This window comes from Desulfovibrio cuneatus DSM 11391 (assembly GCF_000430005.1).
Lineage (GTDB): Bacteria > Desulfobacterota > Desulfovibrionia > Desulfovibrionales > Desulfovibrionaceae > Frigididesulfovibrio > Frigididesulfovibrio cuneatus.
In genome coordinates, this window is sequence record NZ_AUCY01000026.1 from 1 (window position 1) to 48,631 (window position 48,631).

The window sequence follows — 48,631 nt, forward strand, 5'->3', positions numbered from 1 at the left end:
CACGCTGTTTTTTATTCAGTACCCCAAAATGGGGTGGAGGAGGGTGGGGGTGTGGGGGAGGGAACCAGAAGGGCTTCAAGCCCTTGGGGTTCCCTCCCCCACATTCTTATCTCTTTCTTCCCCGTCCACCGTTACATCAATGGCCCCTTGGTGCAGGGTCACGTGCAGGTGCTGGCCGGGGGTTACGGCATTGGCGCTGCGTATGAACTGGCCTTGGCTGTTTTGCACCAGGGCATAGCCGCGGGCCAGGGGTGCGTGCGGGTTCACGGCTTCCAGGCGCAGGCTAAGGCGTTCCACGCGGTGCAGGGCTTCCATAACGCGCATGTCGCCGCTGTGGGCAAGGCGCTGGGTAAGGGAAGCAAGTCGGGCCTGTTCACGGGGCAGGCGCTGTGCAGCGCGGCCAAGGCCTACGTGCAGCCGGGCCAACTGGGCAGCCTGGGTGGCAATATTCTGGGGTGGGGAGCGGCGCAGGGCTTCGGTAAGGTTTTGCAAGCGCTGCCCCCACAGGGCCAGCTTGCGCTGGGGGCTTTGCCAGTGCAGGGCCTGGGTATAATGGATAAGGACCCCGGCACGTTGGGTAAGCTGGCGGGTGCCTGCGGCGTGCAGCTTGGTGTGCAGGGTATGTAGCCGCTCATACAGGGCGGTGCGTTCCGGCCAGAGTAATTGGGCAGCATGGGTGGGGGTGGCGGCGCGCACGTCTGCCGTGAGGTCTGCCAGGGTAAAGTCCACCTCGTGGCCAATGCCTGCCAGCACGGGTACCGGGGCTTCAAACACGGCCTTGGCAACCCGTTCATCGTTAAAGGCCCACAAATCTTCCAGGGAACCACCACCGCGTACCAGCACAATAACGTCTGCCTGCCCTTGCTGGCGAATACGTGTTATGGCCCGCAAAATGGCTTCCGGCGCTTCTGCCCCTTGCACTTGCACAGGGTACAGGCGCACGGTGCTGCCGTGGCCCCGTGTTTCGGCAATGCGTAAAAAGTCGTACACCGCTGCCCCGTGGGGGGAGGTGATAAGGGCAATATTCTTGGGGTGGCTGGGCAGGGGGCGCTTGCGTTCCAGGTTGAAGTAGCCCAGCTCATACAGCTTGGCCCGCAGGCGGTCAAATTCTGCCTGCAAACTGCCAATGCCTGCTTCTTCCGCCAGCTCCACCACCATTTGGTAGGAGCCACGGGGGCCGTATACCGTAAGGCGGCCCGCACAAATAATTTCCTGCCCGTTGGCCAGGGTTTGGGCCAGGTTGGGGCGGGTGCCTTCTTCAAACACTTCCCCGGTCAGGGGGTCGAACTGCTGGGCACGGGTTTGCTGTTGCTTGAACCACACGGCAGCCAGGGTATTTTCCGCATCGCGCAGGGAAAAATAGAGGTGCCCGGAGGCAGGCCGGGAAACGTTGGTGACCTGCCCGCGCACCCACACAAACGGAAACGCGCCCTCAAGCCGGGCCTTAATGGCCCGGGTGAGGGCGGTAACGGAAAGGATTTGTCCTTCCCCTGCCATGGGGCTACATACCCCAACTGGCGTAAACGCTGTTTTTCCAGGTGACAAAGGCTTCCATAAACCCTTGGGCGGGCAGTTCCACCTTTTCTCCGGTTTTACGGTTTTTGGCTTCCACTACGCCACGGGCAAGGCCTTTGGCCCCCACCACAAGCTGCATGGGCGCGCCAATAAGGTCGGCATCGTTAAACTTCACGCCGGGGCGCTCTTCACGGTCGTCCAGCAGTATGTCCAGCCCAAGTTCCTGAATTTGGCGGTACATTTCTTCTGCCGGGCCAAATACCGCTTCATTGGCAGGGTCAAGGCACAGCAGCACCACTTCCATGGGGGCCATGGGCGGGGGGAACACAATGCCTTTATCATCATGGTTCTGTTCAATACAGGAAGCCACCACACGGGTTACCCCAATGCCGTAACAGCCCATAATCATATCTTTTTCCGCGCCCGTTTCGTCAAGGAACACAGCCTTCATGGCTTTGGAATATTTGGTGCCCAGCTTGAACACGTGGCCCACTTCAATGCCCCGTGCTGTACCCAGCATTGCGCCGCAGCGCACGCAGGTATCGCCTTCTGCCACAGTGCGCAGGTCCACATAGGCGGTTATTTTGGCGTCGCGGCGCAGGCTCACGTTGGTCAGGTGGCTATCTGCCTTGTTGGCACCAGCCACCCAGCCTTCACGCTGTTCCAGCTCAAGGTCTGCCAGAATGGTGGGCACTTCAAGTGCTACTGGTCCGGCAAAGCCCACAGGGGCTTTCGTCCATTGCTGCACCTGTTCTGGGGTAGCAAGGTGCACTTCGTCGGCATTGAGGTGGTTTTTCACCTTGATTTCGTTCAGTTCCCTGTCGCCGCGTACCAAAGCTGCCACGGGCTTGCCGTCTACATCCAGCAAAATGGTTTTTACAATGTGGAAGGCTGGCACTTGCAGGAAGGCCGAAATTTCTTCCACCGAATGTTGGGCCGGGGTAAACACTTCAGCACAGGGGGGGCAGTCTACGCTGCTGGGGGTATACGCTACCTTGGCCACGGCGCGTTCCAGGTTGGCGGCATAGTCGCACCCGGTGCAGGACACCACGGTGTCTTCCCCGGTTTGGGCAAGTACCATGAATTCATGGGAAAAGCTGCCGCCAATGGAGCCGGAATCGGCCTCCACCGGGCGAAACTTCAAAGCAAGGCGGCTGAAAATGCGGTTGTAGGCGTCGTACATGGCGCGATAGCTGATGTCTGCGCCCTGGTCGTCCTTATCAAAAGAATAGCCATCTTTCATAATAAATTCACGCCCGCGCATAAGGCCGAAGCGGGGGCGAATTTCGTCGCGAAACTTGGTTTGAATCTGGTACAGGGAAAGGGGAAGCTGGCGGTAGGAGCGCACTTCGCCGCGCACCAGGTCGGTCATCACTTCTTCATGGGTGGGGCCAAGGCAGTAGTGGCGGTCGTGGCGGTCGGTAAAGCGCAGCAGTTCCTTGCCGTATAATTCCCAGCGGCCAGACTCAACCCACAAATCGCCGGGCTGTACGGCGGGCAGCAGCACTTCCTGCGAGCCTGCACGGTTCATTTCTTCCCGCACAATGTTGGAAACCTTGGCAATGGCCCGCAGGCCAAGGGGCAGGTAGTTGTAAATGCCCGCCGCCAGCTTGCGGATCATGCCAGCACGGGTCATAAGCTGGTGGCTTATGACTTCTGCATCAGCAGGGGCTTCTTTCAGGGTGGGAATGTAGGATCGGCTCCAGCGCATGGTATTTCTCCGTAATATAATTAGTGTTGGTCGTGTTCAGTTATGATTTGGGGGACGCTGTCCCCCAATCCCCCTGCAAGGGACGTGACGCCCCTTGACCCCCATTTGCGTGCAGCTTTTCGCAAAACGAAAAGCTGCACGCTGAGGTGGGGTTCCAAGAGGACAATTGTGCAGGAAGCACAATTGGGAACTGCCCACAGGGCAGGAGCCGAAGGCCGAGGCCCAGGAAGGGCCGAGTCAATCATGCCCTTGGCGGAGGGGGACAGCGTCCCCCAATTAGCGTTCTTGTAAAAAAGCCTCAATTTCTTGCATCAGGGCATTGAGTAATTCCTGTTGGCCTCCGGTAACAGAGCCCACCACCTGTCCTTTGCGGAACAGGATGCCTTTGCCCCTGCCGCCAGCAATGCCCACATCGGCTTCGCGTGCTTCGCCGGGGCCGTTCACCACGCAGCCCATAACGGCCACGGTGAACGTTTGGGAAACATGGGCGAGGCGTTCTTCCACCGCTTGTGCAAGGCCAATAAGGTCAATTTCCGTGCGGCCGCAGGTGGGGCAGGAAATTATCTCCGGGCCACGCTGGCGCAGCCCAAGGGAGCGCAGAATTTGCCAGGCCACTTCCACTTCCCGCACGGGGTCGTGGGTGAGGGAAACGCGGATAGTATCACCGAGGCCTTCAGACAGCAATATGCCAATACCTACAGCCGATTTTACTGCCCCGCGTAGCAGGGTGCCTGCCTCGGTAATGCCTGTGTGCAGGGGGTAGGGGCAACGGCTGGCCAGCAGGCGGTACGCGGCTAAAGTGTCTGGCACAGAAGACGATTTCAGGGAAATCTTGATGGCCTCAAACCCGCGCTTTTCCAACAGGGCCACATGGCTCATGGCACTTTCCACCAGTGCTTCCGGGGTGGGGCCGTGGAAGCGGTGCAGCAGTTCTTTTTCCAGTGAACCTGCGTTTACCCCAATGCGAATGGGGGCCTTGTGAGCCTTGGCAGCGTCCACCACCATGTCTACCTTGGCAGGGCCGCCAATGTTGCCGGGGTTAATGCGCAAGGCTGCGGCGCCCCCTTCCAGGCTAGCCACGGCAAGGCGGGCGTCAAAATGGATGTCTGCCACCACAGGCAGGGGGGAGGCAGCACACAGGGCGGGCATGGCTTTGGCGGCGGTGTCGTCTGGCACGGCAACACGCACAATTTCACACCCGGCGGCAGCAAGGCGCTCTATCTGGGCCAGGGTGGCGGGCACGTCCCGCGTGTCTGTGTTGGTCATGCTTTGCACAACCACAGGGGCACCGCCCCCAATGGGAACAGAACCTATGTGAATTTGCCGGGTGGTGTGGTTGTTCATCTATGCCTCATCATTATGCTGTATGAGAGAATACTATTGATTTTATTTGGGAAGGCTCTGCCTCCCCAAACCCCTCCGCCAAGGGCATGATTGACTCGGCCCTTCCTGGGCCTCGGCCTTCGGCTCCTGCCCTGTGGGCAGTTCCCAATTGTGCTTCCTGCACAATTGTCCCCCTGCAAGGGGCGTCACGTCCCTTGCAGGGGGATTGGGGGACAGCGTCCCCCAACAAAAATCAGCACTTCCTATTTTTGCCGTAATTGGCGGGCGTCACCAACGCGGACTGTTAGGCGTATGGTGTCGAAGTGTTCCAATAGGGCTACAAGAAACTTGCGTGAAAGTCCTGTTACTTCTTTCAGGCCTGCCAGGTCAATGCTTTGGTGTGTGTCGAACCAGCGTACGGTTTTCTCTTTCAGGCTATCAAGGGCTTTGGTTTCGTACCAAATGCCATCAGCCACCTTCACAATTTCGCCATCGTCCTGCATAAGCTTGATAACCGCTGCTGCGTCCTTGGGGTCTGTTTGCAGGGCTTCCAGCACATCTTTCATGTTGGGTGGGGTAATGCCCCCCTGGGTGTGGGCTTGTAGAATGGCGGCCCGCAGTTTGCCCTGGTCGGAAGCAAGGCTTACCTTGTGCCCCGGCAGGTGCAGCACGTCGCCTGCCAGTACTAGTGTTCCTTGGCGCACAAGGCGCTCCATAATAAAATGGGCCAGCTTGGGGGGCAGGCTTTTTCCCCAGCCGGAAAGCATTTCGTTGCGGCCTGGCCCCTGCTTCATGGGGTTTGCCTTGTGGTGGGCAGTTACAGCGGCAAGGCAGGTTTCGGAAAGGTGCCCAATGGCCCCTTCCCCCAGGTAGCGGCGTTCTTCTTTGTCTACACAAAAAGCAAGTTGCTTTGCCCCAAGGTGGGCCAAAAGCTTTTCCAGGGGCTTGGCCCCGGCACTGGTAAGCACCGCCAGTTCTTGGAAGGTTGCCCCTGCTTCCCCGGCAAGGTCAAGGGCGGCAATGGCTTGCAAGGCGTCGGGCTGCTGTTCCGGGGGGAGTGATTGTTTTTTAGCCCCTTTACCTTCCGGCTCGCCTGCTGCCTGCTGTGGTGGCGCAGTGGGGGCAATGGTGGTGGCAAGACGGTGCAGGGCAGCGCACTGGCTGGCAAAATGGCTGCTTTTGCGGCGCAGGCCAAGGCCCAGAGGGTGCAATAGCACGCCCCCTGCCACAGTGCGCAAGGGAGAAAAAGAGCGTAGCACGCAGCGGTCGCCAAACACGCCCACCATGGGCTCGGTAAAGCGGGCCTCGCACAGGGCGGTTTCCCCTGGGCCAAGCTGGTCTACTTCCGGGAAATAGAGCTGGGCCTGCACACTTTTGGCTCCGTGGTGCAGGTGCACGGTGGTGCGCTGCTTCAGGGGCCGGGGGGAAGAAGAGAGGCAGGTGAGCTCCAGCAAAAACCGTTGGCTGGGGAACAGGGTGCCGGGGTGGGCCAACACGTCGCCCCTGTGAATGTCTTCCACGGCAAGGTTTTGCAGGTTAATGGCAGTGCGCTGCCCGGCAGGGCTGCTTTGGGCGGTGCTGCCGTGGCTTTGCAGGCTGCGCACACGGCTGGGCAGCAGGCGCGGGTATAAGGTTACGTCTTCTCCCACGGCGGCTGTGCCGGAAATCATGGTGCCGGTGACCACTGTGCCGTGCCCTTTCATGGTGAACACGCGGTCTACGGGCAGGCGGAACAGGTCGGCCCGGCGCTTGGGGGCCAGGGTGGTGGCCAGTTCTTCCAAAAAGGCCACCAGCGGCTCCATGCCTTGCCCGGTGTGGGCTGAAAGGGGAAACACAGGGGCGTTTTCCATGAACGTGCCATGCAAAAAGGCGGCAATGTCTTCCTGGGCAAGCTCCAGCAGTTCTTCGTCTACCATGTCTGTTTTGGTAATGACCACGGCCCCGCGCCCAATGCCAAGCAGGGAACATATTTCCAGGTGCTCGCGGGTTTGGGGCATAACGCCTTCGTCCGCGGCAATCACCAGCAGCACAAAGTCGATGCCAGAAGCGCCCGCCACCATGGTGTGCACAAACTTTTCGTGGCCGGGTACGTCCACAATGGAAAGACGCCCCCCGCCGGAAAGGGGCAAGTGGGCAAACCCCAGTTCAATGGTAATGCCACGGGTTTTTTCTTCAAGCAGTCTGTCGCAATCTGTGCCGGTAAGGCGGCGCACAAGGCTTGTTTTGCCGTGGTCAATGTGGCCTGCTGTTCCTACTACCAAAGGCATGAAGGCTCCTTTTGGAAAAAATTGCGCATGACTTTTCTTGATTTTTATTGGGGGACGCTGTCCCCCAGCCCCTGCAAGGGGAATGATTCCCCTTGACCCCCATTTGCGTTCAGCTTTTCGCCATGCGAAAAACTGAATGCTGATGTGGGGTTCCAAGAGGACAATTGTGCAGGAAGCACAATTGGGAACTGCCCACAGGGCAGGAGCCGAAGGCCGAGGCCCAGGAAGGGCCGAGTCAATCATGCCCTTGGCGGAGGGGTTTGGGGAGGCAGAGCCTTCCCAAATAAAATAGAGTAGTTTTCAGTTGCAACGGGCGTTTCAGCCCTTATTCATCCCGCAAGGCGCGGTTCATCAGTTCCCCCACCACCCGGCGCGGGCTGGCCCCTTCCTGAACAATGCGGCGCACTGCCTGGGCAACGGGCAGGTCTACCCCCAGTTGTGCCCCCAGGGTACAGGCGGCGTCGGTGGTTTTTACGCCTTCTGCCACGTTACGCATGCTGGCAGTAATATGCTCCATGCTTTCCCCCCTGCCAAGGCGCAGGCCCACTTGCCTGTTGCGGGAAAGGTCCCCGGTGCAGGTAAGGACCAAGTCGCCCATGCCGGAAAGCCCCATAAAGGTAGGGGCTTGCGCCCCAAGGGAAACCCCAAGGCGGCTCATTTCGGCAAGGCTGCGGGTGATGAGGGCGGCGCGGGCGCTGTGCCCCAGTTCCAGGCCGTCGCACAGGCCTGCGGCAATGGCCATGACGTTTTTCAGGGCACCGCCAAGCTCCACCCCGGTCACGTCCGGGCTGGAATACACCCGGAACAGGGAAGAAGAAAGGGCTTCACGCAGGGTGGCCCGCAGGGCTTGTGGGCCGCACCCCAGCACCACGGCAGTGGGTTTGCCTTCCGTTACTTCATGGGCAAAGGAAGGGCCGGATAAAATGGCATAATTGGTGGCCTGGGTGGGCCACACGGCTTCTACTACGTGCTGCATGGTGCAGGCGTTGGCCACTTCAATGCCTTTGCTGGTGCAAATGGGAATGGCACTGTGGGGCACCAGGGGGGCAAGGGGGGCAAGGGTTGCCCGCATGTGTTGGCAGGGCACGGCCAAAAGGCAAATTTCAGCCTTGTGCAGGGCAGCTTCCGGGCTGGTGGTGGCGGCAAGGGCAGGGTGCAGGGCAAGCCCTGGTAAGTACCGCGGGTTTTCATGCTGCCGGGTAATGGCGGTTGCCTGTTCTTCACTACGCAGCAACATGGTCACGTTGTGGCCCTGGCCTGCAAACAGGTGCCCAAGTGCCGTGCCCCAACTGCCACCCCCAATAACCGCAATGTGCATAGTCATTCCTTCAAAAAAGCAAAAAGATTCTGGAAAGAGCGTTGCTGCCAGGCCTGCTACCAGAGCGGGTTTTTGTTGCAAATAGCAAAGAAGCACCTGCCACTGCCATTATGGCAGATAAACCAACGCCTGAAAAGGCTGGGATGAGGCTTTTTATGGGCAGAGGGCTGTTTTTCCTGTGCCGTTGGGGGAATGGGTGCATCTTTAGCACGCTGTTGCGTGGTGCTGAGAAAAAACTGTGTCATGAGGAAGGCGTAGCGTAGCCTGCGGGCAATGCCTTTGTCCCGGTGGGTAATAGTTGGTGGAAGCAAGACCCCTTTTCTGCAGTACAGGAATGACCATTGGCAAGGGCCCAGGAGGCGAGTGGAAATAAAAGGACATGTAATTTGACAATTAGATAGAGAGGTGTTCTATATTGAAGATGCCGATTTTCCAGACTTTGGCACGTTGGTGACGTGCCTGTGGAAGCAGTGCTGCCCTGTGTGCAGGGCTGTTGGTAAAGGCTGGGAAGGGAGGCTGGCATTATTCATGCCAGCTTGGCACATAACCAGTGGAGGTTGCAGGTATGAAAATGTTGGCTGCAGTGCTTTATGAACAGGGTGGGCAGTTTGTTTTTGAGGAAGTGGACCTGGCAGAACCTAAAGAAAATGAGGTACTGGTTAAAGTTGTTGCTGTAGGCGTGTGCCATACTGATGAAGGTGGCCGCCAGTGGATGATTGAGCCGCCTGTGGTGTTGGGGCATGAAGGTTCCGGCATTGTTGAACGCGTAGGGGCTGGGGTAAAAAACTTTCAGCCGGGCGACCATGTAGTGATAACCGTTGCTTCCTGCGGCACTTGCAACTACTGCACCAAAGGCATGCCATTTGCCTGCCCGCATATGGGGGCGTTGAACATTGGCGGTAAAATGCAGGATGGCACCAGCCGAATTTCCAAAAATGGTAAGGAAATTAAAAACTTTTTTGGTCAGTCTACTTTTGCGCAATATGCTGTGGTCAATGCCACCAGCCTTGTAAAGGTTGATAAGACGGTCGATATCGCCATGTTGGGGCCATTGGGGTGCGGCTTTCAAACCGGGGCAGGCACTGTGCTTGGTTGCCTGAAAGCGGGGCCAGAAGACAGCCTGGTTATTTTTGGTTGTGGTTCGCTGGGGTTAACCGGGGTAATGGCGGCAAAAATAGCTGGCTGCAAGCATATTATTGCAGTGGGCGGTACGCCGGACAAACTGAAACTTGCCTTGGAACTGGGCGCAACCCACACCATTAACAGGAAGGAAGTGGCAGACGTGCCTGCCGAAGTTACCCGTATTTGCGGCAGGGGGGCAAGCCTTGCCTTTGAAACTACAGGAGCCCCGGCCATGTTTACCATAGCCCTGGCAAGCCTTGGTGCCCTTGGGAAAGTGGCCCTGTGTGGTGTGGGCAATAAATTTACATTCGACCCCATGGACCTGATTATTGGCAGCAAAACCATTGTGGGGAGCAATGAAGGTAACCTTTCCTACCACACCTTCATTCCGCAAATGGTGGAATATTACAAACAAGGTAAATTCCCCTTTGATAAACTCATTAAGTATTACGATTTTAAAGATATAGAGCAGGCGTTTCAAGATTCGCACAAGGGGCTTACCGTAAAGCCAGTGCTCCGGCTGCCTTAGTTGCCGGTGTTTTTTCCTCCTAGGTTTTGTTGAGATGTGTTGTGGGGCACCCCCCCGCACATCTCAACCTGCTTTGGTTCCCTCAAGGGGCGGGGGAGTTTGCCCTTGTCTTTTCAAAAAAGCTGTTCAAACAAAAAGGCCGCATTGCGGCCTTTTTGTTTGAACAGTCTACCTCCTGCCTCCGAGCAATTTCAAAGTGAAATTGCCCCTGGGGGAGAGGCTGCTGTATTATATGCTCGTTATGATACTTTTGAAGGGCGAATAGTCAGCACGGGAATGGAGGCGCTTTTCACCACCCGTTCAGCAACAGAGCCGAACAGGATGCGGTCAAAGCCCTTGCGCCCGTGGGTGCCCATAATGATCATGTCTGCCCCGCTGGCCTTGGCCGTTTCAATAATTTCTTCTGCCGGGTAACCATGCACCACCACACCCTTTGTTTTTACTTCCTTAAAGGTGGCGGTTACAAATTCTTCCATACTTTTTTCAGCCCCGGCAACAATTTTTTGCACCGTGCCTTCAAGGGAGCTGGGGGGCACATGCAGGCCAACATACTGGGCAAGATCTGGTGCGGCATATACCACAATGATTTCTGCCCCCAAGGCTTTGGCAAAGGTTGTGGCGTAAGAAGCAACTTCTTCGCTGTGCTGGGAAAGGTCGACTGCACACAGAATTTTGGAAATCTTTTTCATGGCTCGTTCCTTATGTACCCTATGTTCTTGCCCTGTTGCCAGGCAGGTGGGTATGAACCCTCTGGCGGCGTTGCCCTGCTGTTCAGGGCGTGCGTACATTTTGCTGCATTGGTAGCTACGGCTTGTATGCTTGTCGCATCAGTCATCGTATGAAAAACATGCACACTTTGTGGAAAGACGTATGTATAGTTTAGTGCTTTTTTATGATAGAGTCGAGTGAAAATTGTGCTTTTTTTCACCCGAGTAAATTTACATTGAAAATTCCTTGGTTTATGTTACGTATTTCTCACTGTCTGTTGGCTTTGAGAGCATTTGTATGATAAAATTGCTTTGTAGACGCTTTGCGGGCACCCATGAAGCGTGTCGTTGTATTTTATCATAACACGCTGTTATATAAAATCCTTCACGCGCTTAACTGCAAATGGAGAGAGCTTTTTAACGGTAAAATTCTCTAGGGGGGCAGGCAATTCTTGCCGCGCCAAGGGGCCGGGTGGGTTTTTTTCGGTGCAAAAGGGGCACTGCCAGGCAACGGGTGTTGCAGCAAGGAAAAAAATGCCGAGCCTTGAAATTTTTTGTTCAATAATATTTGGTAGGTAAGAATTTGCCGTTGCTTGGCAACTTTTTTGCATAGCAATTTGCAATCAATGACTTTGGAGGCGTTATGAAAATAACCAACGAACAGTTGGCTGCCCTGCAAGAGCTGGAACCACGCCGTAAAAAGGCAGATGCCCCTGTGGGGTTTGAAGCCCTTATGGCAGAACAGCTAAGTGCCACGGTGGCTCCTGGTGTTGCCTCTGAAGCAAGTGCGGAAACGGCAAGGGTTCAGGGCATACTGGCCCCAAACCTTATGGGCCAAGTAGACTTAGGGTATGCAGCCCAACCGGAACAACCCGTGCTTGCCGGGGCAGGCGCGCGGCTTGAGGATATTTTTTCATCGTTTGAAGCCTATGCTGGCGAACTTGGCAATGAAGCTGAGGGAAACTTGCGTTCCGCTTACAGCGCGCTTGAAAAAATGACTCAGGACATTGCTGCTTTCAAGCAAGAGTATCCAAACCTGGCACAAAGTCAGCCGGGCCTTGCCTCTGTTTTGAATGAACTGGATGTGCTTGCCACAACTGAAACGTTCAAGTTTAACCGGGGCGACTACTTGTAGAAGGCAGTTCTATTGCTGTACTGGAATGCAGATGTTCCTGTAGAGTACGTGTTACAAATAATCCCCTTGCAAGGCAAACACCTTGCAAGGGGATTATTGTTTTATGGGTATTTGTGGGGGGGCTAATAACTCAGCGACTTCTTAGGGAGCACTAGTTACATTGCAATTGGGAAACGCTCAGTTTTTTCGTTTGGCAAGGCGCGAGCGATTTTTGCAAGGGGGCTGGACTCTTTTGTCCTGCCCCCTTGCAAAAATCGAGAAACAACGCAGCCAAACGGAAAAAATGAGCGTTTCCCTTAAAAGCCTTTTTGGGCCATCAGGTCAATCAAATCTGCCACCCGGCAGGAATAGCCCCATTCGTTGTCGTACCACGCCACTACTTTTGCCACGTTGCCGCCAGTAATGTTGGTGTATTCTGCTTCCACAATGGAAGAGCGCGGGTCGCCTTTAAAGTCGCTGGAAACCAGTGGCTCTTCACTGTAGCCCAGAATGCCTTTCATGGGGCCTTCGGCTGCTGCCTTCAGCACATTTTGCAGTGTTTCCGTATCTGTGCTTTTTTCCAGAATGGCGGTGAAGTCCACCACTGAAACAGTGGGGGTGGGCACCCGCAATGAATAGCCTGTAAACTTGCCTTTAAGCGCCGGAATAACCTTGGCCACAGCCTGGGCAGCCCCGGTGGAGGTGGGAATTATGTTGCACCCGGCAGCGCGGGCACGGCGCAGGTCTTTGTGGGGCAGGTCCAGAATGCGCTGGTCGTTGGTGTAGGCGTGAATGGTGGTCATAACCCCGGTTTGAATGCCAAAGGCATTATGCATAATAAGGGCCACCGGGGCCAGGCAGTTTGTGGTGCATGAGGCATTGGAAACCACGTGGTGGCGCGCGGGGTCGTATTCCAGGTGGTTAACACCCAGCACAATGGTCAGGTCTTCTTCCTTGGCAGGGGCGGTAATAATGACCTTTTTTGCGCCGTTTTCGCGGTGTACTGCCGCTTGCAGGGCGGTGCGGAAAATGCCGGTAGATTCCACCACCACGTCCACGTCCAGTTCACCCCAGGGCAACAGTTTTGGGTCGCGCTCGGCAAGGCTGCGCACGTGCCAGTCGCCCACGGTAACATTTTCGCCTTCCACCACAGGGGTGAATGGGGCAGGGCCGTAGTTTGTGTCGTGGGCCAGTAAATGGAAGTTGGTGTGGGCGTCGAACAAATCGTTCACGGCCACCACTTCCACCTTGCTGCCATACATGGCGTACAGGGCGCGGAACACCTGGCGGCCAATGCGGCCAAAGCCGTTAATGGCAATACGGGTTCTTCTCATATGGGTAATTCCTTATTTGCTGATTCGCTTTGGGATTTCGTAGTGTAAATGTAATGAGTTTTGAGATAAGCAGCACTTAGAGAGCTTCGGAAACGCTGCATTTTTTCGTTTGGCAAGGCATGAGCTTTTTTTGACGCGGAATTGGGAACCGCACACAGTGCGGGAGCCGAAGGCCGAGGCCCAGGACGGGCCGGGTCAACTCTTCTGTCCTTGACTGTTTCAAAAAAAGCGAAGTAACGCCGCCAAACGGAATACATCAGCGTTTCCTTAGTCTTCAAATACCTGGTAGTTGTACTGCGTTAATAACTCATAGTTTGACTTCAGCGCTTCATGCAGCCGGGCATTTTCAATGGCAATGGCGGCAATGTGGGAAACTGCCAGCAAAAAGTTTTTCTCTTCTTCGGTAAACTGGCGCTCTTCTGCGGCATACACACGCAAGGCGCCAATGGCCTTTTGGTCCACCAGAAGCGGTGCGGCAAGAATGGAAACAAGCCCTTCCGACATGGCAGAAGAAGGGTACTGGAAGCGTGGGTCCACCTGGGCGTTGTTAATGTATACAGGCTTGCCAGTGCTCAGCAGCACAGCGTCGAGCTGGCTTTTTTCCACTTCAATAAAGCCTTTGCGCATGTAGCCCTTGCTCAGGCCATAACTTGCGCTGGCAAGCAGCAACTTGCCCGTGCGGTCTAACAGGCGCAGGGTGCAGGCTTTGGCGTTCAAGGCCTTGGCCACTTCTTCTGTTACTTTTTGGAGCACCGTTTGGGTGTCCAGGCTGGAATTGATAACAGAGGCGACTTCATACAGCGGGGTAAAAAAACAAACAGGCTGGGGAACCATGACTCCTCCCTGGTTGTAGCGTGGGGTATAGTAACCATTGTGGGAAACACGGTGCAAAAAGCACGTGCCGTGCCCAATGTGAAAAGCTCGGTTTTCTCGACACTGCTCATGCGCAGTTCGTGAATTTATGATGCATATTATCCGGTTCTTTCCAAAAGGACAAGCGGGCCTATGCTTTTGCGGGTTTACGAGTAATAATTGTATAATCCATTTGGTTTCGGTGCGAGATTACGCTTTGGGTTGTGGTAATAAATACAGGCTACTTAGTACAAACGCCGACCATTTTCCGTGTTTGCAGGTCTTTTGTTTCCCGGTGAAGCCTGCTATAGTGCTTTTACCCCACTGGCGCTACCTGCAGGAGTTCTCATGCCCAAGCTTTCTTCTTCTCAGCCGGAAGCCGCAAAAAACTTGTTGGCCCGTTGGCAGGCCCCGCCGCCTGTTACCCGCATTTTGGACACTTCCTTCGTGCCCCAGCAAGTGTTTGCCATTCCCCCGTTGTTTGCCCCCATGTTGCGAAAGGTGCTGCGCATCGACGCGCTCATGGACATATTCAACCAAGTTCCTGTACGCGGGGGGGCGTTTGCATTTGCCGAAGACGCCCTGCGTGTTATGGACGTGCGCTTGCAGTGTGACGAAGGCTTTGCCGAGGCCATTCCCAAGGAAGGCCCGCTGGTTATTGTTAGCAACCACCCCTTTGGCGGCATCGACGGCCTGGCCCTGATGCTGGCCCTGCTGCCCCACCGGCCTGACGTAAAGGTGTTGGTGAACTCCATTTTGGGCATTTTTCCTGAACTGCGCCAGTGTTGCCTGCCCCTGGATATTCTTTCCGGCACGGCAGAAGCCTTTGCGGTGAACACTTCCTCCTTGCGTAATGCTAGCAGTCATTTGCAACAAGGCGGGGCCGTGGCCTTTTTCCCATCTGGTACTGTTTCCCACTGGCAGCGCGGCAAGGGCGTGGTAGACCCGGAATGGCAAATGGCTGCCGCTCGCTTGGCCAAGCGCCACAAGGCCCCTGTGCTGCCCCTGTTTTTTCATGGGGGCAACAGCCTGTTGTTTCAAGCCATGGGTTGCCTGCACCCCATGCTGCGCACCCTGATGCTGCCGCGCGAATTTGCCCGCATGCCGGGCAAAACCTTGCGCCTTAGCCACGGCAGGCTGGTGGAACCTAGCGCCATGAACCTGCTGCAAACGCCGGAATCCATTACCGCTTACCTGCGCATGCGCTCCTACGCCCTGGCCGAACGTGACGCTCCCAAAAAGGCTGCCAAGGTGGCGCAAGAAGAGCGCCCCATGGAACCTGTTGCCGAAGCCCACCACCCGGATGCCATTGCTGCCGCGTTTGCCGCCTTGCCCCCGGAAAACCTGCTGGTGCAGGAAGGCGATTACGCCGTGTACGCCATTCGCGGGGGGGAGTCCCCCCTGCTGCTGGAAGAGCTGGGGTCCCTGCGGGAAGGCACATTCCGCCTTGTGGGGGAAGGTTCTGGCAAGGCCCGCGACCTGGATATTTACGACCATAAATACTACCACCTGCTGTTGTGGCACGTGAAAGACCAATGCCTTGTGGGGGCCTACCGCCTTGGCAAGGTGCAGGAAATTCTCACCCAGGAAGGGCCGCAAGGCCTGTACACCACTACCTTGTTCCGCATGAGCCCGGAATTTTTCAGGCGCTATGAGCATTCTTTGGAACTGGGCCGCGCCGTGGTGCACCCCGCCTACCAGCGCGAATACCACCCCTTGATGATGCTGTGGAAGGGCATTGGCCGCTTTTTGTTGCACCACGACGACATACACTGCCTGTTCGGCCCTGTAAGCCTGAGCCTGGATTATACCCCGGCTTCGCTGGGTACTGTGGTGGGCTACTTGCGTACCCAGTGCGGCAGTTCCGAACTGGCAGAACTGGTGCGTGGGCGCACCGTGCCGGATAAACTGCTGAGCCGTGGCAAAGATATGCCCCTGCCTGACACCTTGAACTACAACGGTGTGGTGGCCCTGGTGAAAGATATTGAAGGCGGCAAGGGTATTCCTGTGCTGTTTAAACATTACCTGAAACTGGGCGGCAAAATTGGGGCTTTCCACATTGATACCAGCTTTAATACTTTGGACGCCTTCCTGCTTATGGACCTTGTGCATTCGCCCCTGACAATGCTGGAACGGTATATGACGCCGGAGGGGGCGCGGGCTTTCCTTTCCCGCTGGAGTTAGGAAACGCTCATTTTGTCCGTTTGGCGGCGTGATTTCTCTCCGCTCCTGCGGCGGGTTACATGCTTCGGCGGCAAAGCCACCTGCGCCCCGCCTTGTCGCTTCACAGCTCGCTAACGCTCGCGACTGCCGTCGGCTTTAGGGTCGGGGGGTAGGGCCAAAGAGCCCAGCCCGCCCTTGCAAAAACGCTTCGCGCCTTGCCAAACGAAAAAACTTCGTGTTTCCACCCAAGCGGAGCGGATGAATGAAGAAAAAAGAGGAATGGTGTGGCGCTAGCGCCGCAAAAATCTACACAACACCACCTCTTACACACGCAATGGCAGCGGCACGCCGCACAAAACAAACCTCTTGGTGCCTGATGAAAAAGGCGCTATACTTACCATTCACGCCAAAGGCGCATCTTCGCGCCTGGCAAAGAGCAAATAAAACCGCCAACACGTCTGCTTGTTTCCCTGCACCTCAGGGCCAGGCCGCTGGCAAGGCGGTTTCCTTATTGACACCCTATGCGTATAATTGCTGGAATGTATAAAGGCCGTGCCTTAAAAAGCACCACAGGGCCAGGGTTTCGCCCTGCCATGGGTGCTGTTCGTGAAGCGTTGTTTTCCATGCTGGAATCACGCGATATTGTGTGGGAAGAAACCCGTATTCTTGACCTGTTTGCTGGCAGTGGCAGCCTGGGGTTTGAAGCCTTAAGCCGCGGGGCTGCCCATGTATGCTTTGTGGATGCTGCCGCTTATGCTGCCAAAGTTATTACCGCCAATGCGGAAACCTTTGGGGTCAGCCCGGAGCGTTATAATGTGGTGCAAAGCCAAACAGGCAAAATGCTGGGCAAGCGGGCCCCTGCCCCCTATGACCTTGTGTTCATAGACCCCCCTTACAAGGACACAGTGCTGGCCTACACTGTGAAAAAGTTACTTGCCAATGGCTGGGTAAAGCCGGGTGCGCTGGTAAATGCGGAAATTGAAGCCCGCCAGCGTATTGCACCGGAAGCCGTTCACCCGGAACTTGTGTTGCATGCAGACCGTTCATACGGGCAAACAAGGGTGCTGATATGGGAAGTGAGCCGACCGTAGCAATTTACCCCGGCACGTTTGACCCGCTTACCAGCGGGCACGTGAGCCTTATTCGCCGGGCATGCGAAATTTTTGACCACGTGGTGGTGGCTGTTGCCAACGACACCCCTAAAAGCCCGTTGTTTACCATTGAAGAACGGGTGAACATGGCGGCAGAGGTGTTTACGGGCAACACGCAGGTTACGGTGGAACCGTTTTCCGGCCTGCTGGTAGACTATGTAGACCGCAAGGGCGCGCGCGTTATTGTGCGCGGGCTGCGGGCTGTTTCCGACTTTGAGTATGAATTCCAGCTTGCCCTGATGAACCGCAAGCTGAAACGCCACGTGCAAACCGTGTTCCTGATGACCGATTACCAGTGGCTGTACATTAGTTCCACCATTGTAAAAGCCGCCGCAAAACTGGGGGGGGATATACGCGAACTTGTGCCAGACCCGGTGTACCGCCGGTTGCGCCAAAAGTTTGGGTACCCTTACCCGTTACACACCTCGTGTGAATCCTGATTTCCATGATGACACAATCTGCTCCTTCATCCTCTTCTGCCCTGCTTGTGCCGTGTCTTCTTGGCCCTACAGGTGCCGGTAAAACATCCCTTGCCCTGGAACTTGCCCGGCGCTGGCCTGTGAGCATTATCAATGCAGACTCACGGCAAGTGTACCACGATTTCCCCATTATCACTGCCCAGCCCACAGCGGAAGAACAGGCCGCCTGCCCGCATTTTTTGTATGGTTTTCTGGAAAGCCAGGGGAAAATCAGTGCAGGTGCTTATGCCCGCATGGCCCGTGAACGCATTCTGGAAGAAGCCGCTAAAGGCCGCCTGCCTGTACTGGTGGGGGGGACTGGCCTGTATATTCAAACCCTGTTTGACGGCATTGCCCCCATCCCCCCTGTTTCCCCAGCCATTGCTGCCCACTGGCAAGTACGCTGCAAGGAAGAAGGCAGCCATGCCCTGCACGCGGAACTGGCCACGGTAGACCCGGACTACGCCGCCAAAATTCACCCCAACGACAGGCAACGCATCACTCGCGGGCTGGAAGTGTGGCAGGCCACAGGCAAACCACTTAGCTGGTGGCACAGCCAGCATGTGCGCCCCACAGACTTTACCCCGGTGAAAATTGGCCTGACCTTGCCCCTGGCAGAGCTGGAACCCATTCTGGAAAAGCGCATTACCCTGATGCTGGAAGCCGGGGCGCTGGACGAAGCCAAAAACGCCCTTACGCTGTGCGACGACCCCGAAGCTCCAGGGTGGTCGGGCATTGGCTGCCGGGAACTGTACGACCACATTATCGGGCACACCACCCTGGAAGAATGCCGCGCCCTGTGGCTGAAAAACACACGGGCCTATGCCAAACGGCAAATGACCTGGTTCCGCCGGGAAGAAGATGTGCGCTGGTTTGCCCCAGGCCAAGTGGAAGCCGCAGTGATGTACGCTGCCAATTGCCTTGCGGCAGCGGAAAAGGGGAATGGGTAGGCACGCTGATTTTTTCCGTTTGGCCACGTTACTCGCTTTATTTGGGGAAGGTGTTTCCCAAGAGTAATCAATACTCCCTATTGCACAATGGTCTCAATTCGGGGCGGGAACATGCTGCACTGCAAAGCACTTTCGGCGGACGCACGGCTTTTGGAGGCCCTGCACCAAAGGCAGGCCACAGGAGTGGTGTTAAGCGTGTTTACGCGGGCTATGAACGTGCTGTGGACACATGACGGCGTTACAGCACCCGACGCCCTGGTGGCTCTTGTGGGTGCGCAGGGCGAACTTGGCCCCAATGTGGTACAGGTGGATGCAAGCAGTTTTGAGCAATGGCCTGTGGCCCCGCAGGCTGCGGTGCAGTATATACCCCATTGCCTGCATGTGGGCCGCGGTGCCCAGGCTGTAGTTGTGGACATGGCCCACGCGCAGCCCTGGCAACAGCCCGTTCTTGTGTATCCTCAAAACTCCCAAACGTTACAGAGAAATCTTACAGAGGTGTTGTGGCCCGCTTTGGAGGCCACCAAGCCGGAAGGTGAAATTTCTGCCATACAGGTGCATACTCAGCAGCGTTTAAGGCAGGGTATACAAGGGTTGGCGCAAAGCCTTGTGCAAGGGGATGAAGCGGCGGCCTTGACCAGTGCCAAGGGGCTTTTGGGTTTGGGCATGGGGCTGACACCAGCCGGGGACGACATGCTGCTGGGGCTCTTCGCCGTGTGCACCGTGTGCAATTGCCCGCTTTCGCGTTGGCAGCCTTTTTTTGCGCAGGTGGCGCACCTTTCGCGCAGTGCCACCAATGTTATCAGCAGTGCCGGGGTGGAACATGCTGCCCATGGCAGAATGCGGGCCAGCCTTGCCGCCCTGGTGCATGCCCTTATGCATGGCTCACAAGAAGAGTGCCGCCAGTGCCTGGAGCTTGTGCTGGACATTGGGTCTTCCTCTGGCAGGGACATGGCCGTGGGCATGGCTTATGGGTGTGCGGTGTGCCTTGGGGGGTGGGGTGGGCCAGAGCCTTGTTGAGGGAACAAACGACATTTTTTAGCATTGCTCTTTGCAAGATTTTTCTGACAACAAAAAACGCACCGTATTGCTACGGTGCGTTTTTTGTTGTTGCTTATTTTTTGTACCTTACTTCCCCGCTGCCTTGTACAGTTCCGGGTTCAGGCTGGGGTCGTTGTACATTTTGCACTGGTGGTACACCATGGGGGTTTTGCGCCCTTCCCGGTATTCTTCCAGCAGGCCCAGCACAGCACGTTCCAGGGCGGCGCGTTGCTGCACAAGGGTTTCCAGCTTTTTGGTGCAGTTGGCCTTGTGTTCTGGCCCCACATCGGTGCGCAGAGTTTGTTCTTCCATGTGGTATACCTTCAGGGCCAGAATGGACAAGCGGTCCACTGCCATACCCAGGGTTTCCGTATTCAGGCCGGGGTTATGGGTGCGGGGCAGGGCCGGGGTCATCAGGGTGGTCAGGCAGGTGTCCACCTTTTCCATCAGGTCGTTGCGGCGCTGGTTCAGGCCGTCAATGGTGCGTTTGCACTTGGCAATAACGGTGTCGTCCACGTCGGTGCGGCGGGCGGTGTCTTCCACATGCCACAGGCGAAAGTTGTACTGGTGCTGCGCCAGAATAAGCTGGGGCAGGTTTGCCAGGGTGGCTTCTTCCGTAAAGGGCACGTCTGCTGCTTCTGCCTTATGCCACTGGGCAGTGGCGGTGGCCTGCTGGGTAAAGCAGGCGGGCAGGGCGTGGCAAAGGGCAAAAAATATGTCAGTACTCATGTGTCTGTCCTTGTAAGAGTGGCATCGTAGTATTTGCCAACACCGTATTCGTTACGCCGGAAGAACCGTTCCGGCGAAGGGCCAATAATTTGCAGTTCCGGGTGTTTGCGCTGCACTTCCAGGGCAATGTGCATTTCTTTGGTGCAGCCTGTGGAAAAGGTGGCGTCTTTGCCGGACCAAACCGAAGGCACCTTGCGCCCCAGCAGGGCAAAGCTGGCTTCAATGTCGGGCACGGTTTGAAAGCGCCATACATCTAAAAGGCCACTGCGTTGCACATTTTCCCACATATACATCAGGTCGTCGCCGTCCATGCCTTCCACAAAGTGTTCGGCAGGGTTGATAATAAATGTGCCTTCCATGCGGCTTCGCAGGCTTTCCACAAAGGTGTTTACCAGGGTAATGGCAACGTCGGTTTGCCCAGGAATGGAGCCAATAACAGCGCTGTAGAACATAACTGTTTTCCCCTGTGCGCGCGCTGCACGCATGGCATCGGTTATTTCCTTGGCCTTGGCAAGCAGGTTTTTTTCGGAAAACTTGTGGGCCCATTCTGCCCTGGGCTTGGCCTGCACCGCAAAGGTGCCGTCCTGGTTGCGCCAAAAGGCCAGAATATCTCTGGTAAACAAGTGGCTAGATTCCATTAAAATTTCTTTGTTGCGGCGGCCCTTGGCCAGAATCAGGTCGCATTCTTTCCAGGCCCTGGCAAAGGCCACGCTGGTACGGTACAGGTTCAGTTGTTCTGATGTTCCATCGGAAATAATCAGAAAACGGTGTTCACGCAGCAATTGCAGCAGTTCGTTTTTGCTCACGGTGTTGTGGTCCAGCACGTGGGCTGCCCCCAGTGCTTTTTTGATCACCGGGTCGTCTTCCAAGTCCCACAAGGTAAGGGCCTTGAAGTAGAAAAATTCCTTGAGAGCCAACACCACTTCATGCCCCTGGCGCAGCAAGGTGCGTATCAGGGCAAGGTCAAACATAATGCCCCCAGCCACATCGGGAATAAACAGAATGCGCTTGCGTTCCTCGCTGCCCTGGCTGAGTAAGGTGCGCACACAGGCTATATTCTGCGCTGCTTGGGCTACTTCCTGTTCCAGCACAGTGCTGGGCACGGTGCTTGTCCACAGGGTGTCCAGGGTGGAAAGGCGCATCAGGCGTGTGGTTTCCGCCATGTCCAGTTCCTGGCGCATGCCGGAAAGGCTGAGGCTGGTGGGGTTTTCCATGGCGGGAAACGCGTTGACTGCCTGCTGGAATTCAGACGACTGCAACACTTGCTCTGCCTTGGCATTGGCCAGGCGTTTTTTGGCGGCAAAGGGGTCTAAGATGCCGCATTTGGTCAGCACCACCTTCACCAGGCGCTTTACCAGGCGTGAAGGCAGCAGCATGCGGGCGTTAAGGTATTGCCGGAAGCGGTAACGGCACAGGCTGAGCACCCTGCGTTTTTCCTGTTTGCTTAAATCGTGCCGATAAATAAGGCGCACAATGAAGAGCCATGATTTTTTATAGGCATCCACAAGGCCGGTTTGTTCGGCACGGGTATACATTTGGGTAAACAGGGCGTCGCTGCACGGCAAATACACCTGCCCTTCCTGTAAGGCTACCATAAAGCGAAGCTGCGCCGCAGAAGCCACAATGGATGGGTTGGTGAGGTATTCAATATTATTTTCAGTGAGGAAATGGTACACCCACGCTTCAAGCTGCGGGTCTTCCCCCATGGTAATGTCTGCTACACTGGTAACTGCCGGTAACCGTGCCATAAAGGCTCCTTATAAGAGTATTGCGCACTGAAGTTTATTAACTATTATTTAGGGAGGGGCGCACGGATTTACTGGCGTTTCTCTATTACCCCCGCACAAATCCGGCGGAGGCTAACCGCTCAAAATAGCCTGAATAGCCAAAGTGGGCCAGGTGCATGCGCCCGGGTATGCCGCGCACGCACAAGGTGTCGCCGGGGTGCAGTTCATGCACTTCTTGTCCATCCAGGGTTAAAAACACTTCCACCCCGGTAGCCTGCACGGTGATGCACAGGGAATTGTGGGCGCTAAGCACCAGGGGCGGAAACCCGCATAAAAAAGGACAAATGGCAGTGGCTACATACGCATTCAGCCCGGTGGCAAGCAGTGGCCCCCCGGCGGAACTTGCATAGCCAGTGGAACCCGTGGGGGTGGAAGCCACCAGCCCGTCGGAACGCAGGTTCACCATGTGGCATCCGTCCACTTCAAGGCTAAGGGGCACAAGGCGGGCCAGTTTGCCACGGGTAAGTACCACGTCGTTCACCACTTCCCCGCGCAAGGCAGTGCTGTTGCCCCGCTGCACTTCATAATGCAGGGTCATGCGCTGTTCTGTGGTAGTGGCACCTGCCATGGCCTCTTCCAGGCCTGCCAGCCATGTGGCAGGGGAAAGTTCTGCCAAAAAGCCCACCTTGCCAAAATTGACCCCGGCCACAGGTATGCCCCTGCCAAGAAGCCGCCGCAGCACGGAAACAATGGTGCCGTCGCCCCCAAACACAAGGGCCATGCCAGCATCTGGCACCGGGGCACCGGCAAGGAGGTCGGCATGGGAAAGGGCCGTTACCTCAACGCCACGCTCTGCAAGCCAGGCAAAGGCCTGCCTGCCAGCTTCTTCAGCGGCGGTATTTTCCCGTTTGGTAATAAGAACGAAGGAGGAAACAGGAGCGTGCTGCATGGCTACCCCGGCTACTTTAATTCAAGCACAGGGGCAGAAGTTTTGGGGGCAACACCCGGTTTTTCCGGGGTAGTGCCCAAGGTGCCAATGTCCAGGGAGGCAAAAGAACCGCCCATGGGGGGCTGCTGCGCCGCCGGGGGGGTGTACGGGGTGAACAGTTCTGTCACGTCCTGGGGAAAGTCGTCCGGCTTTGGTGGCGCGGCCTGTTCCATTGCACCCTCTGCCGCAAGGCGCATCAGGTAGTGAATGTCCATAAGCTGGCGGTCTACGTCTGCCAGGGTGGCTTGCTGTTGCTTGAACAGTTCTTTCATCAGGGTTGTTTGCTGGGAAAGAGCCCGTAAAATGAAAAGAAACATGACAAATATGCCCACAAAGCCCAGCAGCACCATGAACATAAGCGAAACTGTGGCGTTTTCAAACATGAGGTATTCCTTGCAAAAGGGGCAGCCTGATAGCTGCCAAAAGATGTTGGCAACGGCGCAAACGCACGTAGTTGTATTTAAAAATAGGGCAATGGGCAGGCTTTTGTAAAAGCGCGTGGAGCCAGTATGTGTGTTTTTTAGAGACTAGGTAGAATAACACACAACATGTAGCGACACAATAATACCCATACGCTTTGTCCCGGGTGGTAGTGTACTGGTTGCCTTGCATGTTCCCCATAAAAAATGCCGCCTGGCAAGCAGGCGGCACTGAACCCTGTAGTACCCTGGAGGTTACTTTACAGCAATGGCTTCAATTTCTACCAAAGCGTCTTTGGGCAGGCGGGCTACTTGCACGCAGCTACGAGCAGGGTAGGGTGCGGCAAAGAAAGACTGGTATACTTCGTTAATGGCAGCAAAGTGGGCCAGGTCTTGCACGAATACCGTTACTTTGATCACTTTTTCCATGGAAGAACCAGCAGCTTCCAGCACGGCCTTTACGTTGGTAAGGGACACTTTGGCCTGTTCGGCTGGGTCTGCGGGCATTTCGCCAGTAGCCGCCACAATGGGGAGCTGGCCAGAAGTAAATACCATGGAACCGCTGGTAATACCTTGGGAATATGGGCCAATGGCGGCGGGGGCCTTTTCAGTGTTAATCTGTGTTTTAGGCATGGTTTTCTCCCGTTTTCCTGAAATGTTACAGGCAGTGCACTGCTGTGCAGCGCAGGCTGCCCTTTTCTGGGGAAGAGTTGATTAATTGGTACTAATCAACTCCAAGCCCAAACAAGCGGAAATCCACTTGCTTGGGAAAGTCGCATAATCCAGTTATTGTAGCGAAGAAGAGAATTCTCCGTATTGCCGGATTATGGTCTTATGACTGCGTAAAAAGACCTGAGAAAACACATCATCAGTGTTTCCTTAGCTATTCACGGTAACATTACCTTATTCACGGGGTCAAGGGTATGGTAAACGTGTTTTTGCGTCTTTGTATGGAGTTTAAGGTTTATTCTTTTTGCATATGCTGGTATAGTTTTGGGACTGGAGTGAAAACGCCAGAGCAAGGGTTGCACCCGTTTCTGTTTTGCCTCCGTTTTTTTCAAGGCAGGTAGGAACAGTAACGAAATGTATGTGTTGCGGGTGCTTCTCCTTTACAAACCCTACACGGTAAGGAGAATTTATTATGAAAAAATTGACAGCCGTCTTCATGTTTATGTTTGTGGCCTTTTTGGGCAGCCATGCCATGGCAGCCACGGGTGAGGAACTGTACAAGTCTTGCGCTGGGTGCCACGGGGCTGATGGCAGCAAACCCACAGGCGGGTCAACTGCACTGCGTGGGCAAAGCGCTGATGAATTGCTACGCAAAATGAATGGCTACCTGGATGGCTCCTTCGGTGGTGAAAAAAAGAATGTGATGATGAACATTCTGAAAAAACACACCCCTGAAGATTTGAAAATGCTTGCCGACCACATTAGCAAGCTGTAGTTCTGAGCATAGGAGAATACGACTCCCCGGTGGCATTATGGCTGCCGGGGAGCTTTTTTTGAGCCGCTCACAGGGGGGTATCCAAGAGGTGGACTGCGGCCAAGGAAAATGGCACTACCCGTGAATGAGGAACGCGTTGCAAATTATGCGGAATCTTCCAGGGCGCGGCCCGGCATGAAAGACAATACACTGCCGAACCAACGCGCACAAAGGATATACGTAAACAATGGGGAACGTACTGCCTTTTCGCTGATTTATTTTTCTTATTTTCTTGCCAAAACATATTGACCTTCTCGGCTGCATCATGTAAATACCCTTTTCGCAGCAACGAGCTGCCATGCGTCCCCATCGTCTAGCTGGCCCAGGACAACGCCCTTTCACGGCGTCGACAGGGGTTCAAATCCCCTTGGGGACGCCAAGTGATTCCAAGAGGTTATGTAAATTTCCTCAAAACATATTCTCCGGGGTTAGTGCCTGGGGTTAGTTTCTCGGAAAAAGGCTCTTGAAGTACTACTTCAGGAGCCTTTTCTTTTGCCTAGAGAATTCCATGTGGAACCTGTGTTTTGATTGAGGGCTTTCCCTTTTCCACCGGCACGGCGGCTCTTAGCGCCGTTTTTTTGGTACAGGTATTTTGGGGGTTTGTAGGCATTTTTCTGCAAAAAGGTAAAACCTACATGGTGTGTGCTAATCTGGGTAGTTTCGTTAATTGGCGCGTCTTACGCGCACATTTTCGCTACTACTAGCCGGAGGAGAGGGAAAAGGCAGCACCTTGGCCGGGGCTCGGCCTGCCAGCGAATCTAGTGCTTCCTCTACTTCTTTGAAAGCACCTAGGCTGTGTAAGTAACGGTCAGTTGTGCTTTGTTTTTCATGTCGTAAACTGTGCTGGATACTAAACAGGCTGTGTCCTTCCTGGGCCAGAATGGTCGCTGCCAAATGCCGGATCGCATGAAAGCCGAAGCGCTTAACACCAGCTCTGGCGCAAAGCCGCTTCATTACATGTGCTGCCGATTTGTAAGGCTGCCCGCAAAAGGGCTCTACCGAACAGGTAAACACATGATTACTGTCACCTTGTCTGTTTTCCCAAAGCCAAAGCATAATCGTTTGCAACTCGGTATTCATGGGCATTTTATCCCGCTTCACAGTTCCTGTTCTGCTTTTGCATGTACTTAAAGTTACTATTTTGCGGGCAATATCCACTTCTTCCCAAGTTAGGCGTAGCAGTTCGCTTTTTCTGGCCGCCAGATTCAGGTAGCAGGATAACAAAGCCTGCTCCCGCACAGGAGCTACTGCGTACACCTTCCAGAAGTCTGCTTCTGGCGGAATATACCTTGGTGTTCTTAATTCCGGGTAACGCTGGCAGCTCAAAAAGGGATCGGGCATATCAACGGGGAACCCGTCAAGATATGCAGCCCCCCAGCGCCAGGCTGTGGTCAATACTTTGCGGGCTTTGTTGGAGCTGTTTGGCCCACGCTGGTCTTTTTGATGTGCCAGATACAGCCGGGCTTCACGCCGGCCAAAGTGTTCTATTAACATATTAGGAAACAGGTCTTTTGTCGCACTAAGATAATGGACAAAAAACTTGAATCCTGTCCGTTTTGTTTTGAAGGTGCTTGCTGCGTTACGCCGTTCACACTCTTCAAGGTAGGCATGAGCCCATTCAAGAATGGTCAGTTTTTGGCAAGAGTCCGTAAGGGTCGGCATCTGCCGTTTGGCTGCTTCCGCCAGGTCTTTTTTGGTCTGTTCTTCCCAGGCAATGGCTGCTCTTTGCTCGGCTTTTGTTGAGCCGAACCACTTCACCGCCACCATCTTCCCGTCTTTCCAAACCTGTCCTTTCCATCGTTTGGGGCCATCTTTCTTCTTTGAAATGAATGTCGCCATGTGACATACTCGCTATGTGATTTTCAAAGAACCGAATGGCGCGCCCAATCCGGACGCCCCCGAACGTTGTATAGTAACGGCGCACAGTGCGGACGTCAATGCGAAATATTCTTGCAACCTCTTCAGATGTAAGTATATTTCCTATGGGTGAATGTTGGTTCTTCGGTTCCATGGCATATATATAACAACAAATCATATTCACTGGAGACTGAGGGAGTTGCTCGATGAAACGAGAAGAAGAACTCGAATATTTGTTGAAAGATGCGTGTGACCGTGTTGAGCGCAGTACCGTATGGGGAGCGGCTGAGGCGCTGGGTGACCTGCTTGCATCGGAGATGGACATTCCCCGCGATACCGCAAAGATTTCCTGGTTAGATCTGCACCGTATTGTCTTAGCCGCCGCACGAGAGCGGAGCTGGCCTTCTGCAGGCTATCATCTTGTGAACCTGTTACGCCTGCGCAAAGAACGGGAAGCATACTTGACTATTATTTTAAATGATGCGGAACTTCACCTATACCAAAAAATTGAGAATCGCAGTCCACGAGAACTTGGGCCGTTCATTGCAAATAATTATACATGTGAACTAGCTGGTGCAAACCTGCCCAAGTTTTTACTCAAGCAACAAACATGGAGCAGCCTGCTTAATTTTGTGCGTGGTTTTCAACCAACAGGCATAAGCGATGCAAACACATTGTATTCTGTACTTCTGACCACACAAAGTCTGCAAAAATGGAAGCCGCGTAATGTCACTTCACTTTTTTGTCGTTGTTCCCTCTGCTGGCGTCCTGTTCCTGCACGCTTCATGGGTAAGAAAGAACGCATCCTTTGCCAGTTCCATACATATCTTCCATGCGAAACTATGCCTGCACATAAAAAAGCATATGAGCGGGCTTTGAAAATTGACAAGGCAGGCTCTGTTGGGAAAAAGGTCAAACCTGTGGCCGATGCATTGTATGCTCTCACTCAGGTTAGCGCGGACTGCCGTGAATCTCTGGCGAACTGGATTGGCATATGGGACAGCGATCCTTGCGCCGCTCAATCCTCCTTACCCTGCGAAGTAGCATGGCCAAATGCAGAACAGCTCTCCTCACTTTTGCCAGCTATTGCAGAGGTCATGCCCATTATAGCAAATACGGCCTCAATCATTGAGAGCCTTGCTCCTGTGCATCCCCGTGCCAATACAGATGAACGAAATGGCATGTTGGCTCTTCATGCAATGTGGTGTAAAAACTTCTTTCTCTTTGTCCCAGAGCTTGCCCGTGCAGAATCATGGTTGAGGCAGTGTAAATTCGTTCACGGAAAAATGTATTTCCCTGGGTAATCTTGCGTAGGGGCAACTCCGCCAGTCTCCTCTTTGCTCTCAAACGTTATAAAAGCGATCTCATAACCGAGGTCGCTTTTTTTGTTGCAACTGTATTTGCGAGACAAAACGCCGAAGGCGAAACCCCGAAGGGCGCAACTTATGCAAACTGCGTTTGCGTTGCGCCAAAGGGGCAAGCCCCTTTGGAAACCCCCAAGCGGGCAAAAGACAGTTTGTGCCTACGGCGCAGGAGTTAAGGGAATGGACTTTTACCATGCACATTTTGATGTTGGGAGTCGCTCTAACGGGCAAAACGCCATAGCGATGGCGGCCTATGCTGGTGGCATCAGGCTGCAAAAACTCGATGGAACCATGGCCGACTACACAATGAAAAAGGATGTGCGGGCCAGTAAAATTGTTTTGCCACAAAGTTGCAAGAAAACGATTACGCCCCCAACTCAGTGGGTGTGGGAACAGGCGGAGTTGGCAGAAAAACGCAAAAATTCCACAGTGGCACGCAAGGGTGATTTGGCTTTGCCAAAGGGACTCAGCCTTCAAGAATATTTTGCTATAGGCAAAGCGTATTCGCAGGACATTGCCGACCGCTACAACGTTATTGTGTATGTCAATTTTCACGGCTTGGCCGGACATAATCCGCATATAGATCTGATGTGGACAACCCGTGAATATGATGGCGAAAAACTTACTGTCAAAACACGCATTCTCGACGACCAAACTTCTGGACCTATGGAAATTATTTGGTTGCGTGAATAATGGGCAGCAAGAGTCAATGAGAAGTTGGAGCGCTATGGCAGGCGCATCGACCACCGCAGTTATAAGGATCAGGGCAGTGAAAAAATAGCCCAGAAGCATGTAGGCAGAAAGGCCACAGCTCTGGAGCGTCAAGGCATTGAAACAGATGTAGGAATCCACAACCGTAAGGTGCGAGAGCACAACTGGCTGGTTAATGAAAAAGTAACACTCAACTCTGAAATTGCCTCGCTAGAGGTACAACTCAAGGAGCAAGCTTATGTCACAATCCGAAAACAACCAACAGCATCAAGTGCAGAAGACCAACGAAACACCGGCCCACAAACGCGAGATAATCTTCCTAGAAGGAGAGCCGGAACAGACACTCCCGCCACTGCCGCGCAGGGAGGTCATTCGCGAGAAAACAAGCACATTGGGGAAGGACGGCCTAACTCCAAAGATCAGGGTCTCGTATTCCAAGACGCTATCGGAGCTCACTGTGTATATGAATCGCTTGTGGCAAACCAGCCAGGCAACCCAAATACGCATTGGGGACATGGAAAAGAAGTTCAGCCATTTTCTGCACCTTCCGCAGGAGGTGAAAGAATACCATGCCACGATGCGACAGGAGCTGGACGAACAGGTGACGGAAGTGAATCGTGTCATTCAAGATGTATACAACCAGTTGGAGAGCCTGCTCCAGGGCAAAGCCAAACCCAACGACGAGGTTCTGAATCTTGTCCTGCAAACGCTCAACCGCCAGGAGGAGCGCCTCAATGCGCTGGAAGCGCAGCGGCAAATTTCCAGCAAAACGCGGTCAGAGGACAAGTAATCTCATGGGGCAATGCCAAGGAATTGTCCGTCATGTCCAGCGCCATTGCCAAGAGATGCGCGGCTATTTCCGGCCTAGTGACACTGGATGCTGTCAATATGGCACTATGTGATACACAGAGTGCCTTCTTAGGGAAGGCCCCAGCCTCGATGCAAACAGTTCCTCTGGAGGATTTGACGGCTGCCATAGGGGAGCAGGTTGAAAAGATTTCCGGCCTAGAAACACTGACGATTCTCAATAGCCGGCTGTCCGTTCAACAGTGGCAGTATTTACATGAGAAAATCGGGACCCCAAGCATCATCAATAGATTGGCCTCCACTGATCCGATCCATGTGCTTGGGGAGGAACTGGCAACGCGCCTGACGCTTGATGCCATAAATAACGAGTTATTGCGTAGCCAATGGACGCTGCCACAGGAGCAACTTTGGAACCGTGAGCTGTTCAGCAATATGCAGGGCAATGCTTCCCTGCTTCGAGAATCAATACAATACCTTTCCGGCCAAGTCACCGTTGAGGCGTTGGAACACTGTGTACAGGCCTGGAATGCCCAGGCGCTTTGGAAAAACATGCTACCGCCACCATCATCATCACGGCTCAACCTTGCAAACGCTCGCCTGATGTCCCGCGCCATCCGGGCAATGGTGCGCACTCTTTCCGGCGACCTCACTACAGCCGCTATCGCTGAACAAGTGGCCTGCACAGATTATCCATCCACAACAAACACCATACAGGAGACTCCGCATGTCGGACTATCAACAAAACCCTTCTTCGACCCCTGAGGCTAATACTCTCTGTAGTGAACATATGGCAGAACAGAAAAACGCTGCCATGCCGCGCCGGCGAACTGCGGAAGAACGCTTGCAACGCGCCCTAACACAGCAGCAGACTATACAGAGAAAAATTGACGAACTGAAAAAAGATGTGGACGAAAAAAGCCGCAAAGCCCGTAACCGTGGCCTGATGCTTATTGGTATTGTGGTGGAACAGTGCCTGAAAGAAGGGCTATTCCATAAACCGCAGGAAATGGGGCAGAACTGGTGGCTAGGGCAGGCCAGCAGGCTGCATGAAAAAGATAGGGCAGCGTATGTGACATTTGTGCAGTTGTTGCATGGGTAGTAGTTTCGGGTGTGAGGGGGGGGGCTCTGAGGGTTGTGCGAGTTTAACTTATAGCTCTGAAATGCGTAGCCAGAAGCAGTGTAAGCCACGTTGGGGATTTTCACAACTAGATTACCCCTTGCTTGCCATATAGACGAGAATTGTGAAGGATTAGCCCAATTCAAAAGATTTCAGTGCAAAAAAGTAGATGGTTGTAATGAGTATCGCATCTTCATTTCTCTTCTCAATAAGCTCAGGCAATGTTCAAGGTAAGGCTGTTTCTTGCAGCAGGGCTTGCCATGCGGCAGGGGTGGGGCCAGGAGCCCCGTTCACCAGTTGCTGCATAAGGGTGTGCGCCTCTGCAAGGAACGCATGGCCTTGTTCTGCTTCGTGCTGGTGCAGGCAGGCCTGGCCCAATTGTGCAAGGCAGTTTGCTGTGTTGTATATATACGTAGCGTTACCCGGTTGGAGCTGCATAAGGTGTTTACGAATTTCCATGGCCATACGGTAGTTTGGTATAGAGTTTTCGCCCTGTTGGGCTTGCAATGTGGCTACGCGCATAAGGGAATAGCTGTAGTCTTTGAGCAAGCTGTTATTTTCCGGGTGTGTTGCCGTAAGCTTGCGGCGCAGGGCACATGCTTCTTCATAGTGCTGCAATGCGGCATCGTTGTTGCCCATGCGCGCTTGCATGTCTCCAATTTTATTGAGGGAAATTGTGTTGTCTCGCATCAGGGTAATGTTGTGCGGGGCGTGCAGGCAGGCGGCTTGCGTAAGTTCCAGGGCGTGTGAGTAATGGCCCAGGGCCTGCGGTAGGTTTTCAGCCTGAGCCAGGGTGTCGCCCATGTAATCCAGAGCAACGGTATAGTCGCGCAGTGCCCGCGTATTGGTGGGGCATTCCTGGAACAGGCGCAGACGAATGTCCAGGGATTCTTCCCTTATGGAGACAACTTCGTGGATGCTGGTTGCTGTGTTGCCGCACGCGGCAAGAGCATTGGCCAAGTGGCCAAGGGACGCAGTACTTGCAAGCCTACGGCACCATTAGCTAAAAGATATTTAGCCTCCATAATTGCAGCCAGTTATAGCATCGTGTTGACATCTTGAACGTGATACCGTAGGTTATTGGCTATACAGCTTGACGCTATTCATGCAACTCCGCCTGCAATGGGCCGGAGGGAATAGATGTGCTCTTTGGTATGCACACAAGTGCTTTGGCGGGTGGTTCTCATTCGCTTTTTTGCATGCGTTTTCATTGCAGAAAAAGTACATTTCCCTACGACACTATGTCTCTTGCAGAGGTGTTTCATGCGCATTATTTGTGCTATGCCTACAACGTATTCTTGCCCTGGCCTCTATAGTATCCTTCATGCAATTCGTGCTGTTTTTTTGCGCACCATAGGGGTGTGGCCTGTGCCTATGGGGTGGGCTCGTATACCGTTTTGTGCGTATGTGTTCTCGCTTTCTGTATGCCTAATTTCGCTGAAAATTTTCATTATGGTACCACAACAAAGGGTTTGGAAGAGTTTCTCTTTCATGCCCTGTGTTGTGGTACCTTTTTTTGCGTTGTGATTTTTTTGTGCTGCACGGGGTAACAGACGTGTTTGTGGTGCTGCCTGCACCCTTGCCAGCACCCATGGTAAGCAATGGCTTTGTGGTTGTGCCACCAGGCCAGCATTGTGTTCTCTGTTTTGTGAACGTATAAGGGGGATTTGTGAACAAACGCCTTTCTCGTTATTGTATGGGTTTGCTGTGTGCTGTTGTACTGGGATCAGGGTATTCTTCCTCAGCCTTGGGGGCTACAGTAACCCAGCCTTTTGCCCCGGCAGGCACGCAAGAACCTGCCAAACCGCAAGAAACACAAGGGGACGTTGCCCCGGCACCCAAGGGGGCAGCAGTGCCTGCCCCTGCCACACCCGCCGCCAGTGCCCCGGCCCCCAGTGCGGCCAATGCCACGGCCCCGGGTGGTGAAATGACTGCCCTGCAAGAAGGCGCTGCTCCTGCTGCTCCTGCCGCTGCCCCTGCTGAGCAGGCAAAAGCCCAGGCCACGGGTACCGGGCGGCGTGTGCCCGTAAAGGTGAAGGAAGGGTCTATTTTACCCCTGCGGGTGCTGACCCGGCCCATGGCGGCGCTCTATAAAACGTCAGATGAAAAAAGCGAAGTGGTGCAAAGCAATTTGCCCGTGTTTATGCCATTTTACGTGTACACCCAACCGGGGGGCGAAGATGTTGCCGCAGAAACAGGCTGGTATGAGGTGGGCCCGGATAACCGGGGCACGGTAACAGGCTGGTTGAAGTCGGCTGACGTGTTTGCCTGGAAGCAAGCCATGTGCCTTACGTACACCCACCCGGAGCAGCGCAAGCCAGTGCTGATGTTTGATGGTCCCAAAGCCCTGGAAGCATTGCTGGGGCAAAGCGCTGAAGCGCGGACCGAGGCTGTGAAAGGGCTTTATACCACCATTGATTCCGGCAATATTCCGCAAAATTTCAGTATTGTTTCGGTGGAACCAAAACAGGCCGTTGACATAACCCGGCAGTTTTACCTGTTGCCCATTCTTGACCACAAGGTCATTCAGCTTGATGGCCGGGAAGCCCGCTTGCTGGAGCTTGCGGCCGTGAGTGGTGGGGGTGAAGATGCACGGGAAAAAACAGACATTCGGGAAAACGCCAAGTTTGCCGCTGCTGCCACCCAAACGTCTGCCGAGGCAGCCGGGCAGGTGGCACAAAGCCTGAAAATTGATGTGGTGTGGGTGCTAGATACCACCCGCAGTATGGGGCCTTATATTGACGCCACCAAAGAAGTGGCCGGGGCTGTTTCGGCAAAGCTGGCGGAAAACAAGGCCATTGCAGAAAACATCCGGTTTGGGGTGTGGGGCTACCGCGACCCGGTGGAAGCCATTCCCGCCATTGAGTACACAACCAAAAACTATACTCCGCAATTGCAAGATATTCAAAGCTTTCTTGCCACCATGGGCACTGTCAAGGAAACAAAAATCGATTCCGTAGACTTTCCTGAAGATATGTTTTCCGGTGTGAGTGACGCCATTACCCAAACCCAATGGACGCCGGGGGCAATGCGCATTGTGGTGCTGGTGGGCGACGCCCCCGCCCATGAACTGGGGCACAAATGGAACCTTTCCGGCTATGGGGAAGAAACGCTGCGTACCCTGGCAACGGAACATAACATAACGTTGCTTGGCATTCAGGTACGCCCAAAAGGCGCTGCAAAATATCAGGCCAAGGCAGAAGAGCAGTTCAAGGTACTCTCCCTTGGCAAGGGTAGCGATATTCCCGCCTATTATTCCATTCAGGGCACAGACATGGGCTCTTTTGCCAAAACCACAGGCACCATTGTGGCTTCCCTGCAAGGCCTTTTGGAAAAAGCTTCCAGCAACACACTCAGCGCAGCCCTTACCAAAGAAGGGGGCCTGGTGGAAGAAGCCACCGGGGAAATGGCCGCTTTGAAAGAAGGCGAGGCAGCCCCTGCCACCACGGAAACAAGTAAAGCCATGAACGAAGGCACTGCCGGGCTTGCTCAAGCCTTAAAGGCCGCTGTGGTGCAATGGGTGGGCAGCAAGGCAGAAGCAAAACCCCCGCGTGATGTTGTGGCCTGGGTGGTAGATAAAGATTTGACAGACGCTGCCCGGCAGTCGCTGGAAGTGCGCCTGCTTATAAGCAAGCGCCAGTTAGATTCCCTGGCCACCCTGCTTAATGAAGTTATTGCAGCAGGCCGCACAGGGCAGATTAGTGGCGACGACTTTTTCACCTCGCTTCAGGCGGCTTCGGTTGTTGCCTCCCGCGACCCGAACCTGCTGAAAAGCGCCAAAACCATTGGGCAAAGCGGGCTTATTCCAGGATTTTTGGAAGGGTTGCCCTACCATAGCCGTCTTATGGATATGAGCAATGAGCTGTGGAACAGTTGGAACGTGACAGAGCAAGACCAGTTTTTAAGTGAAATGGATTCCAGAGTGCGTGCCTACAAATCGTTGCACGACGCGCCGGAAGGATGGATTACCTTGAACCCTGGCGCTGATGCCGATGAAAGTGTGTATCCTATTCCCCTGGAACTGTTGCCATGACCTCAAGTGCTGCCAGCTTTGATGCAGCAAACCTTGTGCTTGATGTGCAGAACATAGTGAAACGCCGGGAAAAAGGGGGCATGTGCTTTGAATTGCGCGTGCCCCGCCTGCGGGTGCATGTGGGTGAATTTGTGGCTGTGGTGGGGCAAAGCGGGTGTGGCAAATCCACCCTTTTGGACATGCTGGGCCTTGTTCTTACCCCTGATTCTGCCTCCAGGTTTGCCCTGCACCCCCGCTTTGCCAACAAGGGGCATGTTGCCATTGACCTGCGCCACAAACCGGAAAGTGTTCTTTCCTTATTGCGGCGCAGGGAAATTGGCTATGTGCTGCAATCAGGCGGGTTGCTTCCCTACCTCACGGTGGGGGACAACATTCTGCTGCCCTGTCTTATGAACAAATATCCGGCAAAGCCTTCACAGGAGCAAGCCCATGCCTTGGCTGCGCTTTTGGACATAGCCGAACACTGGGAAAAGAAGCCTGCCCACCTTTCCGGGGGGCAGCGCCAGCGCGTGGCCATTGCCAGGGCCTTGACCCATGAACCGGGCCTTGTGCTGGCAGACGAACCCACCGCTGCGGTGGACGCCCTCACCGCCACGGAAATACGTGATGCCTTTAAACGTGCCGTGCAGCAGCAAGGCATAGCCCTGGTTATGGTCACCCATGACCGCCCGCTTATTGAAGGGTATGCAGACACCATGGTCACCTTTACGGTGGAACGCCCCCACAGCGGGCTCACGGTTTCCACCCTGGTGGAGGTGCCCCATGCCTAACAGATTCACGGGCCCAGGCAGGGGCAGGCGCTGTGTGCAGGTTGCCTGCCAAACACAGCAAACGCCATGGGGGAAGCATGAAAGCGCATAACAGTCGTTTGGGCCGCATGCTGGTGTTCTCCCTGTGTCTGGAAGATCTGCGTAACGAAAAAATGCTTTCATTTTGTATGGTTATGGCTGTTGCTTCTGTGCTTGGGCCATTACTCATCCTGTTCGGGCTGAAGTTTGGCACCGTGGAAACGCTGCGGGGCAGGCTGGTGCACGACCCGCGCAACCGGGAAATTCGCCCCCTCAACGCCCAGGCCTACTCCCATGAATGGTTTCAAACCGTGGCAAAGCAGGAAGGGGTGGCCTTTGTCGTACCCTACACCCGCCAGCTTGCCACCGGGGTGGATATTGTGGTCCCCGGCCCCCAGGGAAAACGTGTGGCAGCCGACCTTATTCCCACAGCAGAAGGCGACCCCTTGGTGTTGCAAAACGGGCATAGCATTCCCGCGAAGGAAGAGTGCCTGCTTTCTGCCCCGCTGGCAGAAGCGCTGGGCGTGGCAGCAGGCGAAACAGTGGTTATGGCCGCACGCAGAACAGTGGGCGGGCAGTTTGAAACAGGGGAACGCGCGTTGAAAGTGCTGGGGGTGCTCCCGGTGCGGGCCAGCGCCACAAAAAGTGTGTTTGTGCCCCTGCCTGTTTTGGAAGCTGTGGAACGCTTCAAAGACGGCATGGGTGTGCCTCAGTTCGGTTGGAAAGGTTCTATACCCCTTGCCTACCCGGCATTTTCCGCCCTGCTGGTGAATGTGCCTGGACCCCTTGGGGTGGAAGCGGAATTCCGGCTTGTGAACAACACGGGCTTTACCAGTAAGGAACAGATTTCCGGAGCAAGCGCCGGGGCCTTTTTGGGAAGGCAACACGGACCTGATGGCACAAATTATCTGCTTTCCGGCAAAGGCCAGCCAGGGGAAGCCACCAACTTGAAAACCGTGCGCTACGGGCTGGCGGGCAGGCAGGCCCGGTTGTTTCCCCTTGCCCCCGGCCTTACCTTGGCACTTTCCGCAAATGGCACAAGTAGCGGGCCGTGGCAGCTTGCCCCGGCTGGGGAAATGCTGGTGGTGAATGGCGGAGAAAATGCCCCGGCAACGGCTGGTAGCCACGTTGGGGCAGCGGGGGAAGGGCAGAATGCTCCCCCTGCTTTGCTGGAAGGCGTGCTGTGGCAGGAAGATTTTAGCAAGGAACACAATGCCTCGGCAGCATGGCGCGCCGTGCTTGTGCCCCCCGGCAGCGTGCCCCCCGGCAAGGTGGTTGCCACCCTGAGCGCCGGGGAGCACAGCCTGTCGTTTCCGGTAACCGTTGCACAAGGCCACGGCGTGCAGGCAGGCACAGCCTTGGTTCCTTTGCGCCTTTTGGGGGTGCTTACCCTTGCTGCACACCGCCCTGTTACCTTTGACCCGGAAACAGACGCTTTTATATTGCACCGCAAGGGCTATGCCGGGTTCCGGTTGTATGCCGACACCCTTGAACGGGTGGACACGCTGAGACGGGAGTTTGAAGCACAAGGGCTGGCAGTGCACACTGAAGCACAACGCATTGACGACGTGCTGCGCCTAGACAAATACTTGACCCTGATTTTCTGGCTTATTGCCCTTGCCGGTGTGGTGGGCGGGGCCGCCTGCCTTGTGGCAAACGTCTATTCCGGCATTGAACGCAAACGCCGGGAACTGGCAGTGCTAAGGCTTTTAGGGCTCTCTGGCGGGGCTTTTTTACGCTTTCCCATGTACACGGCAGCAGTGTTTTCTGGGCTTGGGTTTGTAGTGGCCATGGGGCTGTTCTACACTCTGGCCGGAATAATCAATATGCTTTTTAGCCAACACCTGCAAAGCGGGGAAAGTTTGTGCCGCCTTGCGTGGTGGCACCCACTGGCTGCCCTTGGCCTTACGGTGGCAGTTTCCATACTGGCCGGGGTGGTGGCCGGGCGGCGGGCAATGCTGGTAGACCCTGCGGAGGCCTTACGCAACGAGTAAGGGGGGACACAAAGTAACTGAGCGTTTCCCGAAATATAGGTAATTCGTGCTTCCTCAACAGCCTATGCGCTGTACATTTTCAGGAGTGAATCATGCATTTTTTTGCAGTAGGTATTTTGGCAAGTATGTTGGCCTGTATGCCTGTGGCCCATGCGGCAGAGCCGTGTAACCCCGCGCCACTGGTAGGGGATTTGGTGCTGCCTGGGCCTAACAACCAGTGCTTTGTGTTTCGCCCCGTGCGTATTGGGGCCGGGGGCAACCCCCTGGAGGCCCAAAAGCGTTTTACCCTAGGCAACCCCAACGACTACCTGGGGGAAAAGCCCACGGAAATAACGTTGGGGGGGAGCTTTGCCATGCAAGGGGAAGCTGCCAGCGACTGGCTGTATTATATGGGCAAGTACGAAGTAACAGAAGGGCAGTACTATTCTCTTATGGGGTTGCCCAAGGGCATGGACCAAAGCAAGTTGCAAAGCCTGCTGCCTGTAAGTGGTATTTCTGCCTTTGAGGCCATGGCCTTCATGGAAAAGCTCAATAGCTATTTATATACGCATGCCATGGAACAAATGCCCAAGGTGCGCTCTGTACCGGGTTTTGTCCGCTTGCCCACTGAGCCGGAATGGGAATTTGCCGCACGGGGCGGTAATGAAACCCCTGCCAACCTTTTTGGTAACGATGTGCCCTATGAGGGGCCACTTGCAGCCTATGAATGGTTTTCCGGGCCTTCTTCTTCCCACAACAAGGTACAGCCCATTGGCAAGCTGAAGCCCAACGCCCTTGGTGTGCACGACATGCTGGGCAACCTCAGCGAGTTGATATTATCCCCGTATCATATTGACTATTATCAGGGGCGTCCCGGTGGGTTCACTTCCCGTGGGGGCAACTACTTTACTCAAGAAAAAGACATGCGCACTTCCCAGCGCCAGGAAGAACCTTTGTTCATAGGCACAGTGGAAAAGGGCATGAAGGAAAACCGCAAGGCCACCATGGGCTTGCGCCTTGCCCTGGTGGCCCCGGTGCTGCCAGACAGAGAGGCCATGCAGGAAATTAAGGACGCCTGGACAGACTATGCTGAGGGGGATTTGCGCAAAACCACCCCGGCGGGGCGTTCCACCGCTCCGGTAGACATTAAAACCCAGGCCAGGGCGGAAGGGGTTGAAGGGGCTGTGGAACTATTGCGTGCCTATGTTGCCAGTGCCAATGCCCCGGAAGGGGTGCGGCAGGCGGTGGCTTCCGTGCAGGGCACCCTGCGCGATGTGAATGCCATTCGCCGGGAAACAGACAAGCGTATTTCCCAGGCTTTTGTGGACGTTGCCACCAAAACCGGGGCGCGCCTTGGCCGTGAAATTGAAAAATTACCCAAGCTGGCAGCCCTTGTGCAAAGCGCCAAAGATTCAGGGAACAGCACAAACCTGGAACGCTATGCCCGCATGGTGGAAGGGGTTGAGGGCAATATAAACACCGATATTGCCGACCTTTATACCATTATCCAGTCCCTTGCCAGCCTGAACCACGACCTGGTGGAAAATGCCTTTGCCGACCATTTGAATTACCTTAATGACCCTGCCAGAAAAGAAAAAGCCCTGTGGCCACGGGCGGCATTGCCTGTGGTGAAAGGGCTGTACGCCACCTTTTTCCAGAATAAAGGCATTCAGTCTGAAGCTATGCGCAAAGAACTGGAAGCCATTAAGATTGTTTCCCCTGAATAATAGTGCCTACGGGCGTCGGGCTTTGCCCACAGCAGGGGAAATTTCAAGTGTTATGCAGTGTAACGACTATTGGCTAACTTTTTCTAGGAGGTTTGTATGCGTAAAGGAGTTGTGCTGGTTATGGTGCTGGCGTTGTTGGCAACCCAGGTAAGTGGCTGTGCCAATATTAAAAATGACAGCACCCGCACCAAAACTGAAGGAGCCCTCGTAGGTGGTGCAGTGGGGGCCGCTGCCGGGGCAGGTGTTGGGGCCGCCATTGGTGGCGGGCGTGGGGCGCTTATTGGGGCCGTGGTGGGTGCTATTGTAGGCTCTATTGGTGGCCATGCCTATGGCACCCACGTGGCCAATGAAAAAGCGCGCTATGCCAATGAAGAAGCATGGTTGGATGCTTGCCTTTTGCAGGCTGAAAAAACAAACAATGAGTTGCGCCAATACAACAAGGTCATGGCAGGGGAAATAGCTGCCCTGGACAAGAAAACGCAGGTCTTGCAAAAAGCCTTGGCAGCTAAACAGGCAGACAAAAGAGAGCTGAGGGCTGACGCTAGACGCATTCAAGAATGCATTGAAAGCAACAATGAACGCATTGCGTATATTGGCAATGAGCTGACAAATCAGGAAAAAGTGCTGGCAGACGCCAAATTGAACCACAGAAGCAATGATGCTGCGCTCATTGAAGCGGAAATTTCTGCCCTGCGCCGCCATAAGGCCCAGTTGGAAGAAACCAACAAACAGCTTGCTGCCATGTCTACCCGTATTTCTGTGTAAGACCAATTCCACAGGCTCTTAGTCTTGTTAGTGTGCTGTAAAAGCATAAGGGAACGCCACCGGGGTTCCCGGAACTATCCATAGAATTTTTCAGGAGGTAATGAATATGCCGAGAATTCTTGTTCTGTGTTTGTGTGCGATGTTGCTTGGGGGATGTCAAACAGGGCGTACCACAGACCCAAGCCAAGGCGGATTGTTCAGCTATTCGCCGGAGGCATACAAACAGCGGGCTGCGCAGCGCCAGGAGCGCTTGAAAATGTTGCAGCGCGAACAAATTGCCGAGGAACAGCAAAAGGCTGCCCTCACCCAAACGGCTGCGGAGAAAAAAGCGGCCCACACAAAGGCCCAGCAGCAGTTGCGCCAGGCAGGGCGTGAAATAACAGGCTTGAAAAAACAGCTTGAAGGGTACAAGGCCACCAATGAAGCCCAGCAAGCCGCCCTGACTGAAATGCTTGTCCGGCGGGCCGTGCTGGAAGGGGACCTGAAGGCCCTTGGCAATGGCAGCGGGTCAGACCCGGCTGTGTTGCAAGTGGAAGCCGAACGCTTGCGGCGCGAAGTGGAACGCCTGACCAATGACGCCGAGGCTCTTAGCGCCATATGAGGACATTCGCTCTTTGCATGGCGTTTCTGGGGTGTGCGGCCTGCCCGTTGGCGCAGGCCGCCCCCCAGCACGACTGGCAACGCCTGGAAGCAGCGGCAGCCATGGCCGAAAAAGAAAGCCTTGAGCCTGTGCTGCACCAAAAGTCCGTTTCTGCTGCCATTACTGCCTATTTGCAGACCCTTGACCCCTATTCTTCCTATATTTCCCCGGCAGAAGCAAGGCAATTGAAAGAAGACGCCGGCAACACGTTTGGCGGTGTGGGCATGGATATTATCCGCAATAGTGATGGCATGCTGTACTGCCTGCCCCATGCGGGTAGCCCGGCGGCCAACGCGGGCATTGGCTATGGCGACGTGCTGCGCGCCGTGGATGGAGCCTTTTTGCATGATAAACCGCTGAGCGTTGTGCAGCATTTGGTGCGCGGCCCTGCACTCAGCCCGGTGCGCCTTTTGGTGGCAGGGGTTGATGGGGTGAAGGAAGTGACTGTCACCCGGGAAATGGTGCAGCCCCCCAGCGCAGAACTGGTTGCCGGGCAGGGGTTTTACCGTATTCGGCTTACCCGGTTTGATGCAAATACTCTTCCCCAACTCAAGGCAGCGCTGGCCAGGGTGCCTGCTGGTATGCCCCTGGTGCTTGATGTGCGGGGCAATGTTGGCGGCGACCTTGAAGCCGCCTTGCAAAGTGCTTCATTATTCTTGCCTCCGGGAACACCCCTAGTGACCATTGTTAAAAAAGACGCCTTGCCCGATGTACAACTTTCCGGCGGGGGGGGCACAGAGCCTGCCGGGCTTGTGGCGGTATGGCAAGATGCATTCACCGCCAGTGCGGCGGAAGTGTTTGCCGCAGCCTTGGCCCATAATGGTAAGGCCGTGCTTGTGGGGCAACGCAGCTTTGGCAAGGGCAGGAGCCAGGTGGCTGTGCCTGCCAAAGATGGGGGCATATACCTTATTACCAACGCAGAACTTTTGCCCCCCAATGGCATAAGCTACCACGGCAAAGGGCTGGAGCCAGATTTGCTTGTGGGTTCACGCTCTGCCACGGTGCAGGCTGACTTTGAAAGGAGAACGTATGAAGCCCTTGGTAAAACACACTAAGTGGTGGCTTGGCCTTGGTGTGCTAGTCATTGCGGCTGTTGTTATTCTTTTAAGCCGCCAAGCCACCCCTGCCCCGCCGGATATTCCAGTGCTGGTGGCACGGTTTGAGCGGGCCGTTGTCCTTGGTTGGGGGTGGTTGCATGCGGAAAATACCCAAGTGAGCAGCTTGGCCCACACGGGCAACGACGTTACTGTGGCGTTGGTGTATACTGTGGTGGTGGATAAAGACGCCGCCAGCCTGAACCAGGAAGAAAAAGATCGCTTCGCCCAGTTTTTGCCCATGTGTGCCAGCGTGCCCTTGCAACAGGGCAGCCGTTGCCAGGTTACGGAAACCATGCAGTTTACCCAAACACCGGAATTTGGCCTCATGCCTGCTGTTTTTGTGGCCCATAGGCCGGAAATGCTGCCCGCCATTGCCGGGAAAACTGCTGTGGGTGCGGGGAAAGAGTAAGGGGCGGCAGTAGACTATAGGCAACTCGCTTTTACTCTGGTCGGAAAATTTGGTTCACATTGAGTATGGAAAGAAATGGTGGGATTATGGCGCTTTTGCAGGTGCCGTAACCACATGAGTCCAAAGGGTGGGCTCCCAGTGATTTACGTGAACGATTGTGTTGGAGTGCCAGTGGTGTTTTGTTCTTACCATCTCATTAACGTCATTAAAGGAGACTGTCATGGGTATTTCTCGTTGGTTTATGCAGTTGGTTGTTTGTTTTGGTGTTGTGCTTGGCGCGGGCTTTGCCAAGGCCGAGGAAGTGCCTGCAACGGTGGCAGAAGAAACCGCAGGCATGAAGCAAAACGTCAATTCGCGCATGCAGGAATTGCTTAATGCTCCGGCTGGGGTGTTTGATGTGGAGTTTCAGGAAGGGCAGTTGCGCCGCTTGAAAATTAAGGGAGAAGCAGAAGTTTCCACTGCCCTGAAGGGCGCACGGGGCGACCGCATGGCACGGGAAAAAGCCCAGCGTGCAGCAAAGGTTTCCTTTACCCAGTTTTTGAATGAGAACGTGCTTGTGGTGGAATCGGGCTCGGAAGGCGTGATGCTGAAGGAAAAAGACGGCACGGAAACTGCCGAAGTGCTGCAAGTGAGCCAAACCACGTTTGCCAGCCATTCCAGCAGTTTTTTGCGCGGACTTGTGGTGCTGCTTGACCATGTGGAAGGGGAAGGGGCAAACCGCAAGGCTGTGGTGGTTATGGGCTGGTCTACAAAAATGATGCAGGCCGCACAAGGCGCGCAAGGTGCCATGGATACCAGTCGGCAAGAACAGGGGGCCAGCAAGCCCGCAGCCCCACAGCCTGCCCCGGCAACACCCAACACAGGCACCAAAACCCGTATGGGGAATGTGGAAAATTTTTAATTTGCCGAACAACATACCTTGCCATGGCGCTACTCTGCTTTGGCACTGTATAAACGGCGTGCATAAGGAGAAACCATGAAATTTCGCCTGTATGTTTCTGGAATTGTGCTGTTGGCTATGGTGTGTGGTGTTGGTGCATTTGCCCACGCTGCCAGCCCTGCCCCCAGCCAAAAGGCTGATGAGCGTGAAGTGGTGGCAACCGGGGTAGGGGCCACGGAAGATGCCGCAAAACGGCAGGCCTACCGCAGTGCCATTCAGAATGTGATTGGAGCCATGGTGGTGGCGGAAACCTTGGTGGAAAACGACGCTGTGGTGCGCGACAACGTGCTTTCCCATAGTGACGGCTACATTACCAAGGTGGTCCAGGTGGGGAAAACCCGCCCGCTGGAAGGGGGGCTGGTGGAAGTCACCATGCGCGTTACGGTGAAAAGCGACCAGTTGAAGGAAAAACTCAAGGCCGAAAATATTGCCCTGGTAGCCGTGGATGGGGAAAGCCTGTTTGTGAAAAAGGCTACCACCCAGGAAAAGGCTAAAGATGCGGCGGGCATTATTGCAGATGCCATAAAAGATTTGCCCGCCAGCCTCATTACAGCAAAAGCAGATACGGAAAAAGCGCAAATAGAAACATCCGGCACGGCGAATACTGTTACTATCCCCATGACGGTTTCTGTAGATATGCCCGCGTTCAAGAAATTCACCACCGACTTGAAAAGTACTGCAACGCAGTTGGGCTTTGATGTAAAGCCCATGACAGCCGAGTTGAAATCGCGTGACTGTAAGGATAGCGACCCAAGATTTATTGTGGAACCACATCCTCTTCTGTGGAAATGGCGCAAAGAAAAAGAACTTTTCACCATTGCCATAGCAGAAATGGCCGACTGTGCTAGCTTGCAAAGCCGCTGGAGCATTATTCCGGTTTCCAAAGAAGTTGTGCAAGCATTTTCCTCTTTTCCTCAAGGGGTTGTCTTGCAAATCGATTTATTGGATGAAGCAGGTGCTGCGGTGGTTTCGCAGCGTGTTCCTTTTCTCTCTAAGGATAGAGATGATATTTCATGGGATATTGCGCGATTAATTGAAAGGAGTGGGGTTGTGGCAATAGCACCTACCTTAAGATCAACATTTAACCTCCATGAAGCGGCAGGGAAATTTAGTTTTGGCGGTCGGGGGTCTGATAAGCGCCAGATGCCGGTTACCTTCCTGCTTTCTGATGCTGAACTGCGTGCGGTGAAAGGTGTGCAAACAAAAGTGATTAATGCTGCACCTGCTGTGAGAAAATAATTACGTACTGGAAGGTAGAGCATGAAGTGGTTCTGTAATGCTTGTTGTATGCTTGGCATAATAGCCATCCTAGCCAACTTCCCCCCTGCCCATGCAGCCCCGCCGCCTGCCTGGTTGCTACAAGAAGTGGCAAACCCCGCCAGCCTGCACACGCCGGGGGTGTACCCCCTTTCGCAAGGGCGGGTGCTGGCGGTAGGGGCAGGGCGCATAACCAGCAAGCTTCGGGAAGATACGGCACAGCGCCTTGCCCGCAGCATGGCGGAACGCGACGCCAAGGCCCGGCTGGCTCGCGCCCTATTCAGCAAGCAGATACAGGCCGAGGCCCCGCGCCAGTTTACCGTGCAGTTGCACGGGGCCCAAACGGTGTTTGCAGAACCTTCCCCTGTAACTGCTGGCACAATGGTGGCAGGGCTTGTGGTGCCACGGGGAAACGTAACGCTTATTCCCCTGCCTTTGCACATGGCGCGTGAGGTACGCGTGGCTCCTATTGTGGAGCAGCTCTTTGCCAGCGACCCGGTGCTGGAAGAAGGGGGCGGCAGGGTATTTCCCCAGGAGCAGGGGTTTATAGCCCTTGGGGTAGGCTTTGCCGCCTTGCCGGAAGCGCCGGGTGCAAAAGCGGAACAGGCAACCCGCACCGTGGCAACCCTGGCAGCCCGAGCCGCGCTAACTGAAGCCGTGTTCGGGGTGGAGGTGCTGGCGGAACAAAAAACAATAGATATTGTGGCACAAGGGCCGGAAGGCATAGTACTGCGCCAGTGGGCCAAAAGTAAAAGCAAGGAAGAAGTGGCAGGCGCGTTTAAAGCTGCCCAGCAAGCCGGGGAATGGAAAACCGACGATGGCCACCTTGCCGTGGTTGTGCTGGTGGCTCACCCACCTCTCCCCTTGGAAGAACAAGGCGATTTCGGAACGGCTGCCCAAGACATACAACACAGGTTCATAAGCCTTCCGGACATGGCCGTGGAAGACGCTTGGCAAGAAGCCTATGCCGCACGGCCCTGGTTGTGGGGCGGCGGGGCAAACCTGTATGAAGCGGACGGAAAAGTATTTCTGCTGGTGGTGGCTGCGGCCCCTTTGCAGGGGAACGCTGCTCAAGATGCCACCACAACCCCGCTGGTGGCGGAAACAAAGGCAAGGGCCGCGGCGGTGCGCTATCTTGCCGGCATAACGGTTAAGGCCTCCACCCTGGAGGTGGAAGAAAGCTTGCTGCAAGGGGTTGAAATGACTGAAACCATGCAAACATCGCTACACAAACTGGTGAGGGAAAGCGCCCAGGGAGTGGTGCAGGGGCTACGCAAGGTGGGCTCGTGGAAGTCGGAGGACGGGAAGTTGTTGTATTACGCCACAGTGGTTCCATTGCCTGCCATGGACCAATAAAAGGAGTGTAGAACATGGGCTACCATGTGTTTGTCAGCTATTCCACTCAAGATAAGCTGTTTGTGGATGCCTTGGTGAACCGGCTGGAAAGCGCGGCCATTCGCTGCTGGTACGCCCCGCGTGATATTCCCCCAGGCACCACCTGGCCTGCTGCCATTGCCCAGGCCATTAAAGATGTCCCCTTGATGCTGTTGGTGTTTTCCGGCCATGCCAATGCCTCGCAGGAGGTTTCCCGGGAATTGACCTTGGCCTCCAGCAACAAGTGCCTTGTTATTCCTGTGCGCATTGAAAATGTGTTTCCCAGCGTGGAAATGGAATACCATTTAAGCAACCGCCACTGGCTGGATGTGTATGGGCTGGAGGTGGAAGCAGCCATAAACAGTGTGCTGGAAACATTGCAACGCCACAACGAATTGTTTCAGCATGAAGTAAACCCGTTGGGGGTGGTCCCCCCCCTGGAGCCCAACGACAACGCCAGCGCTGTTCATAATCGCGTAGGGAACAAGGGGGCCGCTCCCCCAAGTTCTGCACCACGTTCTGTGGCAGGGCCTTCTCCTTTCACCTCGTGGCTGCGTACTGTGGTTTCAGAGGTCAAAGGCGGCGCTTGTTCCTTGGGGGCACTCACCGCAAACAGGAATATGCGCAGGGTGCTGGCAGGTGTGGCTCTGGCTGCCTGTGCAGCGGGCGCTGTTTTTTTGTGGAACGGACGGGAAATTCCACTGCCTGCTCCGGTGGCAGGGGCCACCACTTTGGGGCAACTGGTGCAGAAGGCGGAACAGCAAGACCTGGCTGCCATGCGTGGCCTTGGGGAATATTACCTTGATGTGGGCAAAGCCCCGGAAAAAGCTGTGCCGTGGTTGCAAAAAGCTGCGGAGCAAGGCAGTGCTGCCGCAATGGTGCTTCTGGGTGATATGCACTACGGCGGCCTTGGAATACCCAAAAACATGCAGCAGGCCGTCGCATGGTACCGCCGTGCAGCAGATGCCCATTTCCCCGCAGGCCAAACAAGCCTTGCCAGCCTGTATGAACAGGGCATGGGGGTGGAACAAGACTTAGCCCAGGCCCGTTTCTGGTACGAAAAAGCCGCTGCGCAAGGTGATAACCAGGCCCGGTATGCCCTTGGTGCGCTCTATGAAAATGGCGAAGGTGTGCCCGCAAGCTACGCCACGGCCTTGCGCTGGTATAAGGCCGCTGCGGCAGAAGGCTATGCCACGGCCCAATATAAAATGGGGGCCATGTACCACATGGGAATGGGCGTACAGAAAGACGTGGCAGAAGCCAGACGCTGGCTACAGCTTGCGGTAGAACAGGGCGACGCCGAAGCAAAAGAACTGCTTGGGCAAATACAAGCCCAATAGAGCTTGGTCAGTCTGAGGCCATAGAGCGTGTTGCCTTTTGCTAGAGGACATTCTATTCTACGAAACATTTTTGTGTTCCTGTAGCTGATGAGAGAGGAGCATACGCCAATGGGAGAGCTATATATGCTTGTAAGGCAGCATGTTGCCTGTTGTTTATCACTACGCATGAGTGCACAAGGTATAGCCTTGTTCATAAGGCCGTTCATTCTTGTGGCTGCAAGTTGTTTTTTGTGTGTAGCGCTTTCTTCTGCTGCGTTGGCCGGAGCGACTGCAGAACGGGAGGTGCTCTCAACAGGCCTTGGCCTTACCGAAGAGGCCGCCCGTAAACAGGCTTTTCGCAGTGCCGTGCAAAACGTTATTGGTGCCATGGTGATTACCGAAACCCTTGTGCAAAATGAAGAATTGGTGCGGGACAAAGTTCTTTCCCACAGTGATGGTTACATTAGCAAGGCAACGCAGGTTGGCCCTGCCCGCCCCCTGGAAGGGGGCCTTGTAGAAGTGACCATGCGAGTCACGGTGAAAAGTGACAGGCTCAAGGCGAAACTTTCCGATGAAAATATTTCACAGGTACGCTTTGATGGGAACGTATTGTTTCAGGCGGCGCTAGCCCAGATGCAACAGCAACAGGAGGCGGCCACAAGCCTACTGGCGCTGCGCAAACCGCTCCCCGCCAGCCTTGTGCGCATAGAGGCACATAGCGACAAGGCATCCCAAAAACTTGCCAAAGGCATGGTGCAGCTTGCCTTGCCCATTTCAGTTTCCATTGACGAAGTCGCCTATGGGGCTATGGCCCAACAACTCACCAGCTTGCTGGAAGGCATGGGCCATAAGCGCGTGCAGGCTACCCTTGCCTTGAGTTCGGAAGGAGAACTGTACACCCAGGGCTTGCTGCAAAAAATTGGTGGCAGCCCGCAACAGACCGATGGGAATGCGCTTTTTTTGCTGGGCGTGTGTGAACTGGTGCAGGCGGAGAAAAAAAGCTCGCGCTGGAGTTTTTTCTGGGTTCCCCAGTATGTGCTGGATAGTTTTCGGGGGAATGGGCGGTTAATCATACAAGTGGAATTGCTGGATAAAGAGGGCAAGGTAGTTGCCGTGCAGGAACAACACATGGGCGACGACAGCTACGCGGCTGTTATTCAAACAGGTTTTCCGGCAACAGACCCTTTGCGTGTGGTTGTGGCACCGCGTTTTAATTTGGTGAATAAAAAGTTGTTTCTTGACTCTTCATTCAACACAAGCCCCCAGCAAAAACAGCTCACCTTTTCCCTTTCTGAGCAGGAACTGGCCCGCCTTGTTGGGGTGCGTAGTTCTGTTACCAATGCGTTGTAAGGAGCAGTTGTTCATATAACCAGCCTGCCTGTGCAGGCGAAACCCAAGGAGATGATTGTAAATGAAACGCGCTTTTTTACTCCCCTGCCTTGTGCTTGGTATGCTCTTGTGGGGCAGTGTGGCCCATGCAGAATGGACACCCATTACGGATGAAGTGGAAATAGATTACCAAACCCACGTAATCCGCATTTTTGTAAGTGGTAAA

General features: G+C 54.8%; 42 protein-coding genes, 1 tRNA gene and 1 pseudogene. 29 read left to right on the forward strand and 15 right to left on the reverse strand.

From position 1 onward, the window contains the following. Positions 1 to 75: 75 nt before the first annotated feature. The 5 genes from xseA to G497_RS0107815 all read right to left on the reverse strand — a co-directional run bounded on the left by xseA (position 76) and on the right by G497_RS0107815 (position 8,134). Positions 76 to 1,497, reverse strand: a complete 1,422-nt coding sequence (xseA, locus tag G497_RS0107795) for an exodeoxyribonuclease VII large subunit (RefSeq protein ID WP_027187724.1) — start codon at positions 1,495 to 1,497, stop codon at positions 76 to 78. Between the two features lie 4 nt (positions 1,498 to 1,501). Further along, complete coding sequence (locus tag G497_RS0107800) at positions 1,502 to 3,226, reverse strand: proline--tRNA ligase (protein WP_027187725.1); 1,725 nt, start codon at positions 3,224 to 3,226, stop codon at positions 1,502 to 1,504. A gap of 276 nt (positions 3,227 to 3,502) precedes the next feature. Continuing rightward, a complete protein-coding gene (gene ispG / locus G497_RS0107805; protein ID WP_027187726.1) occupies positions 3,503 to 4,570 on the reverse strand; it encodes a flavodoxin-dependent (E)-4-hydroxy-3-methylbut-2-enyl-diphosphate synthase in 1,068 nt (355 codons plus the stop codon). A gap of 242 nt (positions 4,571 to 4,812) precedes the next feature. Further along, entirely contained in the window at positions 4,813 to 6,816 is a 2,004-nt protein-coding gene (gene selB, locus G497_RS0107810) for a selenocysteine-specific translation elongation factor (protein WP_027187727.1), read from the reverse strand. Between the two features lie 325 nt (positions 6,817 to 7,141). Continuing rightward, positions 7,142 to 8,134, reverse strand: a complete 993-nt coding sequence (locus G497_RS0107815; protein ID WP_027187728.1) for an NAD(P)H-dependent glycerol-3-phosphate dehydrogenase — start codon at positions 8,132 to 8,134, stop codon at positions 7,142 to 7,144. A 565-nt stretch (positions 8,135 to 8,699) separates the two neighbouring features. On the opposite strand from G497_RS0107815, the gene G497_RS0107825 reads away from it, so the two are divergent. Next, the gene (locus G497_RS0107825; RefSeq protein WP_027187730.1) at positions 8,700 to 9,785 is read left to right on the forward strand and encodes an NAD(P)-dependent alcohol dehydrogenase; all 1,086 of its coding nucleotides are present in this window, start codon (positions 8,700 to 8,702) and stop codon (positions 9,783 to 9,785) included. Between the two features lie 239 nt (positions 9,786 to 10,024). Here G497_RS0107825 and G497_RS0107830 read toward each other — a convergent pair whose 3' ends face one another. Continuing rightward, entirely contained in the window at positions 10,025 to 10,474 is a 450-nt protein-coding gene (locus tag G497_RS0107830) for a universal stress protein (RefSeq protein ID WP_027187731.1), read from the reverse strand. 661 nt (positions 10,475 to 11,135) lie between these two features. Here G497_RS0107830 and G497_RS0107840 point away from each other — a divergent pair. Beyond that, entirely contained in the window at positions 11,136 to 11,627 is a 492-nt protein-coding gene (locus tag G497_RS0107840) for a hypothetical protein (protein ID WP_051257957.1), read from the forward strand. A gap of 296 nt (positions 11,628 to 11,923) precedes the next feature. On the opposite strand, the gene gap is transcribed toward G497_RS0107840, so the two are convergent. Both gap and G497_RS0107850 read right to left on the reverse strand, forming a co-directional pair. After that, complete coding sequence (gap, locus tag G497_RS0107845) at positions 11,924 to 12,940, reverse strand: type I glyceraldehyde-3-phosphate dehydrogenase (protein WP_027187734.1); 1,017 nt, start codon at positions 12,938 to 12,940, stop codon at positions 11,924 to 11,926. 267 nt (positions 12,941 to 13,207) lie between these two features. After that, the gene (locus G497_RS0107850; RefSeq protein WP_027187735.1) at positions 13,208 to 13,774 is read right to left on the reverse strand and encodes a GAF domain-containing protein; all 567 of its coding nucleotides are present in this window, start codon (positions 13,772 to 13,774) and stop codon (positions 13,208 to 13,210) included. Positions 13,775 to 14,140: 366 nt separating this feature from the next. On the opposite strand from G497_RS0107850, the gene G497_RS0107855 reads away from it, so the two are divergent. The 6 genes from G497_RS0107855 (at position 14,141) to G497_RS19125 (ending at position 19,531) form a co-directional block, all read left to right on the forward strand. Then, entirely contained in the window at positions 14,141 to 15,976 is a 1,836-nt protein-coding gene (locus G497_RS0107855) for a bifunctional lysophospholipid acyltransferase family protein/GNAT family N-acetyltransferase (protein WP_051257958.1), read from the forward strand. A 241-nt stretch (positions 15,977 to 16,217) separates the two neighbouring features. Beyond that, on the forward strand, positions 16,218 to 16,502 hold the full coding sequence (locus G497_RS20105; RefSeq protein ID WP_156907992.1) for a hypothetical protein: 285 nt from the start codon (positions 16,218 to 16,220) through the stop codon (positions 16,500 to 16,502). Continuing rightward, positions 16,477 to 17,046, forward strand: coding sequence for a 16S rRNA (guanine(966)-N(2))-methyltransferase RsmD (rsmD, locus tag G497_RS0107860; RefSeq protein WP_027187737.1), 570 nt, complete (start codon positions 16,477 to 16,479; stop codon positions 17,044 to 17,046). Before G497_RS20105 ends, rsmD begins: the two co-directional genes overlap by 26 nt. Further along, positions 17,025 to 17,546 carry a pantetheine-phosphate adenylyltransferase gene (coaD, locus tag G497_RS0107865; RefSeq protein ID WP_027187738.1) on the forward strand — a complete coding sequence of 174 codons (522 nt, stop codon included), beginning with the start codon at positions 17,025 to 17,027 and terminating at the stop codon, positions 17,544 to 17,546. The genes rsmD and coaD overlap by 22 nt, the downstream gene beginning before the upstream one ends. Before the next feature lie 5 nt (positions 17,547 to 17,551). Continuing rightward, positions 17,552 to 18,514, forward strand: coding sequence for a tRNA (adenosine(37)-N6)-dimethylallyltransferase MiaA (gene miaA, locus G497_RS0107870; protein WP_051257959.1), 963 nt, complete (start codon positions 17,552 to 17,554; stop codon positions 18,512 to 18,514). Between the two features lie 111 nt (positions 18,515 to 18,625). Next, positions 18,626 to 19,531 (forward strand): oxamate carbamoyltransferase subunit AllH family protein, encoded by a 906-nt coding sequence (locus tag G497_RS19125; RefSeq protein ID WP_051257960.1) that lies wholly within the window; start codon positions 18,626 to 18,628, stop codon positions 19,529 to 19,531. A 108-nt stretch (positions 19,532 to 19,639) separates the two neighbouring features. Here G497_RS19125 and G497_RS0107880 read toward each other — a convergent pair whose 3' ends face one another. The 5 genes from G497_RS0107880 to G497_RS0107900 form a co-directional block, all read right to left on the reverse strand. Beyond that, positions 19,640 to 20,281 (reverse strand): DUF4254 domain-containing protein, encoded by a 642-nt coding sequence (locus tag G497_RS0107880; RefSeq protein WP_027187740.1) that lies wholly within the window; start codon positions 20,279 to 20,281, stop codon positions 19,640 to 19,642. Continuing rightward, a complete protein-coding gene (locus G497_RS0107885; protein WP_027187741.1) occupies positions 20,278 to 22,029 on the reverse strand; it encodes an ARMT1-like domain-containing protein in 1,752 nt (583 codons plus the stop codon). Before G497_RS0107885 ends, G497_RS0107880 begins: the two co-directional genes overlap by 4 nt. 85 nt (positions 22,030 to 22,114) lie before the next feature. Next, on the reverse strand, positions 22,115 to 22,957 hold the full coding sequence (locus G497_RS0107890) for an NAD(+)/NADH kinase (RefSeq protein ID WP_027187742.1): 843 nt from the start codon (positions 22,955 to 22,957) through the stop codon (positions 22,115 to 22,117). 11 nt (positions 22,958 to 22,968) lie between these two features. Beyond that, positions 22,969 to 23,379 carry a hypothetical protein gene (locus tag G497_RS0107895; protein ID WP_027187743.1) on the reverse strand — a complete coding sequence of 137 codons (411 nt, stop codon included), beginning with the start codon at positions 23,377 to 23,379 and terminating at the stop codon, positions 22,969 to 22,971. A gap of 291 nt (positions 23,380 to 23,670) precedes the next feature. Continuing rightward, positions 23,671 to 24,048, reverse strand: a complete 378-nt coding sequence (locus tag G497_RS0107900) for a RidA family protein (RefSeq protein WP_027187744.1) — start codon at positions 24,046 to 24,048, stop codon at positions 23,671 to 23,673. Between the two features lie 508 nt (positions 24,049 to 24,556). Between G497_RS0107900 and G497_RS0107905 the strand changes: the two genes are divergently transcribed. Then, the gene (locus G497_RS0107905) at positions 24,557 to 24,859 is read left to right on the forward strand and encodes a c-type cytochrome (RefSeq protein WP_027187745.1); all 303 of its coding nucleotides are present in this window, start codon (positions 24,557 to 24,559) and stop codon (positions 24,857 to 24,859) included. A gap of 341 nt (positions 24,860 to 25,200) precedes the next feature. Beyond that, positions 25,201 to 25,277, forward strand: a tRNA-Glu gene (locus tag G497_RS0107915). A gap of 284 nt (positions 25,278 to 25,561) precedes the next feature. Here the strand turns inward: G497_RS0107915 and G497_RS0107920 are convergent. Continuing rightward, on the reverse strand, positions 25,562 to 26,737 hold the full coding sequence (locus G497_RS0107920; RefSeq protein ID WP_084516118.1) for a tyrosine-type recombinase/integrase: 1,176 nt from the start codon (positions 26,735 to 26,737) through the stop codon (positions 25,562 to 25,564). Positions 26,738 to 26,961: 224 nt separating this feature from the next. Here G497_RS0107920 and G497_RS0107925 point away from each other — a divergent pair, with 224 nt between their 5' ends. From G497_RS0107925 to G497_RS0107945, 5 genes and pseudogenes are all read left to right on the forward strand, one after another. Next, positions 26,962 to 28,059: a hypothetical protein gene (locus G497_RS0107925; protein WP_027187748.1), complete on the forward strand. Its 1,098-nt coding sequence runs from the start codon at positions 26,962 to 26,964 to the stop codon at positions 28,057 to 28,059. A 303-nt stretch (positions 28,060 to 28,362) separates the two neighbouring features. Further along, positions 28,363 to 28,929: pseudogene (locus tag G497_RS0107930) on the forward strand (MobA/MobL family protein); the annotation flags it as partial. 139 nt (positions 28,930 to 29,068) lie between these two features. After that, the gene (locus G497_RS20590; RefSeq protein ID WP_027187750.1) at positions 29,069 to 29,620 is read left to right on the forward strand and encodes a hypothetical protein; all 552 of its coding nucleotides are present in this window, start codon (positions 29,069 to 29,071) and stop codon (positions 29,618 to 29,620) included. 32 nt (positions 29,621 to 29,652) lie between these two features. Next, positions 29,653 to 30,399 carry a hypothetical protein gene (locus tag G497_RS20595; protein WP_027187751.1) on the forward strand — a complete coding sequence of 249 codons (747 nt, stop codon included), beginning with the start codon at positions 29,653 to 29,655 and terminating at the stop codon, positions 30,397 to 30,399. A gap of 25 nt (positions 30,400 to 30,424) precedes the next feature. Then, complete coding sequence (locus G497_RS0107945; protein WP_027187752.1) at positions 30,425 to 30,736, forward strand: hypothetical protein; 312 nt, start codon at positions 30,425 to 30,427, stop codon at positions 30,734 to 30,736. A 243-nt stretch (positions 30,737 to 30,979) separates the two neighbouring features. Here the strand turns inward: G497_RS0107945 and G497_RS0107950 are convergent, their stop codons facing one another. Further along, a complete protein-coding gene (locus G497_RS0107950) occupies positions 30,980 to 31,714 on the reverse strand; it encodes a tetratricopeptide repeat protein (protein ID WP_027187753.1) in 735 nt (244 codons plus the stop codon). 556 nt (positions 31,715 to 32,270) lie between these two features. On the opposite strand from G497_RS0107950, the gene G497_RS20115 reads away from it, so the two are divergent. From G497_RS20115 to G497_RS0108025, 14 genes are all read left to right on the forward strand, one after another. Continuing rightward, positions 32,271 to 32,414 carry a hypothetical protein gene (locus G497_RS20115; protein WP_156907996.1) on the forward strand — a complete coding sequence of 48 codons (144 nt, stop codon included), beginning with the start codon at positions 32,271 to 32,273 and terminating at the stop codon, positions 32,412 to 32,414. 9 nt (positions 32,415 to 32,423) lie between these two features. After that, positions 32,424 to 34,787: a vWA domain-containing protein gene (locus G497_RS17310; protein WP_156907998.1), complete on the forward strand. Its 2,364-nt coding sequence runs from the start codon at positions 32,424 to 32,426 to the stop codon at positions 34,785 to 34,787. Beyond that, positions 34,784 to 35,557 carry an ABC transporter ATP-binding protein gene (locus tag G497_RS17315; RefSeq protein ID WP_051257962.1) on the forward strand — a complete coding sequence of 258 codons (774 nt, stop codon included), beginning with the start codon at positions 34,784 to 34,786 and terminating at the stop codon, positions 35,555 to 35,557. Before G497_RS17310 ends, G497_RS17315 begins: the two co-directional genes overlap by 4 nt. Positions 35,558 to 35,634: 77 nt before the next feature. Further along, positions 35,635 to 37,569: an ABC transporter permease gene (locus G497_RS19130; RefSeq protein WP_156908000.1), complete on the forward strand. Its 1,935-nt coding sequence runs from the start codon at positions 35,635 to 35,637 to the stop codon at positions 37,567 to 37,569. A gap of 92 nt (positions 37,570 to 37,661) precedes the next feature. Beyond that, on the forward strand, positions 37,662 to 39,275 hold the full coding sequence (locus G497_RS19135) for a formylglycine-generating enzyme family protein (protein WP_051257963.1): 1,614 nt from the start codon (positions 37,662 to 37,664) through the stop codon (positions 39,273 to 39,275). A gap of 96 nt (positions 39,276 to 39,371) precedes the next feature. Further along, positions 39,372 to 40,040 (forward strand): YMGG-like glycine zipper-containing protein, encoded by a 669-nt coding sequence (locus G497_RS19140; protein WP_051257964.1) that lies wholly within the window; start codon positions 39,372 to 39,374, stop codon positions 40,038 to 40,040. A gap of 106 nt (positions 40,041 to 40,146) precedes the next feature. Next, positions 40,147 to 40,641: a hypothetical protein gene (locus G497_RS0107990; protein ID WP_156908001.1), complete on the forward strand. Its 495-nt coding sequence runs from the start codon at positions 40,147 to 40,149 to the stop codon at positions 40,639 to 40,641. Further along, positions 40,638 to 41,735 (forward strand): S41 family peptidase, encoded by a 1,098-nt coding sequence (locus G497_RS0107995; protein WP_084516123.1) that lies wholly within the window; start codon positions 40,638 to 40,640, stop codon positions 41,733 to 41,735. The genes G497_RS0107990 and G497_RS0107995 overlap by 4 nt, the downstream gene beginning before the upstream one ends. Continuing rightward, positions 41,710 to 42,186: a hypothetical protein gene (locus tag G497_RS0108000; RefSeq protein WP_027187757.1), complete on the forward strand. Its 477-nt coding sequence runs from the start codon at positions 41,710 to 41,712 to the stop codon at positions 42,184 to 42,186. Before G497_RS0107995 ends, G497_RS0108000 begins: the two co-directional genes overlap by 26 nt. Before the next feature lie 220 nt (positions 42,187 to 42,406). After that, positions 42,407 to 43,087, forward strand: a complete 681-nt coding sequence (locus G497_RS0108005) for a hypothetical protein (RefSeq protein ID WP_027187758.1) — start codon at positions 42,407 to 42,409, stop codon at positions 43,085 to 43,087. Between the two features lie 75 nt (positions 43,088 to 43,162). Beyond that, positions 43,163 to 44,365 (forward strand): hypothetical protein, encoded by a 1,203-nt coding sequence (locus tag G497_RS0108010; protein ID WP_027187759.1) that lies wholly within the window; start codon positions 43,163 to 43,165, stop codon positions 44,363 to 44,365. A gap of 48 nt (positions 44,366 to 44,413) precedes the next feature. Then, complete coding sequence (locus G497_RS0108015) at positions 44,414 to 45,739, forward strand: hypothetical protein (RefSeq protein ID WP_027187760.1); 1,326 nt, start codon at positions 44,414 to 44,416, stop codon at positions 45,737 to 45,739. A 14-nt stretch (positions 45,740 to 45,753) separates the two neighbouring features. Continuing rightward, positions 45,754 to 47,097 carry a toll/interleukin-1 receptor domain-containing protein gene (locus G497_RS19145; RefSeq protein WP_051257965.1) on the forward strand — a complete coding sequence of 448 codons (1,344 nt, stop codon included), beginning with the start codon at positions 45,754 to 45,756 and terminating at the stop codon, positions 47,095 to 47,097. Positions 47,098 to 47,262: 165 nt separating this feature from the next. Further along, positions 47,263 to 48,426: a hypothetical protein gene (locus G497_RS0108025; protein ID WP_027187761.1), complete on the forward strand. Its 1,164-nt coding sequence runs from the start codon at positions 47,263 to 47,265 to the stop codon at positions 48,424 to 48,426. Positions 48,427 to 48,631 lie beyond the last annotated feature (205 nt).

What these genes read in the sequence shown, in the direction of transcription:
- xseA (WP_027187724.1), bottom strand. Translation starts at nt 1,497, where the DNA reads ATGGCAGGGGAAGGACAAATCCTTTCCGTTACCGCCCTCACCCGGGCC.
- G497_RS0107800 (WP_027187725.1), bottom strand. Translation starts at nt 3,226, where the DNA reads ATGCGCTGGAGCCGATCCTACATTCCCACCCTGAAAGAAGCCCCTGCT.
- ispG (WP_027187726.1), bottom strand. Translation starts at nt 4,570, where the DNA reads ATGAACAACCACACCACCCGGCAAATTCACATAGGTTCTGTTCCCATT.
- selB (WP_027187727.1), bottom strand. Translation starts at nt 6,816, where the DNA reads ATGCCTTTGGTAGTAGGAACAGCAGGCCACATTGACCACGGCAAAACA.
- G497_RS0107815 (WP_027187728.1), bottom strand. Translation starts at nt 8,134, where the DNA reads ATGCACATTGCGGTTATTGGGGGTGGCAGTTGGGGCACGGCACTTGGG.
- G497_RS0107825 (WP_027187730.1), top strand. Translation starts at nt 8,700, where the DNA reads ATGAAAATGTTGGCTGCAGTGCTTTATGAACAGGGTGGGCAGTTTGTT.
- G497_RS0107830 (WP_027187731.1), bottom strand. Translation starts at nt 10,474, where the DNA reads ATGAAAAAGATTTCCAAAATTCTGTGTGCAGTCGACCTTTCCCAGCAC.
- G497_RS0107840 (WP_051257957.1), top strand. Translation starts at nt 11,136, where the DNA reads ATGAAAATAACCAACGAACAGTTGGCTGCCCTGCAAGAGCTGGAACCA.
- gap (WP_027187734.1), bottom strand. Translation starts at nt 12,940, where the DNA reads ATGAGAAGAACCCGTATTGCCATTAACGGCTTTGGCCGCATTGGCCGC.
- G497_RS0107850 (WP_027187735.1), bottom strand. Translation starts at nt 13,774, where the DNA reads ATGGTTCCCCAGCCTGTTTGTTTTTTTACCCCGCTGTATGAAGTCGCC.
- G497_RS0107855 (WP_051257958.1), top strand. Translation starts at nt 14,141, where the DNA reads ATGCCCAAGCTTTCTTCTTCTCAGCCGGAAGCCGCAAAAAACTTGTTG.
- G497_RS20105 (WP_156907992.1), top strand. Translation starts at nt 16,218, where the DNA reads ATGAAGAAAAAAGAGGAATGGTGTGGCGCTAGCGCCGCAAAAATCTAC.
- rsmD (WP_027187737.1), top strand. Translation starts at nt 16,477, where the DNA reads ATGCGTATAATTGCTGGAATGTATAAAGGCCGTGCCTTAAAAAGCACC.
- coaD (WP_027187738.1), top strand. Translation starts at nt 17,025, where the DNA reads ATGGGAAGTGAGCCGACCGTAGCAATTTACCCCGGCACGTTTGACCCG.
- miaA (WP_051257959.1), top strand. Translation starts at nt 17,552, where the DNA reads ATGATGACACAATCTGCTCCTTCATCCTCTTCTGCCCTGCTTGTGCCG.
- G497_RS19125 (WP_051257960.1), top strand. Translation starts at nt 18,626, where the DNA reads ATGCTGCACTGCAAAGCACTTTCGGCGGACGCACGGCTTTTGGAGGCC.
- G497_RS0107880 (WP_027187740.1), bottom strand. Translation starts at nt 20,281, where the DNA reads ATGAGTACTGACATATTTTTTGCCCTTTGCCACGCCCTGCCCGCCTGC.
- G497_RS0107885 (WP_027187741.1), bottom strand. Translation starts at nt 22,029, where the DNA reads ATGGCACGGTTACCGGCAGTTACCAGTGTAGCAGACATTACCATGGGG.
- G497_RS0107890 (WP_027187742.1), bottom strand. Translation starts at nt 22,957, where the DNA reads ATGCAGCACGCTCCTGTTTCCTCCTTCGTTCTTATTACCAAACGGGAA.
- G497_RS0107895 (WP_027187743.1), bottom strand. Translation starts at nt 23,379, where the DNA reads ATGTTTGAAAACGCCACAGTTTCGCTTATGTTCATGGTGCTGCTGGGC.
- G497_RS0107900 (WP_027187744.1), bottom strand. Translation starts at nt 24,048, where the DNA reads ATGCCTAAAACACAGATTAACACTGAAAAGGCCCCCGCCGCCATTGGC.
- G497_RS0107905 (WP_027187745.1), top strand. Translation starts at nt 24,557, where the DNA reads ATGAAAAAATTGACAGCCGTCTTCATGTTTATGTTTGTGGCCTTTTTG.
- G497_RS0107920 (WP_084516118.1), bottom strand. Translation starts at nt 26,737, where the DNA reads ATGGCGACATTCATTTCAAAGAAGAAAGATGGCCCCAAACGATGGAAA.
- G497_RS0107925 (WP_027187748.1), top strand. Translation starts at nt 26,962, where the DNA reads ATGAAACGAGAAGAAGAACTCGAATATTTGTTGAAAGATGCGTGTGAC.
- G497_RS20590 (WP_027187750.1), top strand. Translation starts at nt 29,069, where the DNA reads ATGTCACAATCCGAAAACAACCAACAGCATCAAGTGCAGAAGACCAAC.
- G497_RS20595 (WP_027187751.1), top strand. Translation starts at nt 29,653, where the DNA reads ATGTCCAGCGCCATTGCCAAGAGATGCGCGGCTATTTCCGGCCTAGTG.
- G497_RS0107945 (WP_027187752.1), top strand. Translation starts at nt 30,425, where the DNA reads ATGGCAGAACAGAAAAACGCTGCCATGCCGCGCCGGCGAACTGCGGAA.
- G497_RS17315 (WP_051257962.1), top strand. Translation starts at nt 34,784, where the DNA reads ATGACCTCAAGTGCTGCCAGCTTTGATGCAGCAAACCTTGTGCTTGAT.
- G497_RS19130 (WP_156908000.1), top strand. Translation starts at nt 35,635, where the DNA reads ATGAAAGCGCATAACAGTCGTTTGGGCCGCATGCTGGTGTTCTCCCTG.
- G497_RS19135 (WP_051257963.1), top strand. Translation starts at nt 37,662, where the DNA reads ATGCATTTTTTTGCAGTAGGTATTTTGGCAAGTATGTTGGCCTGTATG.
- G497_RS19140 (WP_051257964.1), top strand. Translation starts at nt 39,372, where the DNA reads ATGCGTAAAGGAGTTGTGCTGGTTATGGTGCTGGCGTTGTTGGCAACC.
- G497_RS0107990 (WP_156908001.1), top strand. Translation starts at nt 40,147, where the DNA reads ATGCCGAGAATTCTTGTTCTGTGTTTGTGTGCGATGTTGCTTGGGGGA.
- G497_RS0107995 (WP_084516123.1), top strand. Translation starts at nt 40,638, where the DNA reads ATGAGGACATTCGCTCTTTGCATGGCGTTTCTGGGGTGTGCGGCCTGC.
- G497_RS0108000 (WP_027187757.1), top strand. Translation starts at nt 41,710, where the DNA reads ATGAAGCCCTTGGTAAAACACACTAAGTGGTGGCTTGGCCTTGGTGTG.
- G497_RS0108005 (WP_027187758.1), top strand. Translation starts at nt 42,407, where the DNA reads ATGGGTATTTCTCGTTGGTTTATGCAGTTGGTTGTTTGTTTTGGTGTT.
- G497_RS0108010 (WP_027187759.1), top strand. Translation starts at nt 43,163, where the DNA reads ATGAAATTTCGCCTGTATGTTTCTGGAATTGTGCTGTTGGCTATGGTG.
- G497_RS0108015 (WP_027187760.1), top strand. Translation starts at nt 44,414, where the DNA reads ATGCTTGGCATAATAGCCATCCTAGCCAACTTCCCCCCTGCCCATGCA.
- G497_RS19145 (WP_051257965.1), top strand. Translation starts at nt 45,754, where the DNA reads ATGGGCTACCATGTGTTTGTCAGCTATTCCACTCAAGATAAGCTGTTT.
- G497_RS0108025 (WP_027187761.1), top strand. Translation starts at nt 47,263, where the DNA reads ATGAGTGCACAAGGTATAGCCTTGTTCATAAGGCCGTTCATTCTTGTG.